We start from the raw sequence: 57671 nt of genomic DNA, 5'->3' as shown, positions 1-57671 counted from the left end.
CTGGGCTTCGCCTCGACCCCGCCCAACTACGGCATGGGGTCGGCGATCGCCGTGATCATGACCGTCCTGGTGCTCGTGATCAGCGCGTACTACCTGCGCACCATGATCCGCCAGGAGGAGGCCCGATGAACAACGTCCACCGACTGCGCAGGTCCGTCGGAAGACTCGGCCTGTACCTGGCCGCCCTCGCGGTCTTCGTCTTCGCGGTCTTCCCCGTCTACTGGGTCCTGGCCACCGCGCTGCGGCCCACCGGCGAGATCTTCACCCGTCAGCCCACCCTGTTCCCACGCGAGATCACCCTGGAGCACTTCGAACGGGTCCTGTCGGGCGTCCTCATCCCCGGCACCTCGTTCTGGTCCTTCCTCGGCAACAGCCTGGTGGTGACCGTCGGATCGGTGGCCTTCGCGGCGATGCTGGCCCTGCTCGCCGCCATCGCCGTGGCCCGGTTCCGGTTCAAACTGCGCTCGGCCTTCATCATCATGCTGCTGGTGATCCAGATGGTCCCGGTCGAAGCACTGATCATCTCCCTGTTCATCAACTTCTTCCACCTGGGCAACGCCCTGGACCTCGAACTGGTCGGCAACCTGTCCGGCGTGTTCGTGATCTACGTGGCGGTCGCGCTGCCGATCACCATCCTGATGATCCGCAACTTCGTGTCCGCGGTGCCCCGGGAGTTGGAGGAGGCCGCGGCCATCGACGGCGCCGGCGGGTGGACGATCTTCTGGCGGATCCTCATGCCGCTGGTGGCACCCGGCCTGGCCGCGGCGAGCATCTTCGCGTTCATCACCGCGTGGAACGAGTTCCTCGTCGCCTTCACGTTCCTGCAGAACAACACCGGCGCCTACACCCTGCCGATCTCCCTGCAGTACTACTTCGGCGCCGTGTCCATCGAGTGGGGGTCGATCATGGCCGCCTCGACGCTGCTGACCGTCCCCGTGATGATCTTCTTCCTCTTCGTCCAACGCCGTATGGTCTCCGGCCTGACCATGGGAGCGGTCAAGGGCTGACCTGGCAAAACACACCGACACTCCCCTTCACCCGCCACACGTATGCCCGCGATCGGGCACCCATGTTCACGAACGGAGTCCGCCATGCCGCACGACCCGACCCTGGAGCGTCTGGCCAACGCCACCCTGCTGGTGCCCTTCGAGTCCTACCAGGCCCCCCGCTGGATCCTGGACGGTCTGGCGGACGGGATATCGGGCGTCTGCCTGTTCCACAACAACCTGCGCAGCCCCGAGCAGGTGACCGCGCTCAACGCGAGCCTGCGCGAGGTCACCGACCTTCCGCCGCTGATCTCCCTGGACGAGGAGGGCGGCGACGTCACCCGCATCGGCCAGGCGCACGGCAGCGACTACCCCGGCAACGCCGCGCTGGGCGCGGTCGACGACCCCGACCTGACCCGCGAGACCTTCCGGGCCCTGGGGCTGGAACTGGCCGCCCTGGGCTTCAACCTGGACCTGGCACCATCGGTGGACGTCAACGTCGCTGACGACAACCCGGTGATCGGAACGCGCTCCTTCGGTTCGGACGCCGAACTGGTGGCCCGACACGCGGCCGCCTCGGTGCGGGGTCTGCAAGAGGCCGGAGTGGCCGCCTGCGCCAAGCACTTCCCCGGCCACGGGGCGACCTCGCAGGACTCCCACCACACGCTGCCCTTGGTGGAGGCCGACGCCGACCTGCTGCGCCGCCGTGAGCTGATGCCCTTCCGTGCCGCCGTCGACGCGGGTGTGCGATCGATCCTGACCGCCCACATCGAACTACCCGCGCTGGGTACCGAGGGGCCCGCCACCCTCAACCACGCGCTGCTCAACGACCTGCTGCGCGAAGAGATGGGCTTCACCGGGGTCGTGGTGAGCGACGCCATGGACATGCGCGGGGTGAGCGAGCGCATCGGCATCCCCGAGGCGAGTGTGCTGGCCGTCGCGGCCGGTTGCGACCTGTTGTGCCTGGGCCGCTTCGTGTACGCCGACCAGGTCGCCGAGGTCCGGGCCGCCCTGGTGCGGGCGGTCCGCGAGGGTCGGCTCCACGGGGAACGGCTGGAGGAGGCCGCCGAACGCAACGCGGACCTGCGCGCGTGGGTGGGTCGTTCGGCCGTCGAACGCGCCCATCACGACGCCTCTTCGGCCATCGGGCTGACCGGCGCCCGTCGGGCCGTGCGGGTGGACGGTGAGCTGCCGTCGTTGGCGGACCCGTACGTGGTCGAGGTGGACGCTCCGGCCGGGATGGCGGTGGGCGACGTTCCCTGGGGCCTGGGCCCGTGGTTCCGCGACACCGTGCGGGTCTCCCCCGAGGTCGACGATCCCTCGACGGTCCTGTCCGCGGTGGGCGATCGCGACCTGGTCGTGGTCGTACGGGACGCGCACCGCTACCCGAGCGCTCAGGCGTTCGTCAGAGGTCTTTTGGCGACCCACCCGAAGGCCGTGGTGGTGGAGATGGGTCTGCCCATCTGGCGGCCCGACTGCGGCGCCTACGTGAGCACGTACGGCGCCGCCCATGTCAACGGGCTGAGCGCGGCCGAACTCCTCGGCGCGGCCGGGGCCCTGGAGGTGACCGGCTGACCGGTTCCGGCCGCATCGGTCACCCCGATGTCCTTCGCCGTACCCGTCTCCGAATCGTCACCCATGTCCCCCGTACCCGGTAGGAGAAGTATCCTTGAGCCGTAGCATCCCGGCCTTCGACGACACCCGTCGGGGCCGGTGCCCCATTCGCCCTTCTAACCACGGCATAATCACAGCATGCGCCTTTCAGCCCGGGTCGACTACGCGCTTCGCGCGGCCGCAGAGCTCGCTGTCGCCGGCGACGGTCCGGTGACGGCCGAGCAGCTCGCACGCGCGCAGGCCATCCCCGGAAAATTCCTAGAGAACATCCTCACCCAGCTACGCCGAGCAGGTCTGGTCCGTAGTCAACGGGGTCCCGTTGGCGGCTACTGGCTCGCCCGGCCCGCGGAGGAGATATCCCTCGCCGACATCATCCGGGCGGTCGACGGACCGCTCGCCAACGTACGTGGGGAACGCCCCGAACACGTCGACTACGACGGGGCGGCCCGCAGCCTGCAACAGGTGTGGATCGCCCTGCGCGCCAGTGAACGCGCCATCCTGGAGGGGGTCAACCTCCAGCACTTGGTCGCCAACGAACTCCCCGACCAGGTGCGGGTCCTGGCCGAGGACCCCGATTCCTGGGTCAACCACAGCCACCGCTGAGCCCTGAAGACACGAGAAACCGGTCCTCCCCTCAAGGGAAGGACCGGTTTCCTTTGTCCATGCGTGGGAGGGCCGGGTCAGACACCGGCCATGTCGGCCACCTGGGGCACCCGGTCGGGTACGGGCGCGATGCCGAGGTCCCGGGCGGGGACGGGATCGCCGGAGACCGCGTCCTCCAACAGGGCGGCTTCCTGGAGTTCGGCCAGCGCCAACTGGTCGGAGACCTCCCTGAGCACCTGCGACAACGGAACCCCGAGGGCCCCGCAGATCGATGACAGCAACTCGGAAGAGGCTTCCTTCTGCCCGCGCTCGACCTCGGACAGATAACCGAGGGAAACACGTGCGTCGGCCGACACCTCACGGAGGGTGCGGCCCTGGCGCTGCCTCAGCCGCCTGAGCACGTCACCAAGTAGGTGACGAAGCAGGACCATCATTCGCGCTCCCTCCCACCGGTAGCGACCTTCATATACAACACCGTACCCGCCTCACGCCCGATTCGGGCACCTCTCATCGTCCTGTTCGCTGGAGGGTGAACCCCGTACAGGGGTGTTTTTGTTCCCACGCCATGGGAGAGAGCACCGGGCGAAAGGGTCAATACCGGGTGCTGCTGCCCGCCTCGTTCCCGCGAACGGCGGTCATCAGGAGCCTCAGCGCGCCCTCGACCGTGTGGTAGCGGATACCCGCACGATCCCCGGTGAAACGGAACCGTTCGACCCATGTGCGCGAGTCGGGTCCCGCCACCGCGGCGAAGACGGTGCCGACGGGCTGCCCGTCCTGGGGGCCCGGACCGGCGACCCCGGTGACGGCGACCGCGAAGTCCGATCCGAGCGCGCGGCGGGCGCCCCGGGCCATGTGGGAGGCCACGTCGGGGTGGACGGCGCCGTGCTCGACCAGCAGGTCGGCGGGCACTCCCACCAAGGAGGTCTTGGTGTCGGTGGCGTATGTCACCAGACCGCCCCGGTAGGTGGCGGAGGTGCCGGGGACCGCGGTCAGGTGAGCGCCGATCAGACCACCCGTGAGGGACTCGGCGGTGGCGCAGGTGGCCCCGGCCTCGAACAGGGCGCGGTGGACGTCGGTGGCGGCCTCCAGGGCCGCCGTACCGATGGATCCGCCCACGGGCCGGGGCGCCTCTTGGCTCACGTCCCGTCGTCGCCCTTGGCCCGCACAAGACGAACCGCGTCCAGGACGTAGGTCAGTCCGGTCCACAGAGTGATCGCCAGGGCGGACGCCATGACGATGTGGGCGATCCAGGTGAACACGTCGGTGAACGGCAGCAGGTGCAACGGGAACAGGTAGATGCTGATCGCGACGATCTGCAGGACGGTCTTGAGCTTGCCGCCGCTGCTCGCGGGCATCACCCCGTAGCGCAGCACGGCCAGACGCAGGAAGGTGACGCCCCACTCGCGCACCAGGATGGCGATGGTCACCCACCACCACAGGTCGCCCTGGACGGACAGCACGATGAGCGCCGCCCCGGTGAGCGCCTTGTCGGCGATCGGGTCGGCGATCTTGCCGAAGTCGGTGACCAGGTTGCGACGACGGGCCAGTTCACCGTCGACGCGGTCGGTGATGGCGGCCACGACGAATACGCCGAACGCCGCCAGGCGCCACCACGTGCCGTCCAAGAACATGAACCAGACGAAGACCGGCACCATGACCAGGCGGCTCATCGTGAGGATGTTCGCGATGTTCCACAGGGGAACCTGGGGGGCGGGCGACGCCGCGGGGTCGTGGGTGCTCATCTCTCTCCGGCTTCCCCATCCTGTTCGGCGACGAGGTCGGCCCCGGCCGCCTGGATGACGGTGGCGCGCACCAGGTCACCGACGGCGAGACCCTCGCCGTACAGAATGGTACTGCCGTCCACCTCGGGCGCCTGGTGGTCGGACCGACCCTCGTAGACACCGTCTTCGAGGACGGCCTCCACCAGGACGGTCACCTCGCTACCGATGCGCTCCTCGGCCCGCTGGGACATGAGTTCCTCGGCCAGCCGGTTGAGTCGGTCCACACGCTCGGCGACGACGTCCTCCGCCACCTTGTTCGCGTGGTTCAGGGCCTCGGTACCGTCCTCGTCGGAGTAGCCGAAGACACCGATGGCGTCCAGGCGGGCCTCGCCGAGGAAGGCCACGAGCTCCTCGAACTCCTCCTCCGTCTCGCCGGGAAAACCGACGATGAAGTTGGAGCGCGCGCCGGCCTCCGGTGCGCCCTTGCGGGCCGTGGCGAGTAGTTCCAGGAAGCGCTCACGGTCACCGAAGCGTCGCATGCGGCGCAGCAGGGGGCCGCTGGCGTGCTGGAAGGACAGGTCGAAGTAGGGCACCACGCCGGGGGTGGTGGTGAGCACTTCCACCAGACCGGGGCGAACCTCGGCGGGCTGCAGGTAGCTGACCCGCACCCGTTCCAGACCCTCGACGGCGGCCAGGCGCGGCAGCAGCTTCTCCAGGGCGCGCACGTCGCCCAGGTCCTTGCCGTAGGACGTGGAGTTCTCACTGACCAGGAAGACCTCGCGCACGCCCTCGCTCGCCAGCCACTCGGCCTCGCGGACGATCTCGTCGGCCTGCCGGGAGATGTAGGCGCCGCGGAAGGCCGGAATGGCGCAGAAGGTGCAGCGCCTGTCACAGCCCGAGGCGATCTTGAGGTTGGCCACGGGTCCGCCGGTGAGACGACGGCGCGGAACGGCGCTGCGGTAGGGCAGTTCGGTGCCCTCCGCGCCCTCCGCGTCGGCGAAGGTGGCGTGACCGGGCACGTGGACCTGGGAGGCGTCGCGGTCGGCCGGGCTGATCGGCAGCAGGGTGCGACGGTCTCGCGGATCGTGCGGGACCAGTGAACGTCCGGCCACGACGTCGTCGAGTCGGTCGGTGATGTTCGCGTAGTCGTCGAAGCCGATCACCTGGGCTTCGGGCAGAGAGTCGGCCAGTTCGGAGCCGTACCGTTCGGCCATGCATCCGGCCGCGACGACCTTGCCACCGTTCTCGGCCGCCTCCAGCAGGGTCTCGATGGAGTCCTGCTTGGCGGCGTCGATGAAACCGCAGGTGTTGACGACGGTCACGTCGGCCTTGGTGTCGTCGTCGACGAGGTCCCAGCCGCCGGCCGCCAGGCGTCCGGCGAGCTCTTCGGAGTCGACCTCGTTACGCGCACACCCCAGGGTGACGAGTGAGACAGTACGGCGCGATGACATGGCTTCCAAGCGTGTGGGAGAGCTGTGGGTGGTGCGGGAACGCGGCACGGCGAAGGCCGGAAGTACGGTCGGATCGCTCGCGCGGCGCGACGTCGCTCGGAGTCGCCCGCAGCCTCCCACCCTACAGTGGTCGGCTCACCCGCCCGTACCCCGGCCTTCGCCTGTTCCCGCTCCGGTGAGGTGGACCCTCTCCTACGTCAGTCGACGAATCCGTCGGCCCCGACCGTGAAGTCCCCGACTCCCCCGGAGTCCGCCCTCTCCCCCAGGTCCTCACCGTCGACGGAGACGCCGACCAGCGAGGGTTTCCCGAGACGGAGGCTCAAGGGGTCCTCGGTGACGTAGTCGAGGCTCTCACCCTCGACGATGAAACCGGTGAAAACGTCCCCGCCCGCGTGGTCGGTGACCTCGACCCAGCTCCGTCCCACGCCCGTGAGTCGAACGGTGAACTCGGTGGGCCGGGCGACCTTCTCGGGCCCCCGTGCCAGTGCCTTCCCCACCGTCTCCGCCTCGGGCACGACCACGGAACCCGCGTTCTTCTCGGCGCCCGATTCGTCGTCGGTCACGTTCTCGAAGGCGGTCCGGGCCGGATCACCCTCCTCCCAGCCGTTCCAGGTCCGCACACCGACGATGAGGGCGACGACGAGGATGAGGCCGACCACCGCCCAGGGCCAGTGTCGACGCACGCCCCCGATCGGGAGTGTCCGGGCGGCGTTGCCCCGGGCCCGCGGTTCCTCGGCCGTCGCCCCGGTGGCGGCGTCCTCGGTGACGGCCACTTCGGTGTGGCCCTCCTTCGTGCGGCCCTCCTCCGTGCGGCCCTCCTCGGAACCACGAGGCGGCGGCACCGTGGCGGCACGCCTACGGGACCGGCCCTCCGGGCGAGGCGGGCGCGCCAGTTTCTTGTTGCGTTCGAAGTGGCCCCAGCTCTCGGCCCGTTGCGTGGGGTCGAGGTCCTCGTCGCCGACGCGACGGGGGACGTCCTGGGACTCCTCTCCCCCTTCTCGCCCGTTCTCCGCGTGGCCCTGATCTCCTCGGGCCGCGGCGGCCCGCGCCGCCCTCTTCTTCGTCTTCGTGGCCGGCTGCCACTGTGGGGGAACGAAGAGGGGCTTCTCGTCCGAGGCGTGTTCGCGGTCGTACTCCTCCAACAGGGGTCCCGCGTCGAGTTCGAAGAACTTACAGATCCTGCGGATGTGACCGCGTGCGTAGAAGTCCCCTCCACAGGGGACGAAGTCCTCGTTCTCGATGGCCCTGAGGACCTGCATGCGGATGCGTGTACGTGTGCTCAGGTGCTCCAAGGAGCAACCCGCCGCGATCCGTGCGGCGGACAGGGTCTGGCCGATCGTCGCCATGCGCACTCCCCCCGCGACTGTCCGTGCCTACGTCGACCCACTCTGCTACTTCAGGGCACTCATCGCAGGTCACCACGCCCCATGCCGTCTCCAAGATCGCACCAAATCGGGCGACCCGGACGGCGTGAGCGTGTCGGGGGAGGGTCAGCCGCCGCGGATGTCGGCCAGCACGGCGGCCAGATCGTCGGCCTGTACGAGGACGTCACGAGCCTTGGAGCCCTCACTGGGACCGACCACGTCGCGGCTCTCCATGAGGTCCATGAGCCGGCCCGCCTTGGCGAAGCCGACCCGGAGCTTGCGTTGCAGCATCGACGTGGAACCGAACTGGGTGGTGACCACCAGCTCGACGGCCTGCAACAACACGTCCATGTCGTCGCCGATGTCCTCGTCGATCTCCTTCTTCTTGACGGCCTCGGTGGCGACGTCCTCGCGGTAGCTCGGCTCGGCCTGCTTCTTGCAGTGGTCGACGATCCCGCGGATCTCCTTCTCGGCGACCCACGCGTTCTGTAGTCGGATGGGTTTGCCCGCGCCCATCGGAAGGAACAGGGCGTCGCCCTTGCCGACGAGCTTCTCCGCGCCGGGCTGGTCGAGGATGACCCGGCTGTCGGCGAGGCTGGAGGTGGCGAACGCCAGCCGGGAGGGGACGTTGGCCTTGATCAGACCGGTGACGACGTCGACGCTGGGCCGCTGGGTGGCCAGGACCAGGTGGATGCCGGCGGCTCGGGCCAATTGGGTGATACGCACGACCGAGTCCTCGACGTCGCGCGGGGCGACCATCATCAGGTCGGCGAGCTCGTCGACGATGACCAGCAGGTAGGGGTAGACCTCGTACCGGCGTTCGCTACCGAGCGGGGCCGTGAGCTCGCCGGTGCGCACGGCGGCGTTGAAGTCGTCGATGTGCCGGTACCCGGACGCGGCCAGGTCGTCGTAGCGGCGGTCCATCTCCCCCACCACCCATTGGAGGGCCTCGGCGGCCTTCTTCGGGCTGGTGATGATGGGGGTGATCAGGTGTGGGATGCCCTCGTACATGGTGAGCTCGACCCGTTTGGGGTCGACCAGGATCATGCGCACCTCGTCGGGGGTGGCGCGCATCATCAGCGAGGTGATGAGCCCGTTGATGCAGGTGGACTTACCGGCGCCGGTGGCGCCCGCGACCAGCACGTGCGGCATCTTGGCCAGGTTGGCCACGACGTTGGAGCCCTCCACGTCCTTGCCCAGCCCGACCAGCATCGGGTGGTCGTCGGAGGTGGCCGCCGTGGAGCGGAGCACGTCGCCCAGACTCACTATGTCCTTGTCGGTGTTGGGGATCTCCACACCGATCGCGGACTTTCCGGGGATGGGCGACTGGATGCGCACGTCGGCGCTCTTGACCGCGAGGGAGATGTTCTTGGACAGGGCGGTGACCTTCTCGACCTTCACCGCCGGGCCGAGCTCGATCTCGTAACGGGTGACCGTCGGCCCACGGGTGAACCCGGTGACCTCGGCGTCGATCTTGAACTGCTCCATGACCCCGGACAGGGCGGCCACGACGTCGTCGTTGGCCTTGGTCCGCTCCTTGGGCGCGGATCCGGGCTTGAGCAGGGTGGTGAGCGGCAGTTCGTAGTCGCCCTCGACCACACGGGAGGGGATGGAGAGCTGTTCGGTGGTGGCGGGCGCCGGAGTGGGATCGGGGGCCGTGGTCTTGGCCTTGGCCTTGGCCTTCTTCTTGGGGAGCGCCTTCTCCGCCTGAGCGGCCGCCTCCTCCTCGTCGGTGAGGGCCGGGGCGATCGTCCCGGCGGCCTCGGAGACCACGGGTGTGTCGTAGGGACGCTCGTGGTCTCCGGCGACCGTCTCGCCATCGGCGGGCGCGGTCTTGCGCTTGCGCGGCCTGGCGGGCTTCTTCCCCGCCTCGGCCCCCAGGATCCCGATGCCCGAGTCCGGACCGGGGTCGCGTTCCATCAGGGCGCTGAACAGCGTCTGGAGCCGGTCGGGGATACGCCGTATGGGGGTCGCGGTGACCACGAGGACACCGAAGATCAGGATCAGGACCAACAGCAGGCCGGTGAGCCAGGGGGTGACCACCGCGCTGATCGGGCCCGAGGCCACGAACCCGATGATGCCGCCGGCGTTCTGGACGCCCTCCATGCCGTCGGCGGGCTGTGGGATGCCATGGGCGATGTGGATGAGCCCGAGCAGGCCGAGCATGATCGAGGTGACCCCGATGAAGAGCCGGCCCGCGTCACCCTCCCTGGCGGTGCTGGGCGTGCGCATCAGCTTGATGGCCAGGGGCAGGAACAGCAGGGGCAGGATCGGTGAGAAGGCGCCGACGCCGCCGACGACCACCATGCGGGTGGCCTCCAGCAGGGGGCCGTCGCTCCGCCACCACACGGCGGCGGCCACCAGGATGCCCAGGGCCAGCAGGATCAGTCCGACGCCGTCCCGGCGCAGGTCGGGGTCCAGATCACGGGCGCTACGGCCGACCGCGCGGGCCGCCCCGCCCACGGTGTGGGCGATGAGTTTCCACAGGACCAGCAGGAACTGACCGAAGAGGGTCACCACGTAGGCGATGGGCCCATCCGGCATGCGTTTCCTGGCCGCGGGCTTGCGCGCGGCGGGCTTCTTGCGCCCGGCACCACCAGAGGAGGCACGCGTGGCCATCGGGGGTCACCTCCACGGGGACGGGGTCGAACTCGGGGTCCCGGACACAGCGTCCCGGCACGGCGGGAAGCCTACTAAGCCGTCCAACCCGAGGCACGAACACTCCCCCGGCGTGTCGCCCCCACAACGGCCGAACGGCCCGGGACGCTGGTCGCGCTCCGGGCCGTTCGGTGGATCGTCTCCTGCCGGTCAGACCTCGACCAGGACCGGGATGATCATGGGACGACGACGGTACGTCTCGTTCACCCAGCGACCGGTGCTGCGACGGATGAGCTGCCGCAGCTGGTGCGGGTCGTTGACCCCGTCGGCGGCCGCCTTGTCCAGGGCGTCCTGGATCTTGTCGATGACGTCGTCATAGGCCGCCGCGCCCATGCCCGCGCCCCTGGTGTGGATCTCGGGCTCCCCGAGGATCTTGCCCGAGCTCGAGTCCACCGCGACGACGACGGAGATGAAGCCCTCCTCGCCGAGGATGCGACGGTCCTTGAGCGCGGCGTCGGTGACGTCGCCGACCGAGGAGCCGTCCACGTACACGTAGCCGGCCTGCACCGCGCCCACGATCTTGGCGCGGTTCTTGTACACGTCGACCACCACGCCGTCCTCGGCGATGACGATTCGGTCGTTCGGCACACCCGTGAGCTTGGCCAGGTCGGCGTGGGCGCGCATGTGCCGCCACTCGCCGTGCACCGGCATGAAGTTGCGCGGGCGCACCATGTTGAGCACGTACAGCAGCTCGCCGGCGGAGGCGTGTCCGGACACGTGCACGAGGGCGTTGCCCTTGTGCACGACCTTGGCGCCCCAGCGGGTCAGGCCGTTGATGACCCGGTTGACCGAGTTCTCGTTGCCCGGGATGAGCGACGAGGCGAGCAGGATGGTGTCGCCTTCCTCGATGCGGATCTGGTGGTCCCGGCTGGCCATGCGGCTCAGCGCCGCCATGGGCTCGCCCTGGGAGCCGGTGCAGACCAGCACGACCTCGTCGGCGGGCATCTTGTCGAGCTGCTTGACGTCGACGATGGTGTCGCCGGGGATGCTCAGGTAACCCAGGTCGCGCGCGATGTTCATGTTGCGGACCATGGAGCGGCCCACGAACGCGATCTTGCGGCCGTGCTGGGTCGCCGAGTCGATGATCTGCTGGACACGGTGCACGTGCGAGGCGAAGCAGGCCACGACGATGCGCTTCTTGGCCTGCCGGAACACCTTGTCGATGGCCTCGGTCAGGTCGCGCTCGTTGACGACGAACCCGGGCTGCTCGGCGTTGGTGGAGTCCGACAGCAGGATGTCGACGCCCTCGTCACCGAACCGGGCGAATCCGGCCAGGTCGGTGAGGCGGTTGTCCAGCGGCAGCTGGTCCATCTTGAAGTCACCGGTGTGCAGCACCGACCCGCCGGGGGTGCGGATGCCGATGGCCAGCGCGTCCGGGATGGAGTGGTTGACCGCGAAGAACTCCAGGTCGAAGGGGCCGAAGTCGTGCCGCTCCCCTTCCTCGACCAGGACCGTCTCCGGCTTGATGCGGTGCTCGCCCAGCTTGGCGCTGATCAGCGCCAGGGTGAGCTTGGAGCCGACGATGGGGATGTCCGCGCGCTCGCGCAGCAGGAACGGCACACCACCGATGTGGTCCTCGTGCCCGTGGGTGAGCACGATGGCTTCGATGTCGTCCAGGCGATCCCGGATGTAGTCGAAGTCCGGCAGGATCAGGTCGACGCCGGGCTGCTCCTCCTCGGGGAAGAGCACGCCGCAGTCGACGATGAGGAGCCGGCCCGCGTACTCGAAGACGGTCATGTTGCGACCGATCTCGCCGAGACCGCCCAACGGGACGATTCTCAGAACGCCTTCGCCCTGGGGCGGGGGCGGGCCGAGCTCGGGGTGCGGGTGACTCATACGGAACCCTCCGTGAGACGTTCGACGCGGACGGCGCTGGCCGGAACCGCCTGGTGCGGGGCGAGCCCGATCGGGCCCTTGACCCCGGCGGCCGCCAGGTCCTCGCGAAGGAGGGCCTGGAGTTCGGCGGAGGCGTCGGCGAGCGGGGTGCGCACCGGACCGGAGGGAAGACCGAAGAGGTTGAGGACGGCCTTGGTGGTGATGACGCCCTGGGTGCGGAACATGCCGGTGTAGACCGGAGTGAGGCGGCGGTGGATGGCCAGGGCCTGACCGACCTCGCCCTTCTCGAACGCGTCGATCATGTCCTTGAGGTCGGCGCCCACGATGTGGCCGACGACGCTGACGAAACCGGCGGCTCCCACCGACAGCAGCGGCAGGTTCAGGATGTCGGTTCCGCAGTAGTAGGCCAGGTCGGTGCGCTCCATGACCCAGGAGCTGGCGCCGACGTTGTCCTTGGCGTCCTTGTTGGCGACGATGCGCGGGTGCTCGGCCAGCCGGACCAGGGTCTCGGAGGCGATCGGCGTCCCGGTGCGGTGCGGGATGTCGTAGAGCATCACCGGCAGTTCGGTGGTGTCGGCGATCTCGGTGAAGTGCCGGATCAGCCCTTCCTGCGGAGGCTTGTTGTAGTAGGGCGTGACGGCCAGGAGGCCGTGCGCGCCCGCCTTCTCGGCGGCCTTGGCCAGTCTGACGCTGTGGCGGGTGTCGTTGGTGCCCACCCCCGCGACGATCTGGGCGCGGTCTCCGACCGCCTCGACGACGGTGCGGAGCAGGCGGTCCTTCTCCTCGTCGCTGGTCGTGGGCGACTCACCGGTGGTGCCGCTGATGATCAGGCCGTCGTTGTGCTGCTCGTCCACCAGGTAGGTGGCGAGTCTGGCGGCGCCGTCGTAGTCGAGCTCGCCGTCTTCCAGCATCGGGGTGACCATGGCGGTCAGCATCTTGCCGAACGGCCGGTACTTGTTGTCCATCATCGTGTGTGAAAGGCCCTCGGGTCCGTGGCCGTGAGGCGGTCGGACCCTTGTGTGCCCCTCCTCCTCTCCATGTGTTGCGCGATCAGCTGATGCGTCCCGTGTCGGGTGCTTTCCTCCGTGCACGGGTGAGGCGGCGCTGTGCGTCCGCCACCGCGATCGGCCGTAGGGGGCCGGACGCGGGAAAGTCTGTGTCGCTCCTATGAGTGTCGGGAGCGTGATTCGGTTCGGTCCCCGTCCTCGTCGGTCGAGGTGAGGGACCGTCGCCGGTGTGTGAAGCCCGGAAGTGTGAACCTACCCGGCCCGGGCCCTCGCCACTCGGGCGGGACCCGGAGACCACCGTATTGGAAGAGTGGTGACCGTACCGGGGTCAGTCGTCCTTGCCGTCGGGGAGGAACATGCTGAGCAGCCAGCTCACGATGGTGACGACGATGGCGCCCCAGAAGGCGGGCCAGAAGCCGTCGATGTGGAAGGGGAGCTCGAAGAGTCCGGCGATCCACCCGGTGAGCATGAACAGTAGCGCGTTCACGACCAACCCGATCAGACCCAGGGTCAGGGCGTAGAACAGGCAGCCGACCGTTTTGACGATCGGTTTGATGACGGCGTTGAGCACACCGAAGATCGCACCGACGATCAGGTAGACGACGATCTGACCGACGGTGTCGTCGGTCTGGATCTCGATGCCGTCGATCAGGAATACAGCCGCCCAAAGGGCGAGCGCGTTCACGATAACTCTGATAATGAGGCTCACACCATAGATGTTCCCATGCTCGGGCAAGCTCCGGAAACTCCGGCATCCACTTGTTTCGGGTATGGGCCCCCAGAGGAGGCCCTTCGTGTCCAGTGCGCAGTTCGTCCGTCCCGCCCGTGCCGCCGACGTGGACACGGTGGTGGACCTTCAGGTGGCGTCGTGGCGTGCGCTGTACGGGGCGTTGCTGCCCGCCGAAGTGGCCGAGGAGATGGCCGGTGAGCAGGCCCGAGAGAGTTTCCGGGAGCAGTGGACGACGGCGTTGGAGTCGCCCCCCACCTCCAAGCACCGGTTGGTGGTGGCCACCGACGAGGTGGGCGGGGAACGCACGGTTGTGGGATTCGCCGCGTTCGGCCCGGCGGGCGATCCCGACCTGTGGCCGGCCAAGGACGCCGAACTGTTCGCCCTGCACGTGGACCCCGAACGGACGCGTCAGGGGCACGGCAGTCGACTGCTGAACGCGTGCGTGGACCACCTGGTGGAGGGTGGGTTCGGCACGGTGCAGGTGTGGGCCCCGGAGGAGGACAACGCGCTGAGGTCGTTCGTGGAGGCTTCGGGGTGGCGTGCCGACGGCGCCCGCCGGGAGATCGACATGGGCCGGCTGGTGCCCATGGTGCGGCTGCACGCGGCCATCTCCGAGTAGCGTTCGGGCCCGCTTCGAGCAGGGACTACCGTGGGGTGGTCGTTGCGGCGCGCCTAGGAGCGCCCTGTGTGGAAACTGGAGGACCGGCGCGTGGCCACGGTCAGTGAATGGGTCTCGGGGCTGCGCCCCCGCACGCTACCGAACTCGATCGTGCCGGTGGCGGTGGGCACCGCGTTGGCCTTCGCCCTGGACGGGTTCGTCTGGTGGAAGGCGCTGCTGGCGTTGGTGGTGTCGATGTCCCTGCAGGTGGGGGTGAACTTCGCCAACGACTACAGCGACGGGGTGAAGGGCACCGACACCGAGGAGCGGACCGGGCCCACCCGGTTGACCGCCTCCGGGCTGGCCACGCCCCGGCATGTCCTGGCGGCGGCTCTGGGGAGCTTCGCGTTCGCCGCTCTGGTGGGGCTGGTCCTGGTGGCGACCACCTCGTGGTGGCTGCTGTTGATCGGTGCGGCCGCGATCGCCGCCGCCTGGTACTACACCGGTGGCGGCAGCCCCTATGGATACAGGGGTCTGGGCGAGGTCTCGGTGTTCGTGTTCTTCGGCGTGGTGGCCGTGGTGGGCACCGTGTTCGTGCAATTGGAGGCGGCCCCCTGGCAGGCGTGGGTGGCCTCGGTGCCGGTCGGGTTGCTGTCCTGCTCGGTGCTGGTGATCAACAACCTGCGCGACATCCCCACCGACCGGGAGACCGGGAAGATCACCCTGGCGGTGCGTCTGGGCGAGACCGGCACCCGCCGTTTGTACGCGGGGATGATCGTCGGTTCGTTCGTGTTCGCGTTGGCCCTGCTGCCGCTGTCCTGGTGGGTGCCCCTGGTGCTGCCGGCGGGTCTCCTGGCCGTGTCACCGCTGCGCCGGGTGCTGGGCGGCCAGGTCGGCCGCGACCTGGTGCTGGGGCTGGGCGAGACCGGGAAGCTGCAAATGGTGTTCGGGGCGTTGTTCTCCATCGCCCTGCTCCTGGGATAGCGGGCCTATAGTCGCTCGGGTGAGAGAACTGAGCGAAGAGGACTTCTTCGCGTCCCTGCCGGCCACTCGTGGCTCGGCGGGGGCGCTCATCCGTTCGGTCGAGGGCGACGTACTGCTCGTACGGCGGGTGTACGCGCCCGATCGACCATGGGGTATCCCCGGCGGGATCATGGAAGCGGGCGAGTCGCCGCTGACGGCCTGTCTGCGTGAGGTCGCCGAGGAACTCGGGGTGCCCGCCTCACCCCGGGCCCTGTTGGTGACCGACTGGGCGCCGCCCGCACCACCGCGCACCCCGGCCCTGCACTGGTTGTTCCGGGTGGAGGTCTCCTCGGAGGAGTTCGTCCTGCCCGAGGAGGAGCTGTCCGGATGGGCCTGGGTACCACCGGAGAGGCTGGAGGAGTACCTGGTCGGTCGTTCGGCGCGCCGAATGATCGCCGGTGTCCACGTGGACGACCACTCCGGCGGACCGGTCTATCTGGAGGACGGACACCCCGTCCTGCCAGGGCGGACCTGAGCGTTCACCACATCGGACACGTGTCCGGCTAGGATTCGCCTCCCAACCCGCATCACCAGGGAGAGACCACCGCCGTGCCGAGTGACCACACAGACCAACGTGACCTCGCCCCGGACCCCGTAGCGTGGGCCGAACGACGCGCTGAGCAGGCCGAGGCCTTCGACGCCATCGGGGAACGCTACGAGGAGGCGTTCCCGAACAAGGAGGGCCAGGAGGACTGCGTCCGTCGACTACTGGACTCCCTCCCCCAAGGGGCGCACGTCCTGGACCTGGGTTCGGGCACCGGATTGCCGACCGCTCTGCAGCTGGTCAACGCCGGCGCCCGGGTGACCGGCTTCGAGATCTCCGAACGCATGCTGGAGCTGGCCCGCGAGAACGTTCCGGGGGCCGAGTTCCGCCAGGCCGACATCATGGACCTGGACCCGGTCGAGACCTCCTACGACGCCATCGTGGCGTTCTTCTCGCTGCTGTGCCTGCCCAAGGACCGCATTCCCCTGGCCCTGGGCCGCGTGCGCGCCTCCCTGGCCCCGGGCGGTCTGCTGTGCCTGTCCATGGTGGAGTCCGACCTCGACGACGAACCGATCCCGTTCCTTGGTTCGGCGATCCGCGTGTCGGGATATCCCCGCGACGAGCTGCGCGAGGTGGTCACCAACGCCGGTCTGATCATCGAGGACGAGCGCGTGGTCACCTTCGAGCCGAAGGACCCCGACGCCCGACCCGAGGTCCAGCTCTTCTACACCTGCCGCCGCGGCGCCTGAACACGTGATGGGGGCCGTCCACCGGGCGGCCCCGCACTCCTTCGGGGTCAGGTGGCGGAAACGGAGTCCGCGGTACCGGGACAGGCGGCCAGGCGCAACGCGGCCAGACGGTTCAGCGAGACGTTCTGTTCGGCCGCCTCGATCACCAACCGTCGATGCAGCTCCGGTGGAACACGCACCTGGAACTTGCCCGAGTAGTCACGCTCCGCGATGGGCCGGGGAGGTTCCTCACCCGATTCCACCATGTCTTCGATGGTGTCGGCGGCGAGCCTCCTGATGCCGTCGAATGCCTCACCTCCGGTGGGTTCGACCCAGGAGAGCGAGGGGAACTCGGCCACCGTCCCCACGAAGGCCTCGTCCTCAGCGGACCAACGGACCCGATAGGCGTAGTGCTCTGCTCCGTTCACCGGTATCCCTCCAACCTCTCGATGGCCACGAGTACCTGGCGCACCTGGTAGGCCTTGGCCTTTCCCCGGTCGTCCTGGATGTTCACCCTGGGGTCACCCGGCCAGGGCATCTTGTACACCTGATGCGAGGTGCCTCGTCTCCGAGGGGCACCGAAGAAGTGTTCGCATACCCTCGCCAGGTCCGAGACCCTGACCGATGTGGGCTGATTTCTCATCCCCGCAAGAATCTTGTCGATGCCGGCCACGCACCGAAAGTATCAATATTGATACTACCCGAGGGGCTCTTCGGGAAACCGGGACTGCGGGACTCGGCGCGGCGCCTGAACACGTGATGGGGGCCGCCCACCGGGCGGCCCCCATCGGAACGGCTGTGACTACTCCAGGCCCAGGAGGGGCTCCAAGCCCAGCGTCAGGGGGTCGGGCAGGTCCGCCGCTCGGCGTACGCCGAGCAGGACACCCGGCATGAACGAGGTGCGGTTCATCGAGTCGTGGCGGATCTTCAAGGTCTCGCCGTCGGTGCCGAAGACCACTTCCTGGTGGGCGATCAGACCCTGGACGCGCAGCGCGTGGACGCGGACACCCTCCACGTCGGCGCCGCGGGCACCCGGGATCTCGGAGGTGGTGGCGTCCGGCATCGGCGCGGTGCCGGCCTCGCGGCGGGCCTCGGCGACCAGCTCGGCGGTCCGGTAGGCCGTACCGCTGGGCGCGTCGGCCTTGTTCGGGTGGTGCAGCTCGATGATCTCGGTGGAGTCGAAGTAGGGCGCGGCCTTCTTCGCGAAGTGCATCATCAGCACCGCGGCGATGCCGAAGTTGGGGGCGATGAGCACCTTCGCACCCGGTTTCGCGGCCTGCATCTCGCGGACGCTCGCCAGCTTCGTCTCGTCGAAGCCGCTGGTGCCGACGACGGCGTGGACGCCGTTGTCGATCAACCACCGAAGGTTGTCCATCACCACGTCGGGGTGGGTGAAATCGACGACGTAGTCGGCCCCCAGCACCGCGTCACGATCGTCGCCGGCGTCCACGCCCGCGACGAGTTCCATGTCGTCGGCGGCCTGAACCGCTTTGACGACCTCTGACCCCATGCGCCCATCGGCGCCGAAAACTCCTACCTTGAACACGGGACGAGCGTACCGGAGTCCAGGTGCCGGGGCCGTAGCGCGGTGTCGGCGCGGTGCGCGGTCGCCGGGTGGTTCAGCGGGCGGTGGACAGGTTGAGGGAGAAGTCCCCGGCCGGGTCGGTCCACCAGTGGGTGAGGGTGAAACCGGCGGAGTCCAGTTCCTCGGTGAGCCCTTCGCGACGGAACTTGGCGGAGATCTCGGTGCGCATCTCCTCTCCGGGCGCGAAGTCGACCTCCAGGTCGAGGTCGACCACCCGGACTCGCTGGTGGGAACGGGCGCGCAGACGCATCTCGATCCACTCGTGTTCGGCGTTCCACACGGCCAGGTGGTCGAAGGCCGTCGGGTCGAAGTCCCCGCCCAGTCGCCGATTGATCACCGACAGGACGTTGCGATCGAAGGCCGCGGTGACGCCCTGGGCGTCGTCGTAGGCGGCGACCAGGCGCGCCGGGTCCTTGACCAGGTCGGCGCCGAGCAGGAGCGTGTCGCCCGGGTCGAGGGCGCCGCGCACGTCGCGCAGGAACCCGGCGCGTTCGGCGGGCGCCTGGTTGCCGATGGTGGAGCCCAGGACGGCCAGCAGACGACGCCCGTCGTGGTCGTTGACCGGCAGCAGACCGAGGTGGTGTTCGAAGTCACCGACCACGGCGTGTACGTCCAGGTCGGGGTGGTCGTCGGCGACGCGCCGGGCGGAGTCGGCGAGGAAGTCACCGCTGACGTCGACGGGTACGAAGCGTTTCAGGGAGCCGTGGCGGCGCAGGGCGTCGAGCAGCAGCCTGGTCTTGACCCCCGAGCCGGATCCGAGCTCGATGAGGGTGACGGCGTCGGCGCTTTGGGCGATCTCGTCGGAGCGCCGTTCGAGGATGCCGCGTTCGGCGCGGGTCGGGTAGTACTCGGGCAGCCGGGTGATGTCCTCGAACAGGGAACTGCCGTGTTCGTCGTAGAACCACTTGGGCGGGAGCCGTTTGGGGTGGGTGGTGAGACCTTCGGCGACGTCGGCGCGCAACGCCTTGTCGAGGTCGTCCGCGGTGAGGTTTCTGTCGATCCGGAACATGCTGCCTCCTATTTCCCGTACCCGTCAGCCGAGTGGCCGGATGTCGGTGTGTTCCCGGGTGGCGACCACCACGGACTCATCGGGGACTTCCCGCCAGCCGCGTCCGTCGTCGAAGGGCTCGGAGGCCAGGAAGACCTCGTCGCCTTCCCCCTCCGCACGCCCTGGCCGACGCAGGGTGAACAGGGTGTCCCCGGCGGCCGTGCCGACGATCGCCGAGCCGTCCCCGACCAGCAGGTTGTAACGGCCCTCGGAGTGTTCGCGGGCCTGGCGCACCACGGCGGCCAGGGTCCCCGGCAGGTCGCCGGAGGCCCGCCACAGCCGCAGCGTGTGCGCGAACAGCGGGGCCGAGTCCACCGGGGATCGGGCGTCCAGCGCCCCGCGGGGCAGCGGGGCACCGAGTGCGGCGGCCACCGCCTCATCGTCCTTGACGGCCCCGTTGTGGCTGAACAGCAGGTGCTCCGCCCGGAAGGGCTGGGCACCGGATTCCTCGGATCCGAAACCGATGGTGGCGTCGCGTACGGCCGCGACCACGCACCCGGAGGTGACGGCGCGGGCCACGTCGGCGAAGGAGGAGTCACCCCAGATCGGCATGGCCCTCCGGTAGCGCAAGGGCGGCGCGGGTTCTTCGGTCTCCTCCGTCCCGAACCCCGGCGGATACCAACCGACACCGAACCCGTCGGCGTTGACGGTGCCGTGCCGTTGGTGGCGGGGCGCCCAGGACTGGACGAACAACGAGTGGGGCGGTGCGTACAACAGCTCGTGCAGCGTGCGCGGTGGTCCCAGGTAGGCGAGATGACGGCACATCAGGCGCGGTCCACGTCACGTGCGCAACGGAAGCCGCTGAAGATCTGCCGTCGGATCGGATGGTCCCAGTTGCGGAAGGTGGAGCGCACGGCGGTGGGGTGGGTGGCCCAGGAGCCCCCTCGCAGCACCTTGTAGCCGTCGTCGAAGAAGACCTCCGAGTACTCCGCGTAGGGGAAGGCGTGGAAACCCGGGTAGCCGTAGAAGGTGGTGGAGGTCCACTCCCACACGTCCCCGATGAGCTGACGCACCCCCAGCGCGGAGGCACCGTCGGGGCCGGACCCCACAGGCGTGGGACCGAGCCTGCGTCGACCGAGGTTGGCGTGGCGCGGTTCGGGATCGGCGTCGCCCCAGGGGAAGCGGTGGGAGCGCCCGGTGGCGGGGTCGTACCGGGCCGCCTTCTCCCACTCCGCCTCGGTGGGCAGCCTCTTGCCGGCCCAGCGCGCATAGGCCTCGGCCTCGTGGAAGCTCACGTGCTGGACGGGCTCGTTCGGCGGTACGTGCTCATGGCGGCCGAAGCGGCGTCGGGTCCAGAGACCGTTCTCCAAGGCCCAAAAGGCCGGGGCCACAACCTCCCGCCGCGTTCGCCACTCCCAGCCCTCCCGGCTCCACCAGCGGGGATCGAGGTAGCCGCCATCGGCGATGAACTCCTGGTAGGCGGCGTTGCTCACGGGGGTGGTGTCGATCCAGAACGCGGGCAGGTCGACCGTACGCGCGGGGCGTTCGTTGTCGAAGGACCACGGGTCGTCGTCGGTACCCAGGGTGAAGGGGCCGCCCGGGACCAGGACCTCCCGGGACGCCGGCGCAACCACCGACGCGAGTGCGGGTGCTTCCTCGAGCAGGACGGGAGCACCACGACGCAACTGGTGGGTGGCGAGCATGGTCTCTCCGTGCATGAACTCGTGCTGGATGACCATGTGGAAGATGAAACCCGCCTCCAGCAGGGAGTGCTCCGAGGGAGCGGCCGGCCCGGACGTCGGCGGGGCCCCGGACAAGTCGGCGCCGTCCAGGGTATCGAGGACCTCCCTCCGCACCCGCGAGTTGTACTCGCTCGCCTCGTCCGGACGCAGCAGCGGCAAGGTGACCCGCTCCGCGCGCGGGTTCTCGAAGGCGTCGTAGAGGCCGTCGATGTCCGGGCGCAGTGCCTCGCGGCGACCGGCGGCCCGGAGCAGCCACTGCTCCTCGTAGTTACCGACATGCGCCAGGTCCCAGACCAGGGGCGACATCAACGGAGAGTGCTGTGCGAGCAGTTCGGCCTCGTCGAGCGCTTCGATGGTCAGTTCGTTGCTGTACCTCCTGCTGCGGTCGAGTTCGGCGGCGATGCGTTCCTTGGCGCGTTCCTGTTCCAGGCTCATGACGAACCTCCACGGTGGGCGAGGCTCCGGCGCGCGGTGGCCGCCGAGTCGGCGGGTCGCGCTGCGGGCACCTGCAGAGCGGTGTCGGCGGGGCACAGTCCTCGCCGGACGTAGTGGTCGGCGTATTCGTCGACGAGTGCGGCCAGCGCGACCGCGCCCATGCGGGGCAGGGCCTCCGTGGCGGCGTCGAAGCAGGTCCGCGCGCACGCGGCGACCTCGGCGTCCTCAGGGCCCAGCCGGGCGGAGCGCAACCACAGCGCGGGTGTGGGAGCGGTTCCCTGGCACAGGCGCTCGGCGGCCTCCTCGGCGGTGGCCCTGGCCCGTGGGTCGTCGGTCAGGGCGGCGGCGAGCGCCACCGGCACCGGCCACCAGCGCAGGGGCACGGTGTCGATCATGCGCAGTTCCCACCAGCCTCGAGGGCGTATGGGTGGGAACAGGGTGCTCAGGTGGAATTCCAGGTCGGTGGGGGTCACCGGGCGCGGCCCCCGCCCGTCGATCCAGTCGGCCAGGGTGATCCCGGGATCGGCGGTCCAGGTGCCTCCTCCGCCCGGGAACTCGGAGATGGACATCACCCTCGCGTTCAGGGCGTACTCGGCCCAGGCCGTGGCCGGGTCGGCGTCGGTGCCTGCGCCGGGTTCCAGCACGGGCCGGGTTCGGGTGGCGTCGGCGGCCGCCCAGATGGCCCACCGGGAGGACTTCCAGCCGGTGGGACGGCCTCGCCAGACGGCCGAGTTGGCGAAGGCGGCGACCAGGACGGGGCCGAGACGGTGCAGGAACCGCCAGCGCCCGCGGACGTCGGCGGCGTCGGCTCCGTTGTCCAGGCACACCTGGATGGAAGCGGAGCTGCACATCATGGTGCGGCCACTGGCATGGCGGTGCCGGTCGAAGAAATGCTCCATCGCCGTGTAACGAGGAGATCGGAGCTGTCGTTCGGGCGGTCGTACGGGATCGAGCGCGGTCTCGGCCAGGTGCAGTCCGGCGCCCGCGAGGGCCTTCTCGATGTGCCGCAGGTCGACCGAGAGAGCCTCGTGGGTCTGGGCCGGCCCCGGCGACACCGGTGAGCTGAGCTCGATCTGGCCGCCCGGTTCGAAGGTGATCCGGCTTCCCGCGGGCGGGGGGCCGCAGGCCTCCACGAGCTCCGCGAGGTGTTCGATGGTGACGGGTGCGGTGGGTCGTTCGGGGTCGGTGACCAGCCATTCGGTCTCGGCCCCGACCTTGCCGGGAGGGCCGGTCTTGAAACAGATCCCGTTGACGTACTCGTGAACGTCTTCCGTGGTCATGTGCGGCATGGGTTGACTCCCTCGGAGTGGCACCTCAAGGGTCCTGCCCGCAGCGCCGCGACGGTGAACATGTGCGATCACCCCAACCGGTTCGGGGAAGGCCGACGAGTGGACCGACACCTCGTCGGCACACCCGCCTGCCACACACTTCTCGCGTAGGAGGCCTCGGCTTCCGCCCCCGCACACATGAAATGTGATGTGAGTCACACACCAAGGAAGCCGCGCACCCGTTCCTCGACCGCACCGCGTTCTCCCTGGTCAAGACGGATGTCGAAGACCTCGCGCAACACCTCTCCCAGCTCCTCCACCCGCAACTCGCGCACCTCCTGTTCCGGCCCGACGCCCGAGTCCTTCCGGTCCCTACCGACCCGCTCCACCGTCAGGGTCGTGTCGGTCAGGGAGTACCGGGTACCGCCGATGGTCCGTGCGGCCATCATCCGACTCCGGAACGGCGAACGCGGGTGGGTGGTGAGGTAGTGGCTGAAGATCGCGTAGTCCTGCGGCAGGTTCCCGGCCGTGGTGAAGGAGTACAGGTTCCGCCACTCCTTCCCGTCGAAGGAACGCAGCAGCCACTCTTCCTCCCCCACCTCCGAGATCCGGTCCAGACGCAGGTCCCAACCGTCCTGGGAGGTCTGGTGTCCGTCCACGAAGGGGAAGGGCTCCAGCAGCCCTCCGCCGCCGAAACCGACGTCCACCAGCCACGGCGAGCCGTCCTGTTCCACCTTCAGCAGGGCGTGGGTGGAGGGGCGGGGCCGCCCGTCGCCGCCCGCCAGGACCCGTGCGCTGAACGCGGTGAGCGTGAACCCGAGCCGGTCCAGGGCCGCGGCCAGCAGCAGGTTCTGTTCGTAGCAGTAACCGCCCCGGTGGTGGTGGACCATCTTGTCCGTCAGCGACGGCACGTCCAGCGGGATCGGGCGGTCGAGCAGTAACCGGAGGTTCTCGAAGGGGATCGCGGCCAGGTGGGCGCGGTGCACCGCGGTCAGGGTGTGCAGGGTGGGCGGCAGGTCACCGGACAGACCGAGCCGGTCCAGGTAGGCGCCCACATCCAGCTCCGACCCGTGCCAGAAGTCGCGATCGGTGAACACGGGCGGGGGCGGTGGGGCGGTTCCGGGTCCCGAGGTCGAAGGCTCGTTCGTGGTGTTCTTCGTGGTCGCCATGCCCATGCCAACGGCCCCCACCACAACGCTGTTCCGTCTCGGCGCGCTCTCCCCCGGCCGCAACCGGTCAGGGGACAAGGTGTGGAACCCCGAATCCCGGAGACGTCCACGGTCAGCGGTCCAGTGGGTCAGGTGGACCGCTCGGGCAGGCGACCGGACTCGTCGGCGGCCGCCCAGTGGCAGGCCACGCGACGCTCGGCCCCGCCGCTCAGGATCGCCGGGTCCACGCTCACGCACCGGTCGGCCACCCCCGCCCGCTCGGCCTCCCCGGAGGCCAGGACCGGACAGCGCGGGTGGAAACGGCACCCCGAGGGCACATGCTCGGGGTCCGGTGGCTCACCGCTGAGCACCACCGGCCCCTCCGCCACACCGGAGTCGGGCAGCACCGACAGCAGGGCGCGCGTGTACGGGTGCGCGGGCGAGGACAGCACCTCCTCCACCGTGCCCAGTTCCACCACCCGGCCCAGGTACATCACGGCCACCCGGTCGGCGATGTTCCAGGCCAGACCGAGGTCGTGTGTGGCCACCAGGGCGGACAACCCCAGTTCGTCGCGCAGCTCCAACAGCAGTCGCAGGATCTCGCCGCGCACCGAGGCGTCCAGGGACGCCACCGGTTCGTCGGCCACCAGCACCTCGGGCTCCAGGATCAGGGCGCCGGCGATCACCACGCGCTGGCGCTGGCCTCCCGACAACTCGTGCGGATAGCGCGAGAGGAAGCGTTCGGGCGGGCGCAGACCGGCGTGGGACAGCGCGCGTTCCACTCGTTCCAGCTCGTCGACCGTGGTCCCCTCGTGAACACGAAGCCCCTCGACCACCGACTCGTACACGGTGCGCCTCGGGTTCAGCGAACCCATCGGGTCCTGCTGCACGAGCTGCACCCGACGCCGGTAGGACCGCAGGTCACGGGAGCGGTAGCGCAGCGGATCCCCCTCGAACAACACCCGGCCGGCGGTGGGCCGTTCCAACCCGAGGAGCGTGCGGGCCAGGGTGGTCTTGCCACAGCCGGACTCCCCGACCAGGGCCACGATCTCCCCCGGCGCCACGTCCAGGTGAACGCCGTCCACCGCACGGGCGGTGCCCCGTCCACCGCCGGGGGCGAACCCGGCGGTGAAGGCCACCTCCACGGAGTCGGCCCGCAGGATGGGCGGTGTCCGCGCCTCGGCGTCGGCGGAGGGCGGGCGGGGGGCGGTGTCGGCGCTCAACGGCTCGTCTCCTCTGTGCTGGTCTCCCCGGTCGGGTCGACGCTCTCGCTCTCCTTCGAGGGCGATCCCGGTCCCACGTGCACGCACGCCGCGTGCCGGTCGGCGTGCCCGTCGGCGCCGGAATGGACCGGCCACAGTGGTGGGTCCACGGTGGCGCACACCGACTCGGCCACCGCGCAGCGCGGTCGGAAGACGCAGCCCGACGGCGGGTCGGCCGGGTCGGGCGGGTCACCCGGCAGGCCGCGTGGGGCCAGTCGGGAGGCGGGGTCTCCGATCTTGGGAAAGGCTGCGCTGAGCGCGCTCGCGTACGGGTGGGCGGGCCGATGCACCACGTCTCGCGCCGGGCCCTCCTCCACGATCCGACCGGCGTACATGACCGCGACCCGGTCACAGGTGGCGGCCAGCACGGACAGGTCGTGGCTGATCATCAGCATGCCGATGCCGGTCTCCTCGACCAGCCCGCGCAGCAACGCGAGGATCTGCGCCTGGATCATGACGTCCAGCGCGGTGGTGGCCTCGTCGGCGATGATCAGACGCGGCTCACAGGCCAGCGCCATCGCGATCATCACCCGCTGGCGTTGTCCCCCGGACAGTCGGTGGGGGTGGTCCTGGGCGCGGGAGGCGGGCAGGCCCACCTGTTCGAGGAGTTCGGTGACCCGGGCACCGACCCGGTCCGGTTTCACGGTCCGATGCAGCAGGAGGGGTTCGGCGACCTGATCGCCGATCCGCTTGACCGGGTTGAGGGAGTGCATGGCCCCCTGGAAGACCACCGAGGCGCCGACCCAGCGCACGGCGCGCAGGCGTCCCCACTTCATCTCCAGGACGTTCTCGCCCTCCAACAGGACGTCCCCGGTGACACGCGCGGTGGACGGAAGCAGGCGCAGCAACGCCAGGGCCACGGTGGACTTGCCGCTGCCGGACTCCCCCGCCACACCGAGGGTGTCACCGCGGTCCAGGGACAGGTTCACGCCGCGCACCGCGGGGATCCCGCCCCCGCCGGTAGCGTAGGTGACGCGCAGGTCCCGGACGTCGAGAAGGCCGCTCACCCGGCTCCGCCCCTCAGACGTGGGTTGATGACGGACTCGACCGCGCGCCCGCACAGGGTGAAGGACAGCGCGACCACGGCGATGGCCAGCCCGGGCGGGACGATGTACCACCAGATCCCGGCGCTGATCGCCCCTGAGGTGCGTGCGGCCTGGAGGATGCCACCCCAGGAGATGGTGGTGGGGTCGCCCATCCCCAGGAAGGCGAGGGTGGACTCGGCGATGATCGAGGTCGCCACCAACAGCGTGGTCTGGGCGAGCACCACAGGCATCACGTTCGGCAGCACGTGCCAGCCCATGACGTGGGCGTGACCGCCGCCCAGGGCACGGGCGCGTTCCACGTAGGGTCGGGCCTCCACCGCCAGTGTCTGGGCACGCACCAGTCGTGCGGTGGGCGGCCAGACGGTGAGCCCGATCGCGAGGACGATAGTGCCGGTGCCGCGCGGCAGCACCGCGGCCAGGGCCACCGCCAGGACCAGGGTGGGCAGTACCAGGAACCAGTCGGTGACGCGCATGATCACCGACGAGACCACCCGGCCGCCCACTCCGCCGGAGGAGCCGAAGTGACCGGCGGTGATCCCGGCCAGGGTGCCTAGGGTGACGGAGACGAACGTGGCCAGCAGACCGACCGTCAAAGACACGCGTGCGCCCCAGATGATCAGGTCCAGGATCGAACGGCCGAAGTTGTCGGTGCCCAGCGGGAACTCCGCGCTGGGCGGCTGGTGGCCGTCACCGGGCGCGCCGGTGATGGTCAAGTGCGCCTGGTCCACGAACAGGGGCGCGGTCAGGGCGAGCACGCCGATCGTGAGCAGCGAGGCCAGGCCGAACAGTCCGGCGCGGTTGCGCGCGTAGTCGCGGGCGAACCGGCCCAGGGCCTCAGCACGTCGTTTCCGGGCCAGGGCTCGGGGCGAGACCGCCGTGCCGGGCGTGGGTTCGGTGGGGGCGCTCATGGGCGCACCCGGGGGTCGAGCAGCGGATACACCAGGTCGGCCAAGAGGTTCATGAGGATCACCGAGGCCGCGAAGACCACGAACAGCCCTTGGACTAGGCCGAGGTCGGGGACTTCCAGGCCGGAGTAGAAGAGTTGGCCGAGGCCGGGCCAGGAGAAGACCGTCTCCACCAGGATCACCCCGGACACGACCTGTCCGAGGTTGAGGAAGATGAGGGTGACGGTGGGCAGCAGCGCGTTGGGCACCGCGTGCCTGCGCCTGACCAGGACGTCGCGCAGCCCCTTGGCGCGGGCGGTGGTCAGGTAGTCCGCCCCCTTCTCGTCCATGAGGGAGGAGCGCATGATCATCAGGTACTGGGCGTAGACCACCGCCACCATCGTGGTGACCGGAAGGACCATGTGCTGGGCGGTGCTCAGCGCCCGTTCCAGTGGGCCGGTCAGTCCCGGGTCGACCATGCCGCCGGTCGGGAACAGGCCGGGCATGAAGCCGCGGCCGGAGGCCAGCAGGACGATGAGGAGCAGGCCGAGCCAGAAGGTGGGCACCGACCAGAAGAACAGCGCGACGGCGGTGTTGACCCGGTCGCCGCGCCCGCCCGGGTTCCAGCCGGCGCGCGACCCCAGGAACAGACCGAGCAGCGCGGCGATGACCGTGCCGGTGCCGGCGAGCAGGATGGTCGGCCCCAGTCGTTCCAGGATGAGGTCGACGACCGGTTCGCGGTACTGGAATGACACGCCCAGGTCGAGGTGGAGCAGCCCTTCGGCGTAGTCGAGGAACTGCCGCCACAGGGGCTGGTCGAGGCCGAACTGGCGGCGCAGCTCCGCCCGTTGTTCGGCGGTGACCTCGCGTCCCTCCGTCATGGCGCGGACGGGATCGCCGGGCAGGATCCGGAAGAGGAAGAACCCGGCGACGATCACGGCGAACAGGGACACGACCGCGGTCATCAGGCGGCCGAACACGTAGGTGATCACCCGCCGTGCCCGGTGCCCTCCACCCGGGGGCGCCGGGGCGGGGAGTTCGCCGGCCCCCGCCCCGTCCGGTCCGTCCGCCTCGATGGGCGTGGTCGTCACTCGCGGTCCTCCACGGTGGAACGGTTGCGGAAGAACAGGAACGCGCCACCGGCGAGCAGGACGAGGACCACGACGCCGATACCGATGCCCACGCCGGTGGAGATCCCGCCGCCGTTCGCGTCGGATCCGCCTTCCGCGGGTTGGGCGGACCACCAGGCCCAGTAGCCGTCCTGGCCCCAGATGTTGCCGCCCTCGGTCGGCTCCAGCCGGATGCTCTCGATGTGGTCGGTCCGGTAGGCCTCCATGATGTTCGGGTAGGCCAGGACGTTGACCACGGCCTCCTCGTAGAGGATCTCCTGCATCTGGTGGACGATCTCGGCGCGGGCCTCGTGGTCGTACTCGCTCAGCTGCGCCTCGTAGAGCTCGTCGTAGTCCTCATCGCAGAAGTAGGCGTCGCCCTGCATGGTGCCCGGTTCGGTCGGCAGAGCGTCGCAGGTGTGGATGCTGAACACGTAGTCGGGATCGGGGTTGACCGTCCACCCCGTGAAGATGAGGTCGTACTCGGCGTCGTAGAGGGCGTCGCTCAGGATGCCCGGGTCGACGGTCCGGTTGTCGATCTCGATACCGATGTCGGCGAGGCGCTCGGCGATGACCTGTCCGGCCTGGACGTTGTCCGGGCGGTCGGAGTGCACGTGCATGCGCAGTTCGAGGCGGTCTCCGTCGGGTGAGACACGCACCCCGTCCTCGCCCCTGTCGTAGCCGGCCTCGTCGAGCATCTCGTTGGCGGCGTCCGGGTCGAAGTCGAGGATGGCCTCCTCGCCCTCGGGCGACCAGTGGAAGTCGGTGTAGCGCGGCGGGACGTAGCCGCCGGCCGCGACGGCCTGGCCATTGGCGCCCTGCTGGACGATCTCCTCGTTGTCGATGCCCATGACGATGGCCTGGCGCAGGGTCCGGTCCTGGAGCGCGGGATGTCCATCGCCGAACGCCTCACCGTCCTGGGTCTTCGCGCCCGGGTTGATAGTGAAGGCCTGGAACCGCTTGCCGTCGGCGATGTTGACCGCGATGTCGTCGGTCGCCTCCAGGGAGGTGACCTGAGCGTCGGTCAGTTCGTAGACGAAGGAGACCTCGCCGCTGCGCAGCGCCTCGACGGCGGCGTCCTTCTCGGAGTAGTAACGGAAGTACAGCTCATCGAAGCCGGCCGGGCCGCGCCAGTGGTCGGGGTTGGCCTCCAGACGGATGTGCTCCCCCCGGGAGTGCTCGGTGAGGGCGAAGGGTCCGCTGCCGACCGTGGGAAAGTCGTCGCCGGCGTAGTCGGAGAAGGCATCGCCCTCCTCCTCCACGATCGGTTCCCACACGTGCCGGGGCACGATCGGGACGTTGAGCGCGGTCATGGTGGCCTGGGGCTCGTCGAGTTCGATGACCACGGTCTGGTCGTCCTCGGCGGTGACCTCCTCGAACCCGGCGACGTAGTTGCCCGAGGCGATGGCCGCGGCGTCGTTCTCCATGATGGTGGTGAAGGTCCACGCGACGTCGTCGGCGGTGAGCTGCTCGCCGTCGGTGAAGAAGACGTCGTCACGGAGGTTGAAGGTCCAGGTCAGGCCATCACCGGAGGTGTCCCAGCTCTCCGCGAGGGAGGGCGCGGGCTCGTTGGTCTCCGGGTCGACCGTCACGATGCTGTCGTAGACGTGTCTGAGGATGTTGGTGGTGACGGCCAGCTGCGCCGTGAAGGGGTTGAACGAGTCCACCTGCTGGGAGATGGCCACGGTGAGGGTGTTCGCGTCGGTCTCTTCGGCCGCCGCGGGTACCGCGGCCAGCCCCCCGAGCAGGATCAGCGCGCCGGTGGAGGCCAGCGTCCGGCGAAGAAGGGCGCCGGTGGGAGGTGGGTGCTGTGTCATGACGGCCCCTGTCGGTTCATCGTGGGGTGGTGGCCTGGCCACCTGGGGGTGGTTGGTTGTCTACCAACAGGTTGTGATCAGCGTCAATCATCTCCGAGGTGAGGCGGGATATCGCAACACATTCGACTCCTACGGCGAGAATCAGGGTCGTTTCGCGGGACCGGAGTGACGAAAGGGCCCTCATCGGTCGACCGAAACCAGAACGTCGATTCGCGGCGAATAGAGGACTTCCGCTACGGTTCCCGCCATGATGGGGCACTCTCACGCACTGAGCGGCGTGGTCGGTTGGATGGCGGTCGTTCCGCTCGTCCAAGGCAAGGAATTCCTCGGTCTCAGTTTCGAACTGGGCCCGGGTGAGATCGTCGCCGGATCCTTGGTGTGCGCGGGGGCGGCCCTACTGCCCGACGTGGACCACAAGAGCGCGACGGTGACCAAGACCTACGGGAAGGTCACCGAAGTCCTCAGTGACATTCTGAACTGGGCCTTCGGCGGACACCGGATGGGAACGCATTCCTTCTTCTTCGCCGCGTTGATGGGTGTCCTGGTCACCTGCCTGGCCCTGTGGTCGGAACTGGCCGTCCAGGTGTTCGTGTTCCTGCTCATCGGTATCGCGCTCCAGGGGCTGGGTTTCGGCCTGGACAAGAACCGGGCGGCGTCGGGAATCATCAACGCCTTGGGCACCGCGGCGATCACCCTGGGCCTGTACGCGGCCGGCCTGAACTACACCTGGCTCGGCCTGGCGGTCGCCTTCGGCGTGATCCTGCACTTCTTCGGCGACATGATCACCAAGATGGGCGTCCCGATCTTCTGGCCGTTCTGGAAGAAGCGCATCGGACAGGGACGCGGTTTCGTCACCGACGGTCCCGTGGAGAAGAAGGTCGTCACCCCGCTGCTCACCATCGGCGTCGTCGTCGGGTCGATCTACCTCTTCGACTGGCCCACCCTGCTCCCCCAGCACTAGACCGTGCTTGTTCTGGGCCTCCGCCGGCGCTTCGGCCCGTGTTCGGGGCCTTCGCAGATGCTTCGGGCTTCGAACAACACGGCATCGTCGTCTACGCCCGCCCGTCACCCACCACCGACCCAACGGAGCGCTGACCCGTGTCAGCGCTCCCTCCCGTGGTCCTGGCCCGGGCGGGGACGGGGTTCTAGGGTTGCGAACGTGACTCGAACCTCAGAAGGCCTCACCCCGGAACTGCACTCCTACATCGTCGCCCACAGCGACCCGATCGACCCGGTCCTCGCGGACCTCTCCGAGGAGACCGCCCGGCTCTTCCCCGACCGCAAGGGCATGCAGATCGGACCCGAGCAGGGTGTGTTCACCACCCTGCTCACCCGGTTGTCCGGGGCCCGGAACGTGGTGGAGATCGGCACCTTCACCGGTTACTCCTCCATCTGTTTCGCCCGCGGGTTGCCCGACGACGGCACTCTCCTGGCGCTGGACATCAGCGAGGAGTGGACGTCGGTGGCCCGCCGCTACTGGGAGCGTGCCGGGGTCTCCGACAAGATCGAGCTGCGGATCGGACCGGCCTTGGAGTCCCTGCGCGCCCTGCCCGAGGACACCCGGTTCGACCTGGCGTTCCTGGACGCGGACAAGACCGGATACATCGATTACTGGGAGGAACTGGTCCCGCGAGTCCGCCCCGGCGGACTGCTCCTGGCCGACAACACCCTCTCCCACGGACGGGTGATCGACCCCGAGCAGACCGCGCCCCACGTGCAGGGCATCCGCGACTTCAACGACCGGTTGGTGTCCGACGACCGGGTCTCCCAGGTCCTGCTCCCCCTCGGTGACGGGCTCACCCTGGCTCGAAAGCTGTGACCCCGACCGGTGACCCGGTGTGGGTCGTCCACAGGGTCACCGGTTCCCCGGGCGGGGACACCCACTACTTGGGTAATGTCCAGTTCCATGCGCCTGCTGCACACATCGGACTGGCACCTGGGTCGCTCCTTCCACCGGGAGAACCTCATCGACGCCCAGGCCGCGTTCCTTGACCACCTCGTCGACACCATCCACGCCGAACGGATCGACGTGGTCGTGGTCGCCGGGGACCTCTACGACCGCGCCCTGCCACCGGTGGACGCCGTGCGCCTGTTCGACCGGGCGTTGGGACGGATCCGCGCGACCGGGGCGCGCGCCGTGCTGATCAGCGGCAACCACGACTCCCTCACCCGCATGGCCTTCGCCACCGACCTCATCGACGCCGCCGGGATCCACCTGCGCAGTTCCTTGGAGGGCGTGGGCGAACCGGTGGTCATCGACGACGAGCACGGACCGGTCGCCTTCTACGGCATCCCCTACCTGGAACCGGAGATCGCCCGGCACCACTGGGACCTGACCGAGCGTGGGCACCCCGCGGTGATCGGACACGCCATGGGGCTGATCCGGGCCGACCTGGACGAGCGCCCCGGCACCCGTTCGGTGGTGCTCTCGCACGCCTTCGTCACCGGCGGCGAGGGCTCCGACAGCGAACGCGACATCTCCGTGGGCGGTGCCTCGCACGTGCCCGCCTCGATCTACGACGGGGTCGACTACGTCGCTCTGGGCCACCTGCACGGCCGACAGACCATCACCCCCACCGTGCGTTACCCCGGCAGCCCGTTGGCCTACTCCTTCTCCGAGGAACACCACCGCAAGGGCTGCTGGGTGGTGGAGTTGGACACCGACGGGTTCGCCGGGGCCGAGTTCGTGGACGCCCCGGTGCCGCGCCCTCTCGCCCGGATCCGTGGGCGCCTCGACGACCTGCTCACCGGCACCGACTGGGAGCGTTACACCGGCCACTGGCTACAGGTCACCCTCACCGACCCGCGTCGACCGGCCCGGCCCATGGAACGGCTGCGCGAGCGGTTCCCCCACGCCCTGTTGTTGGAGTTCGCCCCCGAGGGCGGTGCCCCCGATCGGCGACCCGTCACCGGCGCGATCGCCGAACGCCCCGAACGCGACGTGGTCGCGGACTTCGTCGAATGGGCCCGCGGCACACCCGCCACCCCGGACGAGCGCGCGCTCGTGGACCGGGCCGTCGAAGAGGTCCGGCTCCAGGAAGGGATCAACTGATGCGCCTGCACGATCTCACCATGACCGCGTTCGGCCCCTTCGCCGGTACCGAACGTGTGGACTTCGACCGTCTCGGTCAAGGCGGGCTCTTCCTCATCCATGGTCCCACCGGGGCCGGCAAGACCTCCGTGCTGGACGCTGTCTGTTTCGCGCTGTACGGAAGCGTGCCCGGGGCCCGCAGCAAGGATCGCTCTCCCAAGAGCGACCACGCGCCACCGGACCTGGAGCCGGAGGTGACCTTGGAGTTCACCATCCGGGGGCGCCGGATCCGGATCGACCGCAAGCCCCGTTGGGAGCGTCCCAAGAAGCGCGGCACCGGCACCGTCACCCAGAACCAGAAGGTGGTGGTCCAGGAGTTGTTGGCGGGAACGTGGCAGCCGGTCACCACCCGCCCGGACGAGGCCGGGCAGTTCATCGGCGACCAGGTGGGGCTCACCCTCACCCAGTTCTGCCAGATCGTCATGCTGCCCCAGGGCGACTTCGCCCAGTTCCTACGGGCCAAGTCGGACGACCGCCGCAAGTCCCTGGAGCGGATCTTCAACACCCGGGTCTTCCGGGACGTGGAGGAATGGCTGGGCGGACACACTCGCAGGCTCGAACGCGAGGTGCGTTCGGCCGAGGAACGGGTACGCGAGGTCGCCGGTCGGATCGCCGAGGTGGGCCGCTCCACCATGCCACAGGAATCGGACCCGGCCGAGTTGAGGGCCTGGGCCACCGAGCTGGCCGTGGTCACCGCCGCGACCGTTCGGGACGCCGAGCCGCTCACCGGTGAGTTCACGCTCGCCCGGGACCGGGCCCGACAGGCGCTGGCCGACGGGCGCTCGCTGCGGGACCGGCGTACCCGGCTCGACCAGGCCCGGGAGCGAAGCGCGCTGCTGGAGGGACACCGGCCCTGGCGCACCCGTTCCGAGGAACGCCTGATCGCCGCGGAGCGCACCGACGCCGTGCTGCCGTTCCTGCGCGCACGTGACCATCGCCGCACCGAGTTGGACAAGGCGGAACTGGCCCTCACCGACCGGTTGTCACTGGTGGCGGGCCTGCCCGACCTGGACGTGACCACCTCGACCGGCGCGGAGGCCTTGCGCACCGCCGAGCGGGGGCGACGCGACGAGCTGGCCCGGTTGGAGCTGCTGCGTGGTGACGCCGAACGCCGCCGGGCACTGCGCGGGGAACTGGCCGACCTGGAGCGGCGTCTGACCGGGGTCCGCTCCGAGACCGAGCGGGCCGAGGAACGCGCCCGGGTACTGCCGGACCGGGTGGCCACGGTCGAGCGGGAGCTGGAGCAGGTTCGCGAACGCGCCGGGCTGGTGGAGGTCGCCCAGGACGCGCTGACGCTGGCGGAGAAACGTCGTCTGGCCGCGGTGGAGCACGAACGGCTCACCGTGGAACTGGAGCGGGCGCAGGAGAGCCGGCACGTGGCCGTGGACACCGCTCAGCGGGCCCGGGACCACGCACAGGACCTGCGGGAGCGACGGATCCGACAGATGGCGGCCGAGCTCGCCACCGACCTGGCGCGGGGGTCGGCGTGCTCGGTGTGCGGGTCGACCGAACATCCCTCCCCCGCGGTTCCGAGTGAGGAGGGTCTGGTCTCCGCCGACGAGGAGAAGGAGGCCCAGGTCACCGCGGAGCGTGCCGCGACGGAGCGGTCGACGGCCGAGAGCACGGTGGTGCGGCTGCGGGGCCGGCTGGAGACCGAGGCCCGGGTCGCCGAGGGCCGCACCGTCGCGCGCGCGGACGAGGAGGTCGTGGCCGAGCGGACCCGGCTGACCGAGGCGCGCGCCGCCGCCGGTGAGCGCAAGCGTCTGGAACAGGAACTGGCCCAGCTGCGCGAGGAACTGCGGCACACCGAGGAACGTGTGGGCGTGTTGGGCCGGCAGGAGGGCGAGTTCCGCACTCGTCGGGAAGGCGCTGAGGCAGAACACGAACGACTCACCATCCTGCTGGACGAGGCCCGCGGAGACGACGTCGGCCTGCCCGAACGCATCGCGCGACTGACCGGTGAGGCCGACCTGTTGCGCGGGACCGCCGAGGCGATGGACCAGCGCGCGCGGGCCGCCGAGGAGCTGCTCGCCGCCGAGGCCGAGGCCGAGGAGGCCAGGTCCGATGCCGGGTTCACCGACGAGGCCGAGGTCCTGGAGGCCGCGTTGGAGGATCGGGACCGCCGGGATCTACGCCGTCGCGCTCGTGACTTCGACGACCAATGGGCGGCGGTCCAGGAACGCCTGGCCGATCCCGAACTCGTGGCCGCCGCGCAGCAGGAGCCACCGGACCTGCTCGCGTTGGAGACCGTGGCCGCCACCACCGAGCACGCCGCCGAACGTGTCCTGACCTGGCAGGGCATGTTCGCCGACCGGGCACGCCGGTTGGCCGCTCTGCGCACCGAGCTGGCCGACCGGATGGCGGGTTCGGAGCCGGTGCTGCGCCGCTACGCGATCGCGCAGGGGCTGAGCACCCTGGCCGCGGGCACGTCCCCGGACAACACCGACAGCGTGCGGTTGTCCGCCTACGTCTTGGCGGCCCGACTGGAGCAGGTGGTGGCGGCCGCCAACGACCGACTACTGACCATGTCGGACGGCCGTTACGAACTGCGCTACACCGTCGACAAGGCCGCCGGAGACGGTCGGGCCCGTTCCGCGGGTGGTCTGGGCATGCGTGTGGTGGACTCCTGGACCGGGGTGGAACGCGATCCGGCGACGTTGTCGGGCGGAGAGACCTTCTTCAGCTCGTTGGCGCTGGCCCTGGGGTTGGGCGACGTGGCCACCGCGGAGGCCGGCGGCACCGAGATCGACACCCTGTTCGTCGATGAGGGGTTCGGGACCCTGGACGAGGACACCTTGGAAGAGGTCTTGGACGTGCTGGACCGGCTGCGCGACGGCGGCCGGGCCGTGGGTGTGGTGAGCCACGTCGCGGACCTGCGCCGACGGGTGACCACGCGGTTGACCGTGCGCAAGAGCGCCGCCGGTTCGAGCGTGGAACACCACGGCTGACCCGACCACCGCCGCTCGGGCACCCCGGGTCGGGGTGCCCGAGCGGCGGTGGGACAATGACCAACGTGAATTCGCTGGTCAACATCGTCGTGTTCGGAATCGGGGGCGCCATCCTGGTGGCGGCCCTGCTCGGCCTGCTGCTCGTGGTGTCGGGGAGTTCCCGAGGGTCCACTCCCCGGTCGCTCACCGCCTTCGGAGTCGCCTCGATCGTGCTGTGGGTGGTGCTGCCCGCGTTGACCGCCCTGAACGAGATGTCGGCGGGCGCCGGTTTCTGGGTGGGCTTCGCCGGAGCGAGCGTCGTGGCGATCGTGATGTACGCGGTCAACGCGGCCATGCTGCCGATGGTGGCGCGTCGTCAGGCCCTGGTGAGTGGCCGAACCGGGTTGACGGGGATCAAACCCACCCCTTCGGTGCTGGTGGGCGGCCTGGTGGTCTGTCTGGCCATGGCGCTCCTGGTGACCGGTGTGACCGCCTTCATCTCCTGAACCCGGCGTCCATCCCCGTGACCGTTTCCGGCCACAAGGACGCCGGAGGCGGCGACGCTCTGTAGCTTCGTGCCGGGGTTCCCCGATCGGGGAGCCCCGGCTTCGTTGGGCGGAAGGCGGCGGGATGCGCGGATGGAGATGGGCGGCCGTGGCCGTGACGGCCATGCTGGTCGGCGGTTGCGGCGGCGAGGTCGACCTGGCCGACCGGGACTCCATCGACCAGTTCGACGTGCCTCCTCTGGATCCGAGCGTCCGGCACCCCTGTGACCTGTTGACCGACGAGACCGCGATCGAACTGGGTCTGCTCGCCGAGGGCGGTAGCGGCAGCCCGCAGTCGGACGACAACTGCTTCTTCACCGACGCGGTCGACTCCAGCGTGGACGTGCGGGTGGAGACCCACGACCCCGACGCCGAGGAGGACGAGCCGCCGGTCCCCCGCGCCCTCTCGGCGGCGTTCGAGGGCGGTGAGGCGTACGAGTACGTGGCGGTGGAGGGCTATCCCGGCTACACCGAGGCCTTCCCCGACTCCTGCAACCTGGGGTTGGCCACCTCCGACGAACACAGCCTGTTCGTCCAGGTCAGCGCGGACGACGCCTGTGAGACCGCGATCCAGACCGCCCGGAGCCTCATCACCGCCTCCCCTGAGCTGTGACCGACGCGAACAAGGGTCGGGCCCCCTTTCCCGCACTGCGGGAAGGGGGCCCGTGAAGGATCGACCGCGGGTCGGGGTCAGTTCGGCTGTTGCCGGGACCGACGGTCGAGCTCGGCCAGGTACTCGTTGTAGGCGTCCATGTCGGAGTCGTCGGAATCGCCGCGGCTGCTGTGCCGCTGCCGACGACGTTCTTGCCGTTCGTCGTCACGCGACCACTGCACCACCAGCGCCAGCATCACCAGGAGTGTGGGGATCTCGCCCAGCGCCCAGGCGATGCCGCCTCCCTTGTACTGGTCGGCCATCGGGTCCTGCATCCACGGGATCTCGAGCCGGTCGTAGTACTCCGCCGCGATGGGCGTGGCCTGTTCCATGATGGCGATGCCGAAGAAGGCGTGGAAACCCATCACCACCAGCAGCAACAGCAGCCTCAGCAGGAACGGGACCTTCCGCGGGGCCGGGTCGACACCGATGATCACCCAGTAGAAGAGGAAGCCCGAGACGAGGAAGTGCACGCCCATGAACATGTGACCGAGGTGGTCGCTCATGAGCATGCCGAACAGCGGCGTGAAGTAGAGGGCGTACAGACTGAGCACGAAGATCGGCGCGGCCACCGCGGGGTGGGTGACGAACTTCGAGTAGCGGCTGTTGAGGAAGGAGTTGAGCCATTCGCGCGGCCCCCGGTCGCCCCGTTGCTCGGCCGGCTTCAGGGCACGCAGGGCCAGGGTGGCCGGTGCGCCCAGCACCAACAGGATCGGGGTGACCATGGCCAGCACCATGTGCTGGATCATGTGCGCCGAGAACATGATCATCGCGTAGGTGGCGAAGCCGGTGAGCTGGACCAGGACGATGGTCGACAGCCCCAGGAGGAAGGCGACGAGGCGTCCGATCGGCCACTTGTCGCCCCGCTTGACCAGCCGGTGCACACCCCCCAGGTACAGGCCTCCGGCGACGACCACGAACATGATGAAGAACAGGTCGGGGCGCCACAGGGTGAGCAGGTTCTGCATGCTCATGGCGGACGGGATGGTGAAGCCCAGGATGGCGGCGGCCGGGTCGACGGTGCTCTCCAGCGGCGGGGGCGGAGCGGTGCGACCCAGCCCCACGGAGATCCCCATGACCGCGGCCATGATGATGACCTCGACCCCGGAGAGCCGGATGAAGTTCCAACGGCGGAAGGCGTGGCCCTCCTTGCCCTCCGGCGCACCGGCGATCCGGTTCACCGTCCATTTGCGGTGCGCGTAGCCGAACCCGCCGAGGACGACGAACAGCACGACCTTGGCCACGATGAAGAGCCCGTACTCGGTGAAGAACAGGTGTTCCAGGGAGTAGAGGCGGGCCAGGGCGCTGGCGGCACCACTGATGGCGACCCCGACGTAGGCCCACAGCGCCATGCGGCTGAACCTGTGCGCGGCGGTGGCCGGCGCCTCGCCATCGGTCCGTACCGCGTGGTAGGTGACCGCGGCCAGACCGCCCACCCACACACAGATGGAGACCAGGTGCAGGGCCAGGCCGGTGACCGCGAGTTCGTGGGAGCCCGAGGAGGCCGAGTGCCCCGTCAGGGCCGGCGGGGTGACCGCGACCAGGGAGGCCACGAGCAGCCACAGACCGGGGGTGGCGCCGGTGCAGGTACGACCGAACAGTGCGATTCCGGTCGTGATCAAGATGACGAACATCAGGGCGATGCCGCTGGAGACCGAACCCGCGAAGGCGGTCACCTCGTCGATCGAGACCTGGCCCATGGGCTTGGCGAGGAACTCGGAGGCCTGGAAATACAGGGTCGCCACGGCGGCCACGGTCCAGCCCAGGGAGGCCCAGGTGGCGGCGCGTACGTAGCCGATGGCCTGGTCGGACAGGCGCCCCTTGTAGGAGGGCAGCAGCAGGGTCGCCATCACCAACAGGCCGATCGTCAGGACGGCCCCGACGTTCATGAGGGTCTTCGCGATCGGCATGCCCCAGCGCACGGCCTCGCCGGCGTCGGGCAGGCCCGGGATGACCCTGGCGAAGACCGAACCGCCGATGACCAGGGTGGAGCCCAGGAAAATAGCGCAGACCAGGGCGATGATCACGGCGAAGATCGGTACGACACCGGTGCCCGGGGGCAGGTCGGCTTCGTTCTGGTGGGTCTTGATCGGGGAATTGTCGTTCTGTGCGGGAGGAGCCACGTGCCACTCCGTCTTCGAGTGCGGTCAACAGCAGGTCAGGGCTCTCGGCCGTGATGGCCACCGCTTGCTGTGCAGATCGGGGTCCGGCAGGGGCCGCACGGAGGAACACCGCGATCAAGGTTAGTCCGTTTACTACGCAGTGTCGGACTTGGCACCCGATCGACCGCTCCAGGGGCCCGACCAGTACGTGAAAGCGACCCTGTTGGTGATGTTTCCCCCATACGAAGGGGCTCCACGCGATACGCTCGACGCCCCGACGAGTCCCTGCTCCGTCCCCTCCTCGACACCTCTCACCCTGACCCGAGCCCTGCGCCCGAAGGGGGAGCGATGCCCGATTTCGATACCGTCATCCGTTCGACACGAGTGGTGGTCCCCGAGGGGACCGAGGCGGCGGACGTGGCCGTCCGCGAAGGCCGCATCGAGGCGGTGCTGCCGTACCGCTCGATCATCGGCCCGCCCGTGTCCTCGGATCGACCAGGTCGAGTCGAAGTCGAACGATCCGGATCCCAACGGCCCGAAGGGCCCGGTCCACGGATCGTCGACCTCGGGGATCGGCCCCTATTGCCCGGGGCGGTCGACCTGGGTACCGGGGTGCACGCACCCGGTGAGGAACTGGCCCGCTCCTACCACCGGGCGGGTGCCGCCGCCCTGCGCGGCGGTGTCACCTGCATGGTGGTCGCCCCCGCGCCCGCGCGCCCCGCCCTCACCTGCGCGGACTCCCTCCAGATCCACCAACGCGCCGCCGCCGGTTCCCCTGTGGCCGTCGCGTTCCTGGGCGGGGTCAACGAGGGCACCGGCCCGCTGGACCTGGCCGATCTCCAGGCCGGTGGCGTGGTGGCCTTCCAAGCGTCCCTGTCGGACGGGGGCGCCCCCGACATGGCGGCGCTGAGCGACTCCGGGCTGCGCAAGGCCATGGTGGAGATCGCCACCCTGGACTCGCTGCTGATCGTGCACGCCGAGGACGCCACCGAACTCGGGGCCCCGCCGATCAGTGCCGAACAGCGTCCGCCCCGGGCCGAACGTCGCGGGCTGGAACGGGTGATCTCCGCCGCCCGCGTCGTGGGTGCGCGCACCCACATCGCCCCGTTCACCGCAGCCGAGTGCGCGGCGCTGTTGTCGGCCGCGGAGGCGGCCGGGGTGGAACTGGGCGCACAGACCTGTCCGCACTACCTGTGCCTGCCCTCGGAGTTCCCCGGGCCGGACTCCCCGGTGCGCGGCTGCCGTCCGCCTCTGCGCTCGGACGCCAACCGCAAGGCGCTGTGGAGCGCCCTCCTCGAACCAGGGTCGGCCCTGGGGACCATCGGTTCGGGCCATCTTCCGGCGATCGGGTTGTACACGTTGCCGTGGAGTCTGTCCGCGTTGTGGACCGCCGCGCGTCGACGCAACCTCACCCTGAGCCACCTGGCCCGCTGGACCGCCCAAGGCCCCGCCGACCTGCTGGGGCTGGCCCGTGGCCGGATCCAGCCCGGGTTCGAGGCGGACCTGCTCGCCTTCGACGACGATGCGACCACGCTGGTGCCCGAGGACGACCCGGGACCCTACGCTGGGATGCGGCTGACCGGAAGGGTCACGAGGGTGTGGACAGGGGGCCGAGAAGCACACCCGTAGACCCGTGTCACACGCCACACCGAGTCCTTACACCCTGTCAACATGGCCCTACAGGGCTATGCACATTGGCGATAGCGCCGGGGCGCCTTCGCCGTTCACAGTGGTAGGTGTCCATGGCGATACCAGTTGGAGGAACCGTGCTCATCGGTGTGCCCCGCGAGATCAAGAACCACGAGTACCGAGTCGCCATCACCCCGGCAGGGGTCCACGAACTGACCGGCCGAGGGCACGAGGTCCTCGTCGAACACGACGCGGGTCTGGGTTCCTCCATCACCGACGAGGAGTACCGGAAGGCCGGTGCCACCATCCTGGACACCGCCGACGAGCTGTGGGCCACCGCCGACCTCGTCCTCAAGGTGAAGGAGCCCGTCCCCGCCGAGTACCACCGCATGCGCGAGGGCCAGACCCTCTTCACCTTCCTGCACCTGGCGGCCTCGCGCGAGTGCACCGACGCGCTGGTCGAGCGCGGGGTCACCGGCATCGCCTACGAGACCGTCCAGTCGCCCGACGGTTCGCTGCCACTGCTGGCGCCCATGTCGGAGGTGGCGGGCCGGCTGGCCACGCAGGTCGGCTCGGTGACCTTGCAGCGTTCCGCCGGTGGTCGTGGGATCCTCATGGGCGGGGTTCCGGGGGTGCGACCGGCCCGCGTCACGGTGATCGGCGCCGGTGTGTCCGGGTTGAACGCCGCACAGGTCGCCGTGGGGATGGGCGCCGAGGTGACGGTCCTGGACCTGAACGTCGACAAGCTGCGGCACCTGGACTCCCTGTACCGGGGGCGGATCAAGACGGTGGCGTCCAACCGCTTCGAGGTGGAGTCGTCGGCCCTGGAGTCCGACATGGTGATCGGCGCGGTGCTGGTCCCCGGCGCCAGGGCACCGAAGCTGCTCTCCAACGAACTGGTCGCCCGGATGCGCCCGGGCGCGGTCCTGGTGGACATCGCGATCGATCAGGGCGGCTGCTTCGAGGACTCGCGTCCCACCACCCACGACGATCCCACGTTCACCGTGCACGACACGGTGTTCTACTGCGTCGCGAACATGCCGGGCGCGGTCCCCAACACCTCCACGCACGCGCTCACCAAGGACACCCTGCGCTACGTCGTGGCACTCGCGGACAAGGGATGGAAGCGGGCCCTGCGCGAGGACCCGGCCCTGGCGGCCGGTCTGAACACCTTCGGCGGAGAGGTGGTCTACGCCCCGGTGGCGGAGGCCCACGGCCTCGAGCACCGTCCCCTGGACGAGGTCCTCTCCCCTTGAACCCTGTTCCCGTGTCCGGGGTGAGACACCCGACGTGGACCCGGCCCGAGAGGGACGAACCCGCTCCGACCCGTACAAAGCCCGTACCACCAGGGAAACCTTCGTCCACAGGGTGAGCCGTACGGGGTGGTCGGGCGGGTCCGGCGGAGGTACCGTCGAAAGTGGGTCCTTCCCCGTGGCGGGCCCCTTTCCCGAGGCCCGAGCAGAGGTGGACCGTAGTGACGCACGCCGGAGCGGTGACCGTGACCCGCATCGTCGAACTCGAACTGGTGCGGCTGCGTCCGTCTCTGGCGGGACGAGGCACGGGCACCGCCACCCCCGTCCTGGTCCGGGTCTCCGACGGCGAGGTGAACGGTTGGGGGGAGGTACCGAGCGCCACCCCCGGGCAGTGGGACGCGCTGGCACAGGTCTTCGCACCCGCCCTGCTCGACCACCCCTGGCGCCGGCCGACCGAGGTGGCGGACGCCTTCGCCGACCTGCCCTGGGATCCCACGTTGGTGGGCGCGTTGGACACCGCCTGTTGGGACCTGTGGAGTCGACAGCGCTCGACCCCGTTGGCGCACGCCCTGGCCGGGTCGCGCACCGCGCTCACCGCGGGGGTGACCCTGGCCCGGCAGGTGACGTCGGAGTCGGTGACCACCGAGGTGAACCGCCAGGTGGGGGCGGGTTTCCGACGGATCAGGTTGGAGATCCAACCGGGCTGGGACACCGACGTGGTCCGCGCGGTGCAGACCAGTTTCCCGTTCATGGTGCTCCAGGTCGACGCCGGCGGCCGCTACACCGAGTCCCCCGGAGACCTGGACGCGCTACGGTCCCTGGACTCCCTGGGGCTGGTGGCCATCGAGGACCCCTTCCCGGCCGACGACCTCGCCGCGCACGGTCGACTGTCCGCCGAACTGCGAACGCCGGTGGCCCTGAACCGTTCGTTGTCCTCGTTGGATGACCTGGGCGAGGCGATCCGGACCGAGGCCGGCGGCGCGGTCAACGTGGACCCGGCCCGGCTGGGCGGATTGACCGCGGCCCGTCGGGCGGTGGACATGGCGATGGACGCCGGCTGGCCGGTGTGGTGCGGTTCCTCGGCGCGGACCGGGGTGGGCCGCGCGGCGACGGTCGCGTTGGCCTCACTGGCCGGGGCGACCCTGCCGGTGGAGATGCCCGGCGCGGGCTCTCGCGGTCGCGATCTGGTCGTTCCACCGGTACGCGCGCACGACGGCGTGGTCCCGGTGCCCTTGACCACGAGCGGACTGGGACACGAAATCGACCCGGCGACCCTTCGCTCCTTCACCGCCAAGACGCTGCTGTTGGACGCCCCACGGTCCTCGAATTCGGGCACGACCTGACGCCCGGTCGGCCCCGAGCACAATTAACCAAACACCGTTAGGTAGAGTGGCGCGCACCACACGGGTCTCGGTAGACAGACCCGGCCCTCAACCCGAACCTGGAGGCGTCGTGCGCGTATTCGCCGACATCAACGAGGTCGTCTCCGCCCAAGGCGAGTCCTTGGGCGTCACCGACTGGGTCACCATCGACCAGAGCCGTATCGATGGATTCGCCGACGCGACCGAGGACCACCAGTGGATCCACCTCGACGCCGACCGCGCCGCCCAGGGCCCCTTCGGCGCCACCATCGCGCACGGCTTCCTGTCGCTGTCACTCGTGGCGCACTTCTCCCAGCAGATCTTCCGCATCACGAAGAAGCCCAGGATGTCCATCAACTACGGGCTCGACAAGGTGCGCTTCCTACAGCCCGTCGTCGTGGGCTCACGCGTACGCGACGCCGTGGAACTCATCGAGGTCAAGGAGACCCCCAAGGGCTACCTCGTCTCCAGCCGGCACACGGTGGAGATCGAGGGTCGGGAACGCCCGGCACTGGTCGCCGAGACCCTGGGGCTGTGGGTGCCCTGACCCCCGATCCCCTACTTCAGCGGGCGATACGGCGTAGGGTCCGGCGGACCAGGTTCGGGGTGAACCAGCGCAGCTTGCGCTCGGCGCGTTCGGCCCGTCGACGCATCCGGTCACCCCGGTCCGTGGCCTGCTGCAACTTGGCCCGCAGACGCTCCACCGACTCTCCCTCGCGACCGGTGGCGGCCTTCTCCTCCAGTTCGGCCTCCTCCGGCCCCAGGGACGCGATGACGCCGGTCGCCGGGGTCCAATGGATACCGAACACCTCCTCCACGAGGCGGTCCAGGTCCTTGCCCTCGGCCTCCGGATCCAGGTGACGGGCACGCTCGAAGGCGGCCACCCGCTCCAGGCGCAGTACGCCCTCACCGACGCTCAGTGCCCCCGGCATCGGGGAGCACAGGAGTCCGGCACCGGACCGATCGCAGGCCACGACGAGTTCCGCCAGGGCGTCCGGGGTCGGCGGCGGCCCCGCCTCCAGGTACAGCCGGAACGGCACCCGAGGGTCGGTCTCCGGTGGCGACTCCACGAAGCGCACCCGGGGGTCCCCCCGGAAGGTCTCGTGTGCCAGGCGCAGGTCGAGGAACTCCTCCTCCAACGGCGGGCGGCGGTCGTTGTGCAAGCGCGACCACGGTCCCACCATCCACAGACGCAGGTCCGGGGTGGAACCGGACAGCAACGCCCCGGCGGTCTCGTCGACCTCCTCCAGGGTGCGTTCCGCCACGCCGAGGACCACGTCCACCAGCGGCACCTCCCACTGGCGTTCCGGACGCTTGCGGCGCAGGTGGAAGTCGGGCACCCGGTTGGCGACGAAGGGCATCCGGTAGCGGGTGCCCGCGTCACGCTTCTCCTGCATCTGGGAACGCCCCAGGTGCCAACTGCTGCTGTCCAGGTCGGGCACGAACACCGCGCCGCGCTGGGCCAGCCGGTGCCCGAACTCGCTGTCGCCGCCCAGGACCATCTCCGGGTCCATGCCCCCGGACCTCAGGTACAGGTCGCGGTGCAGCGATCCGGTGGCGCCGACGTAGACCTTGAACCCCTCGTGGCCCGCCGAACGCAGTCGGTCGGTCCGTTCGATGAACCGTTCCACCCAGTGCGGGTCGGCGCTCTCCCGGTCGAAGAGCGTGTCGCCGCGACCCGCCGCGACCTCCTCGTACACGTATTCCGGGACCATCGCGGCGGGGTCGAAGTCGACGAACAGCTTGTGGCCCAGCACCACCGTGTAGTCGGCCAGGTGATGCCAGCGCAGCTGTGACTCCACGTGCTCGCGGTGGACCAGCATGTCCGCGTCCAGCCGCAGGATCACCTGTCCCGTCGCGGCGGCGACACCGGTGTTGACGGCGTGCGCCGACCCCCATCCACCTTCGGCGGAGGGGATGACGCGGGTGTTCTCGGGGCGTACCCGCGGCGGGGTGAGCGGCTCGGGACTGCCGTCGTCCACCACGATCACCTCCATGAGGTGCGCCGGGTAGCTCTGCGCGGCCAACGACGCCAGGACCAGGGCGAGCTTGTCCGCCCCCTCATGCGCCGGGATCACCACGCTCACCGACAACGTCGGCGTCCACTCCCCCAGTTCGGGGACGTCCAGCACGGTGTAGTCGTTGCGGTGGATCCGGGGCCGTTCGGGCCTCCCACCGTCCGGTGGAACGGCTCCGAGCAGCGGTGCCGGTCCGGTCTCGTCGTACGCGGAGGTGTTGTCTGCGGTGGTCAACGGTGGCCTCCCAAGGTGGTCGGTGTCGTCGTGCCCGGCGTCCCGTTCACGTCCGGTCCCTCGATGCGGGCCTGGACCGGTGCCCGGGAGCCGAGCAGGGGATCCTGTCCGCCGCCCATGGGCTCGGGCGTGTCCTCCAACAGGACACTGGGCCGCCAGCCGGACCACTGCCTGGTGTTACGACGCAGGAAGTAGCCCATGTCGGCGCCCCAGGTGTGCCCCTCCCCCGCGCGGCGCAGCAGGTAGCCCAGACCGTGGGTGCGGAAGATGCGGCCGCCGTCGCGGCGCACGGCCAGCAGCAGCTGGCTGTCGATCGCTCGGGGCAGCGGCCGGAATCCGCCGACGGCGTCGAGCACGGAGCGGTCGATGACGATCGTGCTGCCCACCACGTCCGGTGAGGGCTTCTCCGTCTGGTAACTGCGCCACACCGTGACGTCCAGTTCCTGTAGGTAGACCAGGTCCTGGGTGATGCCGACGAGGTCGGCGCTGGAATAACGACGGGCCATGAGCATGTCGGTGAGGTGTTCGGGGCCGTACCAGTCGTCGTCGTCCCACTTGGCGATGACCGTGCCCGAGGCACGGTCGGCGGCGTCGTTGAGGACGGCGCCGAACACCTGATCGGCGGGTGCCTCGTGGACGGTGAGCGGGATTCCGGTGGCCTCGAACTCCCGCAGCGCCGACCGCACCACGGGCACGTCGGCGGTGAACCCGTGCATGGCCAGGACCAGCTCGAAGCGAACGCCCCGTTGGCGGGCGATCTGGGCCAGCGCGAAACCCACCAGTTCCGGTCTACGGGTGCAGAGCAGCACCGTGACCAGGGGTTCGGGTGGTAGCGGGACACCGGCCCGGGAGGCCAGCGCACGCCAGCGGACCGATTGCGAGTGGGTTCCCAGGGCCGCGCGGCGCAACCGGACGCTGTGCTCCTCGCGGGTGAGGGGATCGGCGAGTTCCCTCTCCTGCACCGCGGTGAGCAGTTCGATGAGCGGGCCTCCGAGGTCGGCCGCCCAGACCGGGACGGGCCGAGCGATCAGGGGTACACCGGCGGCGGCCAGGGAGGCCACCGTGCGTGCCGCGGCGAGCGGACCGGAGTGTCCGCTCCAATCGATCCGAATCCCGCGCAGGTACCGGAGTCTGCCGATGTCGAGGTCGGTGACGGTACCGTCCTCCGGCAGGACGCACAGCACCTTCCTGCCTTCGATGATGACGGCACGGTCGCCGTGGGCGGTGAGGTCGCCCATGGGGCCGCCGGCCTTCTTGGTGAAGCCGATGGGGTTGACGATGTACTCGTCGACGGGTGGGACCCGATGCGGATCGGCCTCTCCGGCCCTCGGTGGAACGGCCCTCTCGATGGCGGACCAGGTACGGCCCGTGGTCGCCGGGATGTCCAGGTGGGGGACGACGGGGTCCCCCCACTCGGGCAACCCCACCTCGTCGGTACGCAGGACCAGGTCGGACGTGGGCGAGACCCGACGCAGCGGAACCGGGCCGGTGGCGCTGACCCCGGTGGCGGCGATGTCGCCGGGCCGCCACATGGCCCCCTCGTTTCCGTGGAGGCCGGCCAGGGGCACGGTGCGCCGGCCACGTCGGCCCCCTCGGACACCGTGCACGACGCAGTCCAGGGCCAAGGCCGTCTCGACGGAGTTGGGGAAGAACAGTTCGCAGACCCACCCGCGCTTGCCCATCCGGCGCACTCGGGCTTCGAGGAGGTCGTTCCACTCGTCGATGCCGGGCGGCGAGGGCAGGAGCGGACCCTGATGACCGGGGGTGTCGATCACGGCGACGATCAGGTGCACGGTGCGCGGCAACGCGGTGGCCGCGGTCAGGACACGGCGCAGGTCGGTCAGGCTGGCGGCCACCACCGCGACCAGTCCGGCGGTCCCGGTGCCCTCCTCCGGTCCGCCCCCATCGTTCTCGACGTCGGAGACGGGTACCAGGTCGCCCATGCGGTGGGCGTCCAGGTCGATCAGGCGATCGCCCGGGCGCAGTCGGAGCGTGGCCAGTTCACGCCTGGTCGTCGTCGGGTCACCGGTGTGGCAGAGAACGGCGGGTTCTTCACCGCGGATGCGTAGGGCCTGACGGACGACTGATGTGATCATCGGGCAACCTCGGGCGTAGCTGACAGGTGAGGCCCGCAAAGACGGGACGCACCCAGAGTGCCACAATGGTTACCATATGTGACTATCGCGGGCGGTGTGTCGCCAGGGCGAACACGGCGCCCGATCGGGGCGGACACGACCGACGTGTCCGCCCCGTTCCGGCCTCAGCGCGCGATACGGCGCAGCAACCGTTGCCCCAGCCCCGGAGTGAACCAGCGCAGCTTGCGTTCGGCCCGCTGGGCGCGCGCCCGCTGCCGGTCGGCGTCGACCAACGCCTTCTCCAGACGCTGCTCGAGGACCTCCCTGCTGGGCTGCGAGGCCTCCTCGCTCTCCTCGTCCACCACAGCGACGAAGCGCTCCCCCGGCATCCAGTGGGTGCCGTGGGTCTGCTCGATCGTTCGGTCCAGTTCCTTGCCGGCGGCCTCGGGCTCCAAGTGGAGTGCCCGGGCGAACGAGGAGGCGCGCTCCAGGCGCAACATCCCGTCACCGGCCTTGGTGGCACCGGGCAGGGGCGCGCAAAGCAGCCCGCAGCCCAACTTGTCGATCTCCTTGATCAGGTCGGCCACGGCCGTCTCGGTCAGGGTGGGCCCGGCCGACAGGTACAGGCGGTGCGGCACACGAGGGTCGGTCCGCGGCGGCGTCCCCACGAACTTCACCCGGGGATCGCCGCGGAAGGTCTCGTGGATCAGACGAGCGTCGAGGAGCTCTTCGTCCAAGGGGGCGCGGCGGTCGTCGTGCAGCCGCGTCCACGGGCCCATCAGCCACAGCCGCAGGTCGGGGGTGGTACCGGACAGCAGCGAGGAAACGGTCGTGTCGACCTCCTCCAGGGTGCTGTCTCCGGTGTCCACGACCACGTCCACCAACGGCACGTCCCACTGGCGATCCGGACGCTTGCGGCGCAGGTGGAAGTCGGGCACCCGGTTGGACACGTACGGCATCCGGTAGCGGGTGCCGGCGTCGCGACGGGTCTGCATCTGGGTTCGTCCCAAGTGCCAGCTGCTGGTGTCCAGGTCGGGCACGAACACCGCGCCGCGCTGGGCGACCCGGTAGGCGAACTCGGTGTCACCGCCCAGGACGAGCTCGGCATCGAGTCCGCCCGCGGCGTCGAACAGCTCCCGGTGCAACGACCCTGAGGCGCCGATGAACACCTTGTAGGCCAACCGTCCGGCGGTACGCAGTCGGTCGTGTCTGTCGATCTGCCGCTCGATCCAGTGCGGGTCGGCGGTCTCCTTGTCGAAGAGCCGGTCCGCGCGGCCGGCCGCGACCTCCTCGCGCACGTGTTCGGCGGTCAGGGCGGCGGGGTCGAAGTCGACGAACAACTTGTGTCCGAGGACGGCACCGTAGTCGATCCGGTGGTGCCAGCGCATCTGGGACTCCACGTGCTCGCGGTAGACGAGCATGTCCGAGTCCAGTCTCAGGATCACCTGGCCCGAGGACGCGGCGACACCGGTGTTGACTCCGTGCGCCGACCCCCATCCACCTTCGGCGGAGGGGATGACGCGGGTGTTCTCCGGGTGGACCAGCGGCAGGGTGAGCGGTTCGGGGCTGCCGTCGTCCACCACGATCACCTCCATGAGGTGCGCCGGGTAGCTCTGCGCGGCCAACGACGCCAGGACCAAGGCGAGCTTGTCCGCACCGCCGTACGCCGGGATCACCACGCTCACCGACAACTTCGGTGTCCACTCCCCCAGTTCGGGGACGTCCACCACCGAGTAGTCGTTGCGGTGGACGCGAGGCTGAGCGGACAGGTCCACGGCCCCTCGCGGCAGCACGGACACGATGTCCGTCGTCGTCACCGTCGGCTCGGTGATCGAGGCGGTCGTGTGCTCTTCGATACTGGTCAAGGTCGTACCCCCGGGTTCGTCGTGGTCATGGCCGGCTCCTCGTGGACCTCGGTCGATCCACCCAGCGGGCGAGGTTCACCTTCGAGCAGGACGCTCGGGCGCCAGCCGGCCCACTGTCGTGCGTAGTTGTGCAGGAAGTAGGCCATGTCCTCGGACCAGGTGTGTCCGCCGCCGGTACGGCGCAGCACGTACCCGAGCCCATGGGTGCGGTGGATACGCCCCCCGCCCCGGGACACGGCGATGAGCAGTTGGGTGTCGATGGCGCGCGGCAGTGGCCGGAAACCACCGGTCTCCTCCAGCACCACGCGGTCGGTGAGGATGGTGCCGCCGGCGATGAACCGGGTGGCGGTCTCGGACTCGCGGCTGCGCCACACCATGAGGTCCACCTCTTGGAGGTAGACGAAGTCCTGCCCGGTGCCGACCAGCTCGGCCCCGGAGTAGGTCCGGGCGAGCACGAGGTCGGCCAGGTGTTCGGGCCCGTACCAGTCGTCGTCGTCCCACTTGGCGATGAGGTCACCGCAGGCGCGGGCGACGGAGTCGTTGAGCACCGACCCGAAGACCTGGTCGGCCGAGGCCTCGTGCACGGTGATCGCCAGACCGGTGTCACGGTAGGCCTGGATCGCCGAGGCGACCTCTGGCCGGTCGGCACCGAACCCGTGCAGCGTCAGCACCGTCTCCAGTTCGACCCCGCGCTGCCGGGCGATCTGGGCGAGCGCGAAGCCGACCATCTCGGGGCGTCGGGTGCACAGGATGACCGAGATGCGGGGCGCCGGTGGCAACGGGATTTCGGCCTGTGCGCCGAGGGCCCGCCAGCGTGAGCGCAGACCGTGTGTGTACAGGGCGGCGCGACGCAGCCGGATGCTGTGCTCCTCGCGGGCCAATCGGTCGGTGAGGTCGGCGTCGGTGGCCCCGGCCAGGAGTTCGGTCAGCGGAGCGCCCAGACCAACGGCCCAGGAGGGTACCGGGCCGGCCACCAGGGGAACGCCCCCAGCGGCCAGGGAGGCCACCGCGCGGACCGCCGCCGTGGGGCCGGTGTGTCCGGACCAGTCGACGCTCACCCCGCGCAGGTGACGTAGGCGGGTCAAGTCGACGTCGGTGACGGTGCCGTCGGCCGCCACGGCGACCAGGTCCTTGTTCCCCTCACGGATGACGGCGTGGTCCCCCTGCACGGTGAGGTGCCCCAGGGGTCCCTTCTCGGCCTTGGAGAACCCCGTCGGGTTGACGGTGGTCTCGTCGATCGGCGCCACCAGGTCGGCGGGCGAGACGGTGACCCGAGCGGCCGGGCTCTGCGCGGCGACGACCAGCTCGGCACGAGCGCGGCCGTCGGTTCCGGTGAGACCCTCCCAGGCGTCGGCCGTGGTGGCCGCGCGGTCCAGCGCCGGGACGGCTTCCTCGTTCCACGCCGGGGCCGCGTCCTCGTGCACGCGCAGGGCCAGGTCGGCGACGGGGGTGACCCGGCGCAGCGGGACGGGGCCGGTCACGTCGATGCCGTGCGTGCCGGTGTCGCCGGGCCGCCACAGCGAGGACTCGGGGCCACTGAGGGCGGTCAGAGGTGCCACCACCGGTCCACGTCGACGGCCTCGGGTACCGTGCAGGACGGAGTCGAGGACCTGGGCGGTGTCGATCGCGTTGGGGAAGAACAGCTCGCACACCCAACCGCGCTTGCCCATCCGCCGTACCCGCAGTTCCTGTAGGTCACGCCATTGGCCCATGCCCGGTCCCGCGGGCACCGGCGGATCCTGGTGGCCCGGAGTGTCCAAGAGCGCGACCACCACCTGCACGGTCCGGGGCAGGTGCACGGCGGCGGTCAGGGCCCGGTTCAGGTCGGTGGGGGTGGCGGCGACCAACGCCACCAGCCCGGCGACGGGTTCCACCTCCGCACCCTCGACGGAGTCGATCCGGAGCGGTTCGCCCAGAGGATGAGCGCCCAGGTCCACGAGCAGGTCCCCGGGCCGCCGAGGCGGTCCGGACACCTCCCGGAGTGTGTCGGCCCCGCTGTGGCAGAGCACGGCGGGCTCTTCGCCACGTGCGCGCAGGGCCTGCCGGAGGACGGTGGTGATCATCGATGACCTTCTCGGTTCTGCTGCGGATCGGGAGAGTGGGGAGCGCTGGGGGACGCTCGGGGAGGATCAGGGTGTACGGGTGAAGACGTGCGCCCCCTTCTCCGTGGCCTCCTCGACGCGGGTGAGCTCGGGGTGCGCGGCCAGCCAACGGTCGCCCAGGGCGCGTTCCTCGTCCCGGTCGGCGTCATCGAGGACGAACACCGCCGAGTCGGCGCAGGCGGGCAGGAGCGCGGGGACGGCCGGGTGGCGCGCCTCCGGGCCAGTGGCCGCGGGCGGACCATCGACGAAGACCAGACCGACGCCCTTGAGGTCGCCCAGTGCCTCGGTGTCGTACCAGGGCACCTCGGCGGACACCCCGTCGGCCAATTCCGCGGGCACCGGGGCGAGCGGCGCGTGCCGGACCTCGACGATGTCCTCCAGGGCGTGGGCGGCGACCAGGGCGCGGCTGAGCTCGGCGTAGCGCGCGTCGTGCTCGACCGCGACCAGACGACCGGTCCCCGCCTTGCGCAGCGCGTAGCCGATCCACACGCTGGAGGATCCGCTGCCGCACTCCACCACGAGTTCCGGACGATCCCGGTCGATGATGCGGACCAACACCCGCAGCACGTCGGGGGAGGCGGCCCAACCGCGCAACGGCGGCATGAACGGGGCCACGTCCAGGTACTCGCGCAGCTCGGTCCAGGCGACCTGCTGCTCGTAGTCGTCGCGTCCGCTCCGCACGCCCGCGCGGGTGATCTTGTGGATCGCCCGGGGCAGGGCGCTGTCGCGCAGTTCCTTGATCTCGGCGCGCACCCCGTCGAGGGAACGGGCCAGCTCCAGCCGGTCCTGCCCGAAGAGCTCGGTGACCTGGCCGGTCTGGGTGCGGACCGACGTGGACAGTTCCAGCACCGATCGGCGCAGTCGCGACAACCCCACGGTGAGGCCGATCATCGCCACGCCCAGGAACAGGACCGTGACGGCCAGAACGGCCTCGCCCCAGGACACCAGCCCCAGGACACCCAGGGAGACCGGGGTGGCGACGGCCGCCAGACCGAAGAGCCCGACCACGGGCAGCAATCGGCGGATTTTCTTCTTGAGGGAGCTCATCGGGGTTACCTCCGCGAAAGGGGTGCGGCGACCGACGCACGGATCAGGACGCGGAACCGTTCTGAACCGCATCGGCGGGGAAGGGCACCTTGCGTCTTCGACATTAACGCCTTGAAAGAGCTCGAGGGCGCCGAGTATGCGCATCCGAAACCCAAGAGATCGTCAATTACCGTACCGTTCACCGGCAGATCACCCCGATATCACCAAAGCGTGTCCGGAATTTCTGGAAAGGGATTCCGAAGTGCCACGGAAAAACGTCGGACCGGCATGAACCCCGCCCGGGACACCCTCGGAGGACATCCGGGCGGGTCGTCGCGATGGGGCCCGAGTCACCAACCCGTGGCCTCCAGCAGCGCGCTCTCCACCGCGGGGGTGAGGGTGGCGGCGTAGGTGGCGGTGATGTGCGAGTGGTCCCAGTACACGAGTACGTTGCCCACCACCGCGTCACAGGCTCCGTCCGGGCACACGTGTTCGGTCAGGTCCACCAGGGTGACGTTGGGCGGCAGCTCCAGCAGTGAGGCCGGATCGACCTCGTCCAGGCTGACCGCGGCGGGGCTGGTGCACTCCACCGCGTCCGTGGACTCCAGGCACTCCGCGCCACGGTAGGGCAGTCGGGGCAGGTCGCGAAGGCCGATCACGTCGATGTCCAGGTCGTTCAGGTGCCACCACATCTCCGTGTAGCCCTCTTGGACCACCTCACGAGCGGTGAACGCCCTCGTCGACGACAGCAGCGCCGCGTCGGGTTTCAGCTCCTCCAACTCGGCCAACGCCTTGGCCTTCCAGGTCTCGCACTCCTGGAAGACCTCCCCGTCCTTGGTGGCGGTGGCCAGACCGAACGGACAGCCGCTCTTGGTGAACGACACCAGTCGCCACCCGTGCTCGGCCGCGACCTTCTCCACCGCCGGGTACCAGTGGGCGGTACGCGACGCTCCCACCAGTGCCAACGTGTGCTCCGCGTCTGCGGGACCCCGTTCGCAGACCACCAGCTCCTCGTCGACGAGGTTGACGTGGCAGCCCTCCTGATGGTGGGAGGACAGGTCCCCCTGGGCGTCCGCCGGGGCCGGGCGTACCGGCACGTCGGGCAACATCGTCGACAGGTCGGGCTCGGCGACCACCCGCGCGCCCGGGTACGTCTCGGGTTCGACGACCTCCTGTACCCGTTCCACGCGTTCCTCCGCCAACCGCTGCGACCACGACTGCGCGACGGTCAGGACCGGCACCAGGAAGAGCACGGCGATCATGACCGACCAGCCGGGCCCGCGGCGGTGTTCCGCTCGGGTGAGGCGATCGACGCCGCCCTCCACCACCCGATGGGTGATCCAGGCCAGCACGAACGAGGCGCCCAGGATCGCGATTCCTCCCATCAGCGTGGCCGTCTGCCGCCCGGTCACCTCCAGATGGCAGACCAGGATCGGCCAGTGCCACAGGTACAGCCCATAGGAGAAGCGGCCCACCGACATCAGCGGCTTCCAGGTGAGCAGCCGATCGGCCCCGAACCGGCTGCCGGTGCCACCGGCCACGATGACCAGCAGGGCCGCGCCGGTCGGCCACAATGCGACGTACCCGGGGAAGAGCGTGGAGACCTGGAGGAGCAAACCGCAGGAGACCAGCCCCGCCAGACCGAACCAACCGAGGAACACCCTGACCCGGGTGGGCAGGCGCAGTTCCGTGATGACCAGGGCCAGGATCGCGCCCAGGGACAGCTCCCACAGCCGGGCGCCGGTGTCGAAGTAGGCCCAGGCCTGGTCGTGGGCGGTGATGTACACCGAGTAGCTCAAGGAAAGGGCGAACAACGCCGTGACCAGCACGAGCAGGCTCCGGCGCAACGGCAACCCCACCCGGGTGGCCATGAACGCCGCGACGGTGACCAACACCGGCCACAACAGGTAGAACTGCCCCTGGATGGACAGCGACCAGAAGTGCTGGAGGGGGCTCGCCGCCGCCTCCCGGGCCAGGTAGTCGACCGCGTTACCGGCCAGGGTCCAGTTCTCGTGGTAGAACGCGGCGGCACGCACCTCCTCCAGGAGACCCTCCCAGCGTGAACCGGGCAGCCACACGTACATGGCGGCCATGACGGCGAGCAGGACCACCGCGACCGGGGGCACCAGGCGCTTGGCCAACCGGGCCCAGAAGGCGACGAACCGGACCCGGCCGTCGCGTTCGACCGCGCGCACCAGGGAACCCGTGATGAGGAATCCGGTGAGGAGCAGGAACACGTCCACGCCACCGGAGACCCGACCGAACCAGATGTGGTAGACCGCGACCAGGACCACGGCGATGGCGCGCAGCCCCTCGATCTCGGGACGAAAACCGCCTCCGGTCCGGACGGTCCGCCGAGTGTCGGTGGCCGAGGGGATGCGGGGGTCACCGGGGGCGGGAATCCCGGTTGTGGTTTCACTCATATGCGCAGACGGCCTCGGAAGTTTAGGAAGCGTGTTTCACCGAACGAGGCTTCACGGGTATGACCATTCGAATTCGACGATGAATTGTCCCCCGGCCCGATGCCACCACGGTGAATGTCGGGCGAACACGCGGTCAACGTTCATTCGCGGTTCGGGGGCACGCGGGTCAGGGTAGCGAGACCGGACCGAATCACCCGAGATCGAGAATGCGGAGGGTCCCTGACTTAAGGGGCGCCCCCAACGGATCCGACGAGAGGATTCGTCGGGCTCCCGGGGTTCACGGGACCCCTGTGGCGGGCAGAGGGATGAGGAGCATGAGGACGTCTCCGGCACCGACGCGGCGACGACGGCCCGGCCCGGTTTTATTCCCGGCCGGCCGTGTCCACGAGCTGACATCGGAGACTCGCTTCCGCTGCTGATAGCTTGCTGGTTAGCGATCTCATCGCTGGTAAGAACACGACGAATATCGTCCTGGAAAGGTGCGTCAGAGTATGTCTGCGCCGTACACGCTTCCCGAGCTGCCCTACGACTACGCGGCCCTTGAGCCGTGGATCTCCGGTCAGATCATGGAGCTGCACCACGACAAGCACCACGCCACCTACGTCGCGGGCGCCAACACGACCCTGGAGAAGATGGCCGAGGCACGCGAGGCCGGCGACTTCGGGACCGTGAACCAGCTCCAGAAGAACCTCGCGTTCAACCTGGGCGGCCACGTCAACCACTCCGTGTTCTGGAAGAACCTGTCCCCGGACGGTGGCGACAAGCCCGAGGGTGAGCTGGGCGCGGCCATCGACGACCAGTTCGGGTCCTTCGACGCCTTCCGCGGGCACTTCAACGCCGCGGCTCTGGGCATCCAGGGTTCGGGTTGGGCCATCCTGGCCTGGGACGCCCTGGGCCAGCGCCTGATCATCGAGCAGCTGTTCGATCAGCAGGGCAACATCGCCATCGGCACGCAGCCGCTGCTCATGCTGGACATGTGGGAGCACGCCTTCTACCTCCAGTACAAGAACGTGAAGGCGGACTACGTCAAGGCGTTCTGGAACGTCGTCAACTGGGCCGACGTCCAGCAGCGTTTCACCGAGGCCCGCAAGACCCAGCTGGGCTAGCACCTCGAACGAACGCTCTCGTGCGTTCGAACGGGGGAGGGCGGCACCGAACGGTGCCGCCCTCCCCTCGTCCAGGGGCGTCCTCGGGTCCTGGCCCTCAGACGACCAGGGTGTCCGGGTGGCCGACCATCGGACCGTGCCGGTCCACTTCGCGCCAGGCACGGGTCAGCCGCCACACCATCTCCTCCCGGGTGGCGCGGTCGTAGGACACCGGAAGCCGGAAGTACTCCTCGTGGCACCCGCCGCCCGACGCCGACATCACCGGACCGGGCACCAGGTCGACCTCGTGCGAGAGCGCCACCTGCGAGAAGGCCCGGGCGGCGCGCCTTCACCCTGGCCTCCCCGGTCCCGGCCTGACCCCGGCGGCGTCCTCCAGGTAGCGGATCCATCCGTCCACGAAGGCCTCGTGCGTCGACGTCTCCGCCTTGCGCCGCTCCCGCTCACCCTCGTGCGAGCAGCCCTCGGCCCTCACCCGATCGAGTGTGAGGGCCGGAAGCCTCACCGCCAGACCCCACTCCCGTTCGGCCACCCACCTCAGGTCGTGGCCCTGTTCCAGGAGCACTTCGGACACACGTTGGATCCGCCCCAGCCGGGCCCGATCCACGTCGTCGAGCATCGTGTCCACCACGAACGAACCCTCGAAGAACGCGATCGTCACCCGAGGGTCGATCGATGCCTCCGCCTCGTCCGCCTTACGACGATGTCGATGCCGCAGGTGGAGGAGGACGAGGCCGAAACCGACCGCCGCGCCGATGGTCTGGGCCGTATCCCAGAACAGCCATTCCAGGACCCCCACCCCGCACAACCCGAGCAGCGCCAAGGCGTGTCCGAACCGCCTGCTCTCCGGCCGATCCTCGGCCCTGGGCCGGCCCACCGCCTCAGGTGCCTGATTCAGTGCACGCCAGATACCGCGCGCGTGGTGTTCCGGCAACCCGGGATCGATACTGACCCGCAATGGTTCGGGGGAATTCGGCAAGAGCGGCCGCCTTGCTGCGTGGGGGATGGGGGAACCCACAGATTAGCGTTCGGAGGTCTCGCCCTCCCCGAACCCCGCCACCTCCACCATCCGGACCCTGGATGAGTGATCCCAAGGGGTGGGTGTGGGAGTGGGGATGGGTGTGGGTGTGGGAGTGGGTGTGGGAGTGGGGATGGGTGTGGGTGTGGGAGTGGGTGTG

General features: G+C 69.7%; 49 protein-coding genes (1 of these 49 running past the window's edge). 19 read left to right on the top strand and 30 right to left on the bottom strand.

All coding sequences use genetic code 11. The annotated features are described in order from the left end of the window. From NLI01S_RS15345 to NLI01S_RS15330, 4 genes are all read left to right on the top strand, one after another. Positions 1–129: the final stretch of a carbohydrate ABC transporter permease gene (locus tag NLI01S_RS15345; protein ID WP_067604955.1), read on the top strand. The gene continues 852 nt to the left of window position 1, outside the view; only the last 129 of its 981 coding nucleotides appear in the window; the start codon falls outside the window, past its left edge; its stop codon occupies positions 127–129. Further along, entirely contained in the window at positions 126–1007 is an 882-nt protein-coding gene (locus tag NLI01S_RS15340) for a carbohydrate ABC transporter permease (protein WP_067604953.1), read from the top strand. The genes NLI01S_RS15345 and NLI01S_RS15340 overlap by 4 nt, the downstream gene beginning before the upstream one ends. An 84-nt stretch (positions 1008–1091) precedes the next feature. Then, the gene (locus NLI01S_RS15335; protein ID WP_067604951.1) at positions 1092–2561 is read left to right on the top strand and encodes a glycoside hydrolase family 3 protein; all 1470 of its coding nucleotides are present in this window, start codon (positions 1092–1094) and stop codon (positions 2559–2561) included. Between the two features lie 177 nt (positions 2562–2738). Continuing rightward, complete coding sequence (locus NLI01S_RS15330; RefSeq protein ID WP_067604949.1) at positions 2739–3203, top strand: RrF2 family transcriptional regulator; 465 nt, start codon at positions 2739–2741, stop codon at positions 3201–3203. A 77-nt stretch (positions 3204–3280) separates the two neighbouring features. Here the strand turns inward: NLI01S_RS15330 and NLI01S_RS15325 are convergent, their stop codons facing one another. The 9 genes from NLI01S_RS15325 to NLI01S_RS15285 form a co-directional block, all read right to left on the bottom strand. Beyond that, positions 3281–3637 (bottom strand): helix-turn-helix domain-containing protein, encoded by a 357-nt coding sequence (locus tag NLI01S_RS15325; RefSeq protein WP_067604946.1) that lies wholly within the window; start codon positions 3635–3637, stop codon positions 3281–3283. Between the two features lie 157 nt (positions 3638–3794). After that, complete coding sequence (locus NLI01S_RS15320; protein ID WP_067604944.1) at positions 3795–4343, bottom strand: CinA family protein; 549 nt, start codon at positions 4341–4343, stop codon at positions 3795–3797. Beyond that, positions 4340–4945, bottom strand: a complete 606-nt coding sequence (gene pgsA / locus NLI01S_RS15315) for a CDP-diacylglycerol--glycerol-3-phosphate 3-phosphatidyltransferase (protein ID WP_067604942.1) — start codon at positions 4943–4945, stop codon at positions 4340–4342. Before pgsA ends, NLI01S_RS15320 begins: the two co-directional genes overlap by 4 nt. Next, on the bottom strand, positions 4942–6375 hold the full coding sequence (gene rimO, locus NLI01S_RS15310; protein WP_067604940.1) for a 30S ribosomal protein S12 methylthiotransferase RimO: 1434 nt from the start codon (positions 6373–6375) through the stop codon (positions 4942–4944). The genes pgsA and rimO overlap by 4 nt, the downstream gene beginning before the upstream one ends. Before the next feature lie 197 nt (positions 6376–6572). Continuing rightward, on the bottom strand, positions 6573–7721 hold the full coding sequence (locus tag NLI01S_RS15305; RefSeq protein WP_223809255.1) for a helix-turn-helix domain-containing protein: 1149 nt from the start codon (positions 7719–7721) through the stop codon (positions 6573–6575). Between the two features lie 144 nt (positions 7722–7865). Next, entirely contained in the window at positions 7866–10358 is a 2493-nt protein-coding gene (locus NLI01S_RS15300; RefSeq protein WP_067604936.1) for a DNA translocase FtsK, read from the bottom strand. A 189-nt stretch (positions 10359–10547) separates the two neighbouring features. Beyond that, on the bottom strand, positions 10548–12233 hold the full coding sequence (locus tag NLI01S_RS15295) for a ribonuclease J (RefSeq protein WP_067604934.1): 1686 nt from the start codon (positions 12231–12233) through the stop codon (positions 10548–10550). Beyond that, a complete protein-coding gene (gene dapA, locus NLI01S_RS15290; RefSeq protein WP_067604932.1) occupies positions 12230–13201 on the bottom strand; it encodes a 4-hydroxy-tetrahydrodipicolinate synthase in 972 nt (323 codons plus the stop codon). Before dapA ends, NLI01S_RS15295 begins: the two co-directional genes overlap by 4 nt. Before the next feature lie 367 nt (positions 13202–13568). Beyond that, on the bottom strand, positions 13569–13949 hold the full coding sequence (locus NLI01S_RS15285; RefSeq protein WP_084392621.1) for a phage holin family protein: 381 nt from the start codon (positions 13947–13949) through the stop codon (positions 13569–13571). Between the two features lie 85 nt (positions 13950–14034). Between NLI01S_RS15285 and NLI01S_RS15280 the strand changes: the two genes are divergently transcribed. From NLI01S_RS15280 to NLI01S_RS15265, 4 genes are all read left to right on the top strand, one after another. Continuing rightward, positions 14035–14589 carry a GNAT family N-acetyltransferase gene (locus tag NLI01S_RS15280; RefSeq protein WP_067604928.1) on the top strand — a complete coding sequence of 185 codons (555 nt, stop codon included), beginning with the start codon at positions 14035–14037 and terminating at the stop codon, positions 14587–14589. Between the two features lie 90 nt (positions 14590–14679). Further along, positions 14680–15552, top strand: coding sequence for a 1,4-dihydroxy-2-naphthoate polyprenyltransferase (locus NLI01S_RS15275; RefSeq protein ID WP_067604976.1), 873 nt, complete (start codon positions 14680–14682; stop codon positions 15550–15552). Positions 15553–15571: 19 nt separating this feature from the next. Beyond that, the gene (locus tag NLI01S_RS15270; protein ID WP_067604926.1) at positions 15572–16066 is read left to right on the top strand and encodes an NUDIX domain-containing protein; all 495 of its coding nucleotides are present in this window, start codon (positions 15572–15574) and stop codon (positions 16064–16066) included. A 74-nt stretch (positions 16067–16140) separates the two neighbouring features. Beyond that, a complete protein-coding gene (locus NLI01S_RS15265) occupies positions 16141–16824 on the top strand; it encodes a class I SAM-dependent DNA methyltransferase (RefSeq protein ID WP_067604924.1) in 684 nt (227 codons plus the stop codon). Between the two features lie 47 nt (positions 16825–16871). Here NLI01S_RS15265 and NLI01S_RS15260 read toward each other — a convergent pair whose 3' ends face one another. The 12 genes from NLI01S_RS15260 to NLI01S_RS15200 all read right to left on the bottom strand — a co-directional run bounded on the left by NLI01S_RS15260 (position 16872) and on the right by NLI01S_RS15200 (position 30087). Continuing rightward, positions 16872–17231 (bottom strand): type II toxin-antitoxin system HicB family antitoxin, encoded by a 360-nt coding sequence (locus NLI01S_RS15260; RefSeq protein ID WP_067604921.1) that lies wholly within the window; start codon positions 17229–17231, stop codon positions 16872–16874. A 374-nt stretch (positions 17232–17605) separates the two neighbouring features. After that, positions 17606–18349 carry a 4-hydroxy-tetrahydrodipicolinate reductase gene (dapB, locus tag NLI01S_RS15250; RefSeq protein WP_084392620.1) on the bottom strand — a complete coding sequence of 248 codons (744 nt, stop codon included), beginning with the start codon at positions 18347–18349 and terminating at the stop codon, positions 17606–17608. Positions 18350–18422: 73 nt separating this feature from the next. Beyond that, positions 18423–19397 carry an L-histidine N(alpha)-methyltransferase gene (egtD, locus tag NLI01S_RS15245; protein ID WP_067604918.1) on the bottom strand — a complete coding sequence of 325 codons (975 nt, stop codon included), beginning with the start codon at positions 19395–19397 and terminating at the stop codon, positions 18423–18425. A 24-nt stretch (positions 19398–19421) separates the two neighbouring features. Continuing rightward, entirely contained in the window at positions 19422–20201 is a 780-nt protein-coding gene (gene egtC, locus NLI01S_RS15240; RefSeq protein WP_067604916.1) for an ergothioneine biosynthesis protein EgtC, read from the bottom strand. Next, the gene (egtB, locus tag NLI01S_RS15235) at positions 20201–21553 is read right to left on the bottom strand and encodes an ergothioneine biosynthesis protein EgtB (protein ID WP_067604914.1); all 1353 of its coding nucleotides are present in this window, start codon (positions 21551–21553) and stop codon (positions 20201–20203) included. The genes egtC and egtB overlap by 1 nt, the downstream gene beginning before the upstream one ends. Next, complete coding sequence (egtA, locus tag NLI01S_RS15230; RefSeq protein WP_067604912.1) at positions 21550–22842, bottom strand: ergothioneine biosynthesis glutamate--cysteine ligase EgtA; 1293 nt, start codon at positions 22840–22842, stop codon at positions 21550–21552. The genes egtB and egtA overlap by 4 nt, the downstream gene beginning before the upstream one ends. Before the next feature lie 194 nt (positions 22843–23036). Then, positions 23037–23990, bottom strand: coding sequence for an arylamine N-acetyltransferase family protein (locus tag NLI01S_RS15225; RefSeq protein ID WP_067604975.1), 954 nt, complete (start codon positions 23988–23990; stop codon positions 23037–23039). Between the two features lie 128 nt (positions 23991–24118). After that, complete coding sequence (locus tag NLI01S_RS15220) at positions 24119–25192, bottom strand: ABC transporter ATP-binding protein (RefSeq protein ID WP_067604910.1); 1074 nt, start codon at positions 25190–25192, stop codon at positions 24119–24121. After that, positions 25189–26238 carry an ABC transporter ATP-binding protein gene (locus NLI01S_RS15215; protein ID WP_067604908.1) on the bottom strand — a complete coding sequence of 350 codons (1050 nt, stop codon included), beginning with the start codon at positions 26236–26238 and terminating at the stop codon, positions 25189–25191. The genes NLI01S_RS15220 and NLI01S_RS15215 overlap by 4 nt, the downstream gene beginning before the upstream one ends. Further along, entirely contained in the window at positions 26235–27185 is a 951-nt protein-coding gene (locus NLI01S_RS15210; protein WP_067604906.1) for an ABC transporter permease, read from the bottom strand. The genes NLI01S_RS15215 and NLI01S_RS15210 overlap by 4 nt, the downstream gene beginning before the upstream one ends. After that, entirely contained in the window at positions 27182–28252 is a 1071-nt protein-coding gene (locus NLI01S_RS15205; RefSeq protein WP_067604904.1) for an ABC transporter permease, read from the bottom strand. Before NLI01S_RS15205 ends, NLI01S_RS15210 begins: the two co-directional genes overlap by 4 nt. Continuing rightward, positions 28249–30087 (bottom strand): ABC transporter substrate-binding protein, encoded by a 1839-nt coding sequence (locus tag NLI01S_RS15200; protein WP_067604902.1) that lies wholly within the window; start codon positions 30085–30087, stop codon positions 28249–28251. The genes NLI01S_RS15205 and NLI01S_RS15200 overlap by 4 nt, the downstream gene beginning before the upstream one ends. Positions 30088–30334: 247 nt before the next feature. On the opposite strand from NLI01S_RS15200, the gene NLI01S_RS15195 reads away from it, so the two are divergent. The 6 genes from NLI01S_RS15195 (at position 30335) to NLI01S_RS15170 (ending at position 37263) form a co-directional block, all read left to right on the top strand. Beyond that, the gene (locus tag NLI01S_RS15195) at positions 30335–31048 is read left to right on the top strand and encodes a metal-dependent hydrolase (protein WP_084392618.1); all 714 of its coding nucleotides are present in this window, start codon (positions 30335–30337) and stop codon (positions 31046–31048) included. A gap of 198 nt (positions 31049–31246) precedes the next feature. Beyond that, positions 31247–31906: an O-methyltransferase gene (locus NLI01S_RS15190; protein WP_067604899.1), complete on the top strand. Its 660-nt coding sequence runs from the start codon at positions 31247–31249 to the stop codon at positions 31904–31906. A 75-nt stretch (positions 31907–31981) separates the two neighbouring features. After that, positions 31982–33139 (top strand): exonuclease SbcCD subunit D, encoded by a 1158-nt coding sequence (locus NLI01S_RS15185; RefSeq protein ID WP_067604897.1) that lies wholly within the window; start codon positions 31982–31984, stop codon positions 33137–33139. Next, positions 33139–36126, top strand: coding sequence for an AAA family ATPase (locus NLI01S_RS15180; protein ID WP_067604895.1), 2988 nt, complete (start codon positions 33139–33141; stop codon positions 36124–36126). The genes NLI01S_RS15185 and NLI01S_RS15180 overlap by 1 nt, the downstream gene beginning before the upstream one ends. A 56-nt stretch (positions 36127–36182) precedes the next feature. Beyond that, positions 36183–36611 (top strand): hypothetical protein, encoded by a 429-nt coding sequence (locus NLI01S_RS15175; RefSeq protein ID WP_067604893.1) that lies wholly within the window; start codon positions 36183–36185, stop codon positions 36609–36611. Between the two features lie 124 nt (positions 36612–36735). Then, positions 36736–37263 carry a DUF3558 family protein gene (locus tag NLI01S_RS15170; protein WP_067604891.1) on the top strand — a complete coding sequence of 176 codons (528 nt, stop codon included), beginning with the start codon at positions 36736–36738 and terminating at the stop codon, positions 37261–37263. Between the two features lie 77 nt (positions 37264–37340). On the opposite strand, the gene NLI01S_RS15165 is transcribed toward NLI01S_RS15170, so the two are convergent. Continuing rightward, complete coding sequence (locus NLI01S_RS15165; RefSeq protein ID WP_067604890.1) at positions 37341–39425, bottom strand: cytochrome c oxidase assembly protein; 2085 nt, start codon at positions 39423–39425, stop codon at positions 37341–37343. Between the two features lie 327 nt (positions 39426–39752). On the opposite strand from NLI01S_RS15165, the gene NLI01S_RS15160 reads away from it, so the two are divergent. The 4 genes from NLI01S_RS15160 to NLI01S_RS15145 all read left to right on the top strand — a co-directional run bounded on the left by NLI01S_RS15160 (position 39753) and on the right by NLI01S_RS15145 (position 44194). Then, the gene (locus NLI01S_RS15160) at positions 39753–41033 is read left to right on the top strand and encodes an amidohydrolase family protein (protein WP_067604888.1); all 1281 of its coding nucleotides are present in this window, start codon (positions 39753–39755) and stop codon (positions 41031–41033) included. Positions 41034–41170: 137 nt separating this feature from the next. Then, the gene (ald, locus tag NLI01S_RS15155) at positions 41171–42289 is read left to right on the top strand and encodes an alanine dehydrogenase (RefSeq protein ID WP_067604887.1); all 1119 of its coding nucleotides are present in this window, start codon (positions 41171–41173) and stop codon (positions 42287–42289) included. 218 nt (positions 42290–42507) lie between these two features. Next, complete coding sequence (locus NLI01S_RS15150) at positions 42508–43629, top strand: enolase C-terminal domain-like protein (RefSeq protein WP_067604886.1); 1122 nt, start codon at positions 42508–42510, stop codon at positions 43627–43629. Between the two features lie 109 nt (positions 43630–43738). Then, positions 43739–44194, top strand: a complete 456-nt coding sequence (locus tag NLI01S_RS15145; protein WP_067604884.1) for a MaoC family dehydratase — start codon at positions 43739–43741, stop codon at positions 44192–44194. Between the two features lie 16 nt (positions 44195–44210). Here the strand turns inward: NLI01S_RS15145 and NLI01S_RS15140 are convergent, their stop codons facing one another. The 6 genes from NLI01S_RS15140 to NLI01S_RS15115 all read right to left on the bottom strand — a co-directional run bounded on the left by NLI01S_RS15140 (position 44211) and on the right by NLI01S_RS15115 (position 55390). After that, positions 44211–45899 (bottom strand): glycosyltransferase, encoded by a 1689-nt coding sequence (locus NLI01S_RS15140; RefSeq protein ID WP_067604883.1) that lies wholly within the window; start codon positions 45897–45899, stop codon positions 44211–44213. Beyond that, positions 45896–47995, bottom strand: a complete 2100-nt coding sequence (locus tag NLI01S_RS15135; RefSeq protein WP_067604881.1) for a glycosyltransferase — start codon at positions 47993–47995, stop codon at positions 45896–45898. The genes NLI01S_RS15140 and NLI01S_RS15135 overlap by 4 nt, the downstream gene beginning before the upstream one ends. A 164-nt stretch (positions 47996–48159) precedes the next feature. Next, complete coding sequence (locus NLI01S_RS15130; protein ID WP_084392617.1) at positions 48160–49839, bottom strand: glycosyltransferase; 1680 nt, start codon at positions 49837–49839, stop codon at positions 48160–48162. Then, positions 49836–51902 (bottom strand): glycosyltransferase, encoded by a 2067-nt coding sequence (locus tag NLI01S_RS15125; protein WP_067604879.1) that lies wholly within the window; start codon positions 51900–51902, stop codon positions 49836–49838. The genes NLI01S_RS15130 and NLI01S_RS15125 overlap by 4 nt, the downstream gene beginning before the upstream one ends. A 66-nt stretch (positions 51903–51968) precedes the next feature. Beyond that, complete coding sequence (locus tag NLI01S_RS15120; protein ID WP_067604877.1) at positions 51969–52988, bottom strand: class I SAM-dependent methyltransferase; 1020 nt, start codon at positions 52986–52988, stop codon at positions 51969–51971. Positions 52989–53317: 329 nt separating this feature from the next. Further along, positions 53318–55390 (bottom strand): acyltransferase family protein, encoded by a 2073-nt coding sequence (locus NLI01S_RS15115; protein ID WP_067604875.1) that lies wholly within the window; start codon positions 55388–55390, stop codon positions 53318–53320. A gap of 491 nt (positions 55391–55881) precedes the next feature. Between NLI01S_RS15115 and NLI01S_RS15110 the strand changes: the two genes are divergently transcribed. Beyond that, positions 55882–56496: a superoxide dismutase gene (locus tag NLI01S_RS15110; RefSeq protein WP_067604873.1), complete on the top strand. Its 615-nt coding sequence runs from the start codon at positions 55882–55884 to the stop codon at positions 56494–56496. 97 nt (positions 56497–56593) lie between these two features. On the opposite strand, the gene NLI01S_RS15105 is transcribed toward NLI01S_RS15110, so the two are convergent. Together NLI01S_RS15105 and NLI01S_RS15100 are read right to left on the bottom strand one after the other, a co-directional pair. Next, positions 56594–56797, bottom strand: a complete 204-nt coding sequence (locus NLI01S_RS15105) for a hypothetical protein (RefSeq protein WP_067604871.1) — start codon at positions 56795–56797, stop codon at positions 56594–56596. 27 nt (positions 56798–56824) lie between these two features. After that, the gene (locus tag NLI01S_RS15100; RefSeq protein WP_190318479.1) at positions 56825–57472 is read right to left on the bottom strand and encodes a hypothetical protein; all 648 of its coding nucleotides are present in this window, start codon (positions 57470–57472) and stop codon (positions 56825–56827) included. Between the last annotated feature and the right edge of the window lie 199 nt (positions 57473–57671).

This window comes from Nocardiopsis listeri NBRC 13360 (assembly GCF_001570765.1).
Classification (GTDB): domain Bacteria; phylum Actinomycetota; class Actinomycetes; order Streptosporangiales; family Streptosporangiaceae; genus Nocardiopsis; species Nocardiopsis listeri.
The sequence above is the reverse complement of the archived record's forward strand: the minus strand, read 5'-3'. Positions and strand labels throughout refer to the sequence as shown.

Bases quoted from the DNA above. Each gene is read 5' to 3' on its own strand.
- NLI01S_RS15340 (WP_067604953.1), top strand. From the start codon at position 126: ATGAACAACGTCCACCGACTGCGCAGGTCCGTCGGAAGACTCGGCCTG.
- NLI01S_RS15335 (WP_067604951.1), top strand. From the start codon at position 1,092: ATGCCGCACGACCCGACCCTGGAGCGTCTGGCCAACGCCACCCTGCTG.
- NLI01S_RS15330 (WP_067604949.1), top strand. From the start codon at position 2,739: ATGCGCCTTTCAGCCCGGGTCGACTACGCGCTTCGCGCGGCCGCAGAG.
- NLI01S_RS15325 (WP_067604946.1), bottom strand. From the start codon at position 3,637: ATGATGGTCCTGCTTCGTCACCTACTTGGTGACGTGCTCAGGCGGCTG.
- pgsA (WP_067604942.1), bottom strand. From the start codon at position 4,945: ATGAGCACCCACGACCCCGCGGCGTCGCCCGCCCCCCAGGTTCCCCTG.
- rimO (WP_067604940.1), bottom strand. From the start codon at position 6,375: ATGTCATCGCGCCGTACTGTCTCACTCGTCACCCTGGGGTGTGCGCGT.
- NLI01S_RS15305 (WP_223809255.1), bottom strand. From the start codon at position 7,721: ATGGCGACGATCGGCCAGACCCTGTCCGCCGCACGGATCGCGGCGGGT.
- NLI01S_RS15300 (WP_067604936.1), bottom strand. From the start codon at position 10,358: ATGGCCACGCGTGCCTCCTCTGGTGGTGCCGGGCGCAAGAAGCCCGCC.
- NLI01S_RS15295 (WP_067604934.1), bottom strand. From the start codon at position 12,233: ATGAGTCACCCGCACCCCGAGCTCGGCCCGCCCCCGCCCCAGGGCGAA.
- dapA (WP_067604932.1), bottom strand. From the start codon at position 13,201: ATGATGGACAACAAGTACCGGCCGTTCGGCAAGATGCTGACCGCCATG.
- egtD (WP_067604918.1), bottom strand. From the start codon at position 19,397: ATGTTCCGGATCGACAGAAACCTCACCGCGGACGACCTCGACAAGGCG.
- egtC (WP_067604916.1), bottom strand. From the start codon at position 20,201: ATGTGCCGTCATCTCGCCTACCTGGGACCACCGCGCACGCTGCACGAG.
- egtB (WP_067604914.1), bottom strand. From the start codon at position 21,553: ATGAGCCTGGAACAGGAACGCGCCAAGGAACGCATCGCCGCCGAACTC.
- egtA (WP_067604912.1), bottom strand. From the start codon at position 22,842: ATGCCGCACATGACCACGGAAGACGTTCACGAGTACGTCAACGGGATC.
- NLI01S_RS15225 (WP_067604975.1), bottom strand. From the start codon at position 23,990: ATGGCGACCACGAAGAACACCACGAACGAGCCTTCGACCTCGGGACCC.
- NLI01S_RS15210 (WP_067604906.1), bottom strand. From the start codon at position 27,185: ATGAGCGCCCCCACCGAACCCACGCCCGGCACGGCGGTCTCGCCCCGA.
- NLI01S_RS15200 (WP_067604902.1), bottom strand. From the start codon at position 30,087: ATGACACAGCACCCACCTCCCACCGGCGCCCTTCTTCGCCGGACGCTG.
- NLI01S_RS15195 (WP_084392618.1), top strand. From the start codon at position 30,335: ATGATGGGGCACTCTCACGCACTGAGCGGCGTGGTCGGTTGGATGGCG.
- NLI01S_RS15185 (WP_067604897.1), top strand. From the start codon at position 31,982: ATGTCCAGTTCCATGCGCCTGCTGCACACATCGGACTGGCACCTGGGT.
- NLI01S_RS15180 (WP_067604895.1), top strand. From the start codon at position 33,139: ATGCGCCTGCACGATCTCACCATGACCGCGTTCGGCCCCTTCGCCGGT.
- NLI01S_RS15175 (WP_067604893.1), top strand. From the start codon at position 36,183: ATGACCAACGTGAATTCGCTGGTCAACATCGTCGTGTTCGGAATCGGG.
- NLI01S_RS15170 (WP_067604891.1), top strand. From the start codon at position 36,736: ATGCGCGGATGGAGATGGGCGGCCGTGGCCGTGACGGCCATGCTGGTC.
- NLI01S_RS15160 (WP_067604888.1), top strand. From the start codon at position 39,753: ATGCCCGATTTCGATACCGTCATCCGTTCGACACGAGTGGTGGTCCCC.
- NLI01S_RS15135 (WP_067604881.1), bottom strand. From the start codon at position 47,995: ATGATCACATCAGTCGTCCGTCAGGCCCTACGCATCCGCGGTGAAGAA.
- NLI01S_RS15125 (WP_067604879.1), bottom strand. From the start codon at position 51,902: ATGATCACCACCGTCCTCCGGCAGGCCCTGCGCGCACGTGGCGAAGAG.
- NLI01S_RS15120 (WP_067604877.1), bottom strand. From the start codon at position 52,988: ATGAGCTCCCTCAAGAAGAAAATCCGCCGATTGCTGCCCGTGGTCGGG.
- NLI01S_RS15115 (WP_067604875.1), bottom strand. From the start codon at position 55,390: ATGAGTGAAACCACAACCGGGATTCCCGCCCCCGGTGACCCCCGCATC.
- NLI01S_RS15110 (WP_067604873.1), top strand. From the start codon at position 55,882: ATGTCTGCGCCGTACACGCTTCCCGAGCTGCCCTACGACTACGCGGCC.